Below are 56,554 nucleotides of genomic sequence, written 5' to 3'. Positions count from 1 at the left end.
GCCATGGTGGCGACGTACATGACCTTGTACGCGATCGCGTACGCGGCCACCGCCGTCACCCCGAGCCGCGCCACGATCCCCACCAGCGCCAGCGCCCCGGCCTGCCGCACGGTGAAGTCGGCGGACAGGGGCAGGCCGGTCCGCAGCGTCCGGCGCAGCGCGGCCCCGGTACCCTCCGCCGGCCGCACGCCCGCGCACTGCCTGAGCAGCGTGTTCCGGCGCAGGGCGAGCAGCGCCACCCCGAGGGTCACGCACCGGCACAGCACGGTGCAGGCGGCGGCGCCCTGGACGCCGTAGAGACGGATGAGGAACGGGTCGCAGACCAGGATCAGGCCATTGGCGAGGAGGGCCAGCCGCATCGGGGTTCCGGTGTCGCCGGTGCCCTTGAGGACGCCGTCGACGAGGTTCTGCGCGAAGAAGACGGTCATGCCCGGCATCGAGATCGCGAAGTAGGCCACCGCGAGCGGCAGCGCGGCGCCCTCGCCACCGCCCAGCACCAGCCGGGCCAGCGGCTCCCGCAGCAGGAAACCGGCCCCCACGACCACCGGTGTGACCAGCGCCCACAGCGCCCAGCCGCCGCGTACGGCCGCCCGCACCGCGCCCGAGTCCTCGGCTCCTCGAGCGTGCGCGACCAGCACGGTGGTTCCGGTGCCGAAGACCAGGGCCACGCCGAGCAGCACGTTCTCGGTGGTGGTCGCCACGGCCACGGCGGCCACGGCCGGGCCGCCGAGCCGGGAGACCCAGACGGTGTTGATGATCCCGGCGGCGACGGAGGCCAGGAGCTCGCAGTAGACGGGACAGGCGAGCGAGACGAGCTGCTTGCGGTGAGCGTTCACTGCGGGCCCCCTCGATACGAGCTACCTCGGTTAGAGGTAGCTCGATAAGAGGTACCATGCGGGTACGACACCTGCAAGGAGGAGCCAGTGCTGGAGCTGTCGATCCTGGGTTTCCTGGCCGAAGAACCCCTGCACGGCTACGAGCTGAAGGAGCGGATCAAGGCCCTCAACGGCCATGTCCGCCCGGTCAGCGACGGCGCGCTCTACCCGGCGATCACCCGCCTGGTGACCGCGGGCAAGCTCGACCAGCACACCGAGCCGGGCACCAGCGCGGCCCCGCGCCGGATCCTGTCCCTGACCGAGACCGGCCGTGAGGACCTGCTGGAGCGCCTGCGCCACCCGAAGCAGGCGGAGATCACCGACCAGGTGCGCTTCAACACGATCCTGGCGTTCCTACGACACCTGCCCGACCGGCACGAGCAGGCGGCGGTGCTGCGCCGACGGCTGGAGTTCCTGGAGACGCCGGCGAGCTTCTTCTACGACAACGGGAAGCCGGTGCGGGCGGAGGAGACGGGCGACCTGTTCCGACAGGGCATGCTGCGGGTCGCCCGGGCGACCGGCCAGGCCGAGCGGGCCTGGCTCAAGGAGGCCATCACGCGACTGGATCAGCCCAGCTGACCCCGCAGATAGTCCCGCCACCGCGCCGTGAAGTCCGCCGGCGTCGTCCCGAGCACCTTCTCCATGGCCTCCTCGACCGCGCCCTCCCGCTTCTCGTGCGCGCCCACGGCCCGGTAGAACTCGCCGAGGCGCACCTCGCCCCAGCGGTCGGCGATCATCCGGCAGGCCATCCAGCCGCCCTCGTACGCCCGCGCCAGCTCGCTCGCGTCGCCGCTGAAGCCGAAGTCCCGGTCGGACGGCAGATCGGTCGGCTCCTTCCCCTCGGTCACGGCCTCCGCCAGCTCCGGCGCGGCCTCGGCCGCGGTCCGCCCGGTGCCGCGGTAGCCGACCCAGTCCGCGTACCCCTCGGACAGCCACAGGGGCGTCGCCGGGGTGGTGGCGGTACGGGTGGCGACATGGGTCGTCTCGTGGGTGAGCACGACCTGTCTGCCGAGGGTGCCGAGGACGCCGTACGCGTCCGGGTTGACGATGATCCGGTCCGCGGGCGCCCGCGCCGCTCCCGTCTCCCCGGTGGTGACCGCCGCGATCCCGCGGTAGGAGGAGGCGGGCGAGGCGAGCAGCCCCGCCATCCCCTGCAGCGACCTCGGGACGAGGACGACGACGCGCCGGGGCCAGTCCGTGCCCCACGCGTCCGACACGGCCGGTACCGCGCGGTCCGCCAGGTCCGCGAAGGAGTGCAGTCCCTCGCCGGACTGCCCGACGCCCAGGACGAGGCTGTGCTCACCTCGGACGACGGTCACCTCGCCCTGGTCCCACAATTGCTGGGCGGCCTTCTTCGCGGGCAGCTCGGCGTCCACGTACCACTGCCCGCCCGCGTCCCGGGAGAGGTTCAGGGTGCGGCCGACGGTGACGGGCGCCCGGTCGTAGCTCTCGAAGCGGTAGCTGAGCTCGGCGTCGGCGGTGGCGGTGTCGCCGGTGCGGTGCAGGGCGGTGACGCGGTAGGACCAGTGGGCGAGCGGCACCGCGCTGAGATTCTCGAACCAGCTGAGCGCGCCCGTCCGCACGAACGCCGCCTTGTCCCGGTCCAGGACCGCGACCGCCCGCCGGTCGAGAACCCGCTGGACGTCGGCCTTCGCGCGGTCGGCGGTGGGCTTCTGCCCGCAGCCCACCAGGGCGACCAGCAGCACCAGACACAACGCCACGACACCGCGTCCCGACGCCCGCCCTCGACCAGCCACGTTCCCGATCGTACGGCGGGGACGGCGGCCTGGTCAGACCCTCGTCACCGTCGCCCCCGGCATCATGCCCACCGGGTCGTAGCGCACCGGCGCTCCGGGGTAGGGCGCGTGGATCACCTGGCCGTTGCCCGCGTACATCCCGACATGGCTGGCGTCGGACCGGTAGGTGACCAGGTCACCGGGCTGGGCCTCGGAGAGCGGGACCTGGCGGCCGGCGTAGCGCTGGGCCTGCGAGGTGCGCGGCAGGGCGACTCCGGCCTGCGCGTACGCCCACTGCGTCAGGCCCGAACAGTCGAAGCCGTAGGGGCCGTTGGCGCCCCAGACGTAGGGTCTGCCGAGCGCGGACTGGGCGGCGGCCACGGCGGCGGCCGCGCGCTCCGAGGACGGGACGTCGCCCCCGAGGTCGGCCATGTCGGAGCGGCCGGAGCGGGAGGCCCTGTCGTAGGCGGCGCGCTCCGCGGACGGCAGGGCGTTGAGCAGTTGGCGCGCCTTGGCGAGCTTCTTCTCGACGGTCCGCTTGTGGGAGGCGACGGTCTTGCGGCTCTTCTCCAGTTCACCGAGCTTGCGGGCCGCCTCGGAGCGCACCTGGGCGAGGTCGCGCATGGCCTCCTGGAGGTCCTCGAGCGCCCCGGCCTGGTGGACACCGATCCGGTCGAGGACGGCGGCCTTGTCGAGGTAGTCGTCCGGGTCTTCGGAGAACAGCAGCGCCAGGGAGGGGTCGAGGCCGCCGGAGCGGTACTGGGCGCCGGCCAGCGAACCGAGCGCGTCCCGCATGGAGTTGATGCGCTCCTGCTGGCGGGCGATCCGGTCCTGGGCGCCGCTGACCTCCTTGCGCAGCGAACCGGCGCGTTCGTCGGCCTTGTTGTAGGCCTCGGTCGCCTTCTCGGCCTCTTCGTAGAGGCGGTCCACCTCGGCGCGGGTGTCGTCGTGCGGTGCGGCCACCGCCGACGGGGCCGGCACAACCCCGAGGGCCGCGGCGGCGGCTGACAGGACACAGAGGGCGGTGGCCCCCCGGTCGAACCCGGACAGTGCAAGGCGGCGATGGGACCCCACGGGAAGCCGCGCTCCTTCCGCTGGCGGACAAGGTCTGTTCCCTGCGATCACCTGCGATGCGGGAAACGCGGCAGACAGTAGCCCCGCCACGGGGCGGCCACCAACGACCTCCGCGGGCACACAACGTGACGCCCCGCCGCTGACGCAGGTCACCGGCGGGGCGTGGAGTCAGTTCACGTTGCCGCGATTCGCCCGTTCGGGCGGCACGGCGTGTTGATCTTCAGAGGTCTTCGGGAGATCGAGGGGCCGGACGCGGACACCTCGGACGCGGTCGCCTCAGACGCGGACACCGAACATGAACGGGCCGCCGACGGTGCTCATCGACTCGTAGCGGACGACCGTGCCGGTGCGGGGCGCGTGGATGATCTGGTTGTTGCCCGCGTAGAGACCGACGTGGTGCAGGTCGTTGAAGAAGAACACCAGGTCGCCGACCTTGAGCTGGCTGACCGAGTAGATCTTGGTGCCGACGCCGGCCTGCGCCTGCGAGGTGCGCGGGATGGAGATGCCGGCCGCCGCGTACGCCCGGGAGGTGAGGCCGGAGCAGTCGTAGGAGCTCATGCCGGTGGCGCCGTAGACGTACGGCTTGCCGAGCTGGCTCTGTGCCCACGCGTAGGCCGCGCCGGCCCGTCCGGAGCCGGCACTGGCACCGAGGGCCTCGCCCGCGCTCTCGGCGCTGGCGCTGGCCTGCTCGGCGGCGAGTGCGGCCTTCTCCTTGGCGGTCAGGGTGTTGAGGAGCTTCTGCGCCTGGGCGAGCTTGCCCTGGACTTCCTTCTTCTTCTTGCCCAGTTCGGTGCGGGTGGAGGCGAGGTCCTTGAGCTTCTCGGCGGCCTCGGAGCGGTCCTGGGCGAGCTCGCGCTGCTTCTCCTGGATCTTCTTCAGCGCGTCGACCTGCTGAGCGCTCAGCTGGTCCATGGTGGACGCCTTGTCCAGGTAGTCGTCCGGGTCGGAGGACAGGAACAGCTGGACCGAGGAGTCGATGGAGCCGGTGCGGTACTGGGCGGCGGCCGCGAGGCCCATGCTGTCGCGCAGCTCGTTGAGCTCTTCCTGGCCGCGGGCGACGTTGTCCTGGATGGTGGAGATCTCCTTCTGGAGCTTCTCCTGCTTCTCCTTGGCCCCGTTGAACTTCTCGGTGGCCTGCTCCGCCTCTTCGTACAGCTTGTCGACCTTGGCCTTGACCTCGTCCTTGCTCGGCTTCTCGCTCGGCGCCGCGTTGGCGGCCTGCGAGGTCAGGGCCACGGCAGCGGCGGCTGCGGTGGTCAGCACGGTCACACGTGCGCGACTGGGCTGCTTGGGTCGACGATGGGACGCCACGAAGGTGAACTCCTTCTTCTGAGTGATCACCCGCTCGGAGGTTCGAAGGCAGACCCTAGTGACCTAGTTGTGATCAGTTCAAATCCTCAGGCACATAATCTAGTCACACCAAGCATTCTTTGCACTCAACTCACATGAAGTAACAGCAGATTGACGCTGGGTTGCGTGACAGTTCGGTTCAATTCGGGCATTCAGCCTGTACGTTGACCTTCAGGACAGGCGCTTGAGAAGCACCGCAGACGCGACCGGGCGCGCTCCCGCGCGGGCCACTCCGTCGGCCACCTCGCGGTCGGTCGAGGCGACGATGACCGGGCGGCCGGGCGGCTCCGCACGCACCAGCTGGCGGATCAACTCGTCGGCCGTGATGCCCGGTTTCGAGAACAGCACGCGTACCCCGCGCGGCGGCGCGAGCAGCACGGGCGCGGCCAGCTCGGCCCCGTCGAAGACGCAGGTCACCTCGGCGCCGGTCTGCGCGGCGAGCTGCGAGAGCTGCCCGAGGAGCCTGAGCCGCTGCTTCTCCAGGGGCATCTGGGGATAGCCGGTCTTGGTGACGTTGTAGCCGTCGACGACCAGGTGCGCCTGCGGCAGGGCGAGGAGCTGGTCGAGGATCGCGGGGTCGTTCTCGGACAGGGCCCGCGCGGCGATGTCCTTCGGGGTCATACGTCCCGGTTCGACCGCGTCGACGGTCTCCGCCGGCCGTACGGAAACGGGCGGCAGCGCCAGCTCCCGCCGCAGCCCCTGGGTCGCGTCCAGCAGGGTGTCAAGGAGCAGTCGTACGCGCATGTCCTCGACACTGCGCCCCTCGCGCGCCGCTTTGCGCGTGGCCTCCAGGGCGGCCTCCGCCTCCCCGAGGCGCGCCTTCAGCCGCCGGGTCTCGCTCTCGGCGGCCGACACCTGGGCGTGCCCCTCCGCCCGTACGGCCTCCATCTCGGCGTGCACCTTGCGCAGTGCCGCCTCGCCGCGCTTGACGTCGCTGAGGGCCGAGCGCAGCTTGCGGTGCAGCGATTCGGCGTCCTTCTTGGCCGAATCCAGCTCGCTGCGCAGCCGCTCGGTCTCGGCCCGGGTGTGCTCACGGGCCCGGGCGAGTTCCTCGCGCAGCCGCTCCAGCTCCGCGCGGTTCTCCTCGTCGGCGCGTTCGGCGTGGGCCCGCTGGGCCTCCTCGCCGGCCGCGGTCACGAGCTTCACCCAGCCGGTGGGCCGTAGTACATAGGCCGCGGCCGCCACGTCGAGCGGGTCCGCGGCCGGGGGCGGCGAGCCGGAGTCGAGAGCGCCGGAGAGCTCCGGCTGGGCCTCTCTGAACTTCTCCCCGATGCGCTGGCGGAACAGTGGATCGGTCTCCAGTGCCGCGGCCATGGCGTTGCCGGCGAACTTGGCCCGCCGGTTCGGTGCGAACCGGGCGTACTGTCTGAGCTGGGCGGGCAGTTCGGCGACGGTCAGCCCGCCGAAACCGTCCGAGACGATCTGGACGACCCGGCGGCGCACGCCGTCGGGCAGCGGACGGTCGAGCACCTCAGCGGTGCCGTCGCCCGGCCCCCCGCCCGCGGTCTCCACCATCCGTCACCCCAATGCCTGTGCGGGCCAGCTCCCGTCAGGAGCCGGCGCCCGGCCTGTCCACGAGTTCCACCTGATCCACCGCGTTGCACCAGCGGCAGCGCACCGACTCGATGGTCTCACTGACCACGTCGCGCTCCTCCACCTTGGGCTCACCGGCCAGATCGAGGTGGACGTACTCGACGACCTTCGACGAGCGGGTCACGTCGAAGCGCGTGAGGTTGCCGCAGAGGGCGCAGCGCCACCGCGTCGTGGCGGTCGGCAGGGGAACCGTCATCGTGACTGTCCACTTCCTCTTTCAGTGTCCGTGACGCGCCGGGCTCCCGGTGCGTGTGGCTCGTAACCCTACGGCCTGGCGGCATCTCGCCGCTCGGGCGCCGGGGGCGGCGAGGCGGTCTGTTCGGTTGCGTCCCGTTACGTCATGCTCTGTGTCCATGATCCGCAAGTGGAGCGTGACGGTCGGCCGGGCGAGCAGGACCGTGCGGGAGGCGTCGGCGCCGGTGACGTACGGACTGATCACCCTGTGCTGCCTGATCTTCCTGATCGGCCCGGCGTCGGGCCTCAACGCGGCGTACGGCACCGGCGACGGGCTGCTCGCCGCACAGCGGGCCTATTTCCACCGGTGGGGCGTGGTCCCCGCCGAACTGTTCGAGGGCTCGGCCCGGGCCGTCCTCACCCCCGCCACGGCCCTCTTCGTCCACGGCAGCTGGGTCCACCTGCTGGGCAACATGCTCTTCCTCTACGTCTTCGGCGTGATGACCGAGGAACGGATGGGCCGCGTCCAGTTCACCCTCTTCTACGTCGGCTGCGGCTACCTGGCCCTGTTGGGCTACGCGGCGGCCAACGCCGGCTCCGAGCAGTCGCTGGTCGGCGCCTCCGGGGCGATCTCCGCTGTCCTCGGCGCGTTCCTGTACCTGTTCCCCGGGGCGCGGGTGACCAGTCTCCTGCCGTTCCTGTTCTTCCTGCCCCTGCGCTTCCCGGCCTGGCTCGTCCTGCCCTTCTGGGCGGCCCTGCAGTGGCTGGCGGCGGGGCGGGCGGGCCAGGGCCCGGGGGTGGCGTACCTGGCCCACCTCCTGGGCTTCGGCCTGGGCTTCTGCTTCGCGTGGGCCCGTTTCGGGCGTGGGACTAGAGTGAAGGCCGCCCCAGCTCCGGCCCCCGAGGGAGAGAACCAGCCGTGATCACCGCGATCGTCCTGATCAAGACCAGCGTGGACCGGATTCCCGAGATCGCGGAGTCGATCGCGGCGCTGGAGAGCGTCAGTGAGGTGTTCTCCGTGACCGGTACCTACGACCTGATCGCCATGGTCCGGGTCAAGCAGCACGAGGACCTCGCGGAGGTCATCCCCGGGCGGATCAGCAAGATCCCGGGCGTGGAGGGGACGGACACGCACGTGGCGTTCCGTACGTACTCGCAGCACGACCTGGAGGCGGCGTTCGCGATCGGCCTCGACAGCTGAGGCACGGCCCGCCCCGTCCTTGTCGAGACGAAGATGTCGAGATGAAGAGTTCTTCATCTTGGGCTCATCCTCCCCGCCGGGAGCGGGACACAGGATGAGCCCATGGTCTTCTCTCGCCGGATGGCGGCCCTGGCCGCCGTCGTGATGATTCCCCTCGGTATCGCCGCGACCAGTTTCGCGCTCTCCGACAGCCCCGAGGCGCCGAAGGTTCCGCAGAAGGTGGAACTGGACAGCGGCTCGCCCTCGCCCTCGCCGACGCCCACGCGGCCCTCTCCGACACCGGGTGACGAGGTCGTGTCGCGGCCTCCGGTGACCGACAGCCCTCCGGGTGATGACGATGACGACGACCGCGGCCAGAAGGGCGGAGATGACGGAGCCGGGGACGACCGCGGACCCGGCGACGACGGCTGACGGCCGGCGCCGGCGGGTCTCCGCCCGGGTCCGCATCCTGCTGTGGCTGCTGCTCGTCATGGCGGTCGCGCTCACGTCGGTGGCCACGGTCACGCGGTCGATCCTGCTGCGGGAGGCCGACCAGCGGATCAACCGTCTGCTCGCCCAGGAGGCCGGCGAGTTCACCAACTTCGAGGAGCGGGGCACCGACCCCGAGACCGGCCGCCCGTTCACCGATCCGGCCCGGCTGCTGCGGACCTTCCTGGTGCGGCAGTACGCCGACCCGGACGAGGAGCTGATCGGCCTGGTGGGCGGGGCGGGCCAGGACCCGACGCAGATCATCCAGCCGCGCGACCTCCGCGGCGTCCTGCCGCTGCACGAGGACGCCGAAGCCCGGCGGCACATCTTCGACTCGCCCGCCCCCTCCGGCGTCGTGAACCGGCCGTCGGGCGAGATCCGGTGGGCCAAGGTCGCCATCGCCCGGCCCGGCAGTGAGCCGGACGCCGCGTTCGTCGTCGCCTTCCACCCCGGACGGGAGCTGGGGCGCGCCGACGAGGTGTTCCGCATCCTGCTCGCCATCTCCGGAGTCGCCCTGCTGCTGACCACCGGCATCGGCTGGGCGGTCGCCGGCCGGATCCTCCAGCCCGTGCGCCTGGTGCGGGTCACGGCCGCGGAGCTCACCGAGCGCGACCTCACCCGGCGCATCCCGGTCCACGGCCACGACGACATCGCGGCCCTCGCCGAGACGTTCAACGCGATGCTCGACCGGCTGGAGCGCGCCTTCGCCGCCCAGCGGGAGTTCGTCGACGACGCCGGGCACGAGCTGCGCACGCCCATCACCATCGTGCGCGGCCACCTGGAGCTGATGGGCGACGACCCCGCCGAACGCGAGGAGACCGTCCGCCTGGTCACCGACGAACTCGACCGGATGAGCCGCATCGTCGAGGACCTGCTCCTGCTCGCCAAGACCGAGCGCCCCGACTTCGTCACCCCGGAGCCGGTCCAGCTCGCCGAACTCACCGCCGACGTCTACGTCAAGGCCCGCACCCTCGGCGACCGCGACTGGCAGCTCGCCGAAGTCGCCGACCGCGAGGCGGAGTTGGACCCCCAGCGGATCACCCAGGCCATGGTCCAGCTCGCGCAGAACGCCGTGCAGCACACCACGTCCGGCCAGACCATCCGCGTCGGCTCCCGCGCCGACGGCTCACGGATCGAGCTGTACGTCGCCGACTGCGGGCCGGGGGTCCAGCCGCAGGACCGCGAGGTGATCTTCGAGCGGTTCCGGCGCGGCACGGCCCGGCGCGGCACCCGCGGCTCGGGGGCCGGGCTCGGCCTGTCGATCGTCAAGGCGATCGCGGAAGGGCACGGCGGCCTGGTCCGCCTGCACGACACCGAGGGCGGCGGCGCCACCTTCGTACTCACCCTGGAAGAGGCACGTCCATGAACCGCATCCTCATCATCGAGGACGAGGAGCGCATCGCCTCCTTCGTGGAGAAGGGCCTGCGCGCCAACGGCTTCACCACCACCGTCGTCGCCGACGGCGACGCGGGCTACGAGTACGCCCTGACCGGCGGCTTCGACCTGGTCGTCCTGGACATCGGCCTGCCCGGCCGGGACGGCTTCACGGTGCTGCGGCAGCTGCGCGAGGCCCGGGTGACGGTTCCGGTGATCGTGCTGACCGCGCGGGACTCCGTACGGGACACGGTGGCCGGCCTGGAGGGCGGCGCCGACGACTGGATGACCAAGCCGTTCCGCTTCGAGGAACTGCTCGCCCGGGTGCGCCTCAGGCTGCGAACGGCGGCCAGGGCGCCCGAGGTGACGGTGCTGAAGTCGGGTTCGCTGAGCCTGGACCTGCGGACGCGGAGGGCTCGGGCCGGGGACCGGACGGTCGACCTGACGGCCCGTGAGTTCGTGCTCCTGGAACTGTTCCTGCGGCATCCGGGACAGGTGCTGTCCCGGGAGCAGATCCTGTCGCACGTGTGGGGGTACGACTTCGACCCCGGGTCCAACATCGTGGACGTCTACGTGCGCACGCTGCGCAAGAAGCTCGGTGCGGAGCGGGTGGAGACGGTACGGGGGATGGGGTACCGGCTGCCCGCGTGAAGTTTCCTTCATGTGCGGCTCATCGAGGGCTCACCGCCCGGGTGAACTCTCGATGACGTGACCCTGAATCTCCGACTGACCGTCGCCCTGTGCGTGGCGCTGTCCCTCTGCGCGCTGCTCGCGGTTCCCGGCAACTTCCCCGGCCTCGGCGGCGACGCCCGGCTGACCCTCGCCGTGTTCGCGCTGGCGACCTGCGCCTGGATCGGCACGCCGATCGACGACACGTACATCGCGCTGGGCGCCGGACTCGCCCTGACGGTGACCGGCGTGATCAGCAGCGACACGCTGTTCGGGACGCTCGGCGACTCGACGGTGTGGCTGTTGATCTGTGCCTTCGTGCTGGCGGCCGCGGTGGCCCGGACCGGGCTCGCGGGCCGGGCGGCGGCGTTCCTGGTCGGCGGGGCGCGCACCGTACGGCAGCTGGTGCACCTGGCGACGGCCTCGCTGGTCGTCACGGCGTTCGCGGTGCCCGCCACCTCGGGCCGGGCCGCGCTGGCGCTGCCGGTGTTCCTCGCCCTCGCCAAGGTCCTCGCCGAACGGAAGCGACTGGTCGTGATGCTGGCGCTGCTGTTTCCGACCGTGATCCTGCTGTCCGCGGTGGCGACCCTGATCGGCGCCGGCGCACATCTGATCACCGTGTCGGTGCTGTGGGAGGCGACCGGGGAACAGGTCGGCTTCACTCAGTGGCTGCTGCTGGGCCTGCCGCTGGCGGTGGCGTCCTCCCACCTGGCCGCCGAGCTGGTGCTGCTGACGACGACCCGGCGCGCGGACCGTCGCGGCCCGGTCCACATCGCCCCGGAGCAGATCCAGCAGCACAGCGAGAACCCGGTCACCGGCCCCTGGACGCAGGCCGAGAAGCGCTGCGCGCTGCTGATGGCCACGGTCGTCCTGCTGTGGTGCAGCGAGCCGCTGCACCGGGTGCCGCCCGCGGTCGTCGCGCTGATCGGCGCGGTCGTCGCCTCTTCCCCCGCCCTGGGCACCGTACGGCTGAAGGACGCGCTGAAGACCGTTCCCTGGTCGCTGCTGCTGTTCATGGCGGCGACGATGGCGATGGGCGTCGCGCTCGCCAACTCTGGAGCGGCGACATGGCTGGTCTCCGGGCTGCCGACGGGCGAGGCCCCGGTGGTGTTCCTGGCGATCGTGATCGCGATCAGTACGGCGGCCCACCTGGTCCTGCAGTCCCGCTCCGCCCGCTCCTCGGTCCTGGTCCCGCTGGTGGTGGCCGCCTCCGTCGGCGTCGGGGTCAACCCGGTCGCGGCCGCGCTCGCCTCCACCGCCGCCGCGGGCTTCTGCCACACCCTGCCCGCCTCCGCGAAGCCGGTCACGCTGTTCGCGGAGATCCCCGGCACCCCCACCTACACCCCGCGCGACCTGCTGCGGCTGTCCGCCGTCCTGGCCCCGCTGACCGCCGCGCTCGTCCTGCTCTTCGCCGTCGCGGTGTGGCCGCTGCTCGGCGTGTCCGTCACCCGTTAAGGAGCCCTCCATGCTGACCCGTGTCGTCGTAGCCCCCAGCGGTTTCAAGGAGTCCCTGTCCGCGGAAGCCGCCGCGGACGCCATCGCGGCGGGCGTCCTGCGCGTCCTGCCCGATGCCCAGGTCGACCTCGTCCCGCTCGTGGACGGCGGCGAGGGCACGGCCGCCGCGCTGGCCGCCGCCACCGGGGGACGGCTCGTCACCGTGCCCGCCACGGGCCCGGTCGGCGAAACCATCAGCGCCCACTTCGCCCTGCTTGGCTCCCGGGACACCGCGGTGGTGGAGATGGCGGCGGTCGCGGGCCTCTCCCTGGTCCCGCGCGACCTCCGCGATCCGGGCGCCACGACCACCTACGGCGTCGGTGAGCTGCTCCGCGCCGCGCTGGACCTGGGCGTACGGCGCCTCCTGGTGGGCTGCGGCGACTCCGGTACGTCGGACGGGGGCGCCGGCGCGCTCCAGGCGCTCGGGGCACGGCTGCTGGACATCGACGGCCGCGAGCTGCCGTACGGGGGACGGGAGTTGACCCGGCTGCACCGCATCGACCCGACCGGCCTCGACCCCCGTCTGAAAGAAGTGGAGCTGCTTGTCGCCTGCAATCCGTACAACGTGCTGTGCGGCGAGCGGGGCGTGGCCCGGGTCTTCGGTCCGCAGAAGGGGGCGACGCCCGCGCAGGTCGAGGAGCTGTCGGCGGCCCTGGAGAACTGGGCCGACGTCCTCACCCGCGACCTCGCCGTCGGCGGCACCGACCTGCGCCACGGCCCCGGCACCGGCGCCTCGGGCGGACTGGGCGCGGGCCTGGCCGCCCTGGGAGCCCGGCTCCTCCCCCGCTTCGACGTGCTCCTCGACCACCTCGACCTGGACGCCCGGCTGGCCCGCGCCGACCTGGTGGTCACCGCCGAGGGGGCGCTGGACCACCAGACGCCCCGAGGGAAGATCCCGGCGGAGGTGGCCCGCCGCGCCAAGCTGTACGGACGGCCGGTCCTCGCCCTGGCCGGCACCCTCGGCGAGGGCGCCCAGGACGTGCCGGGCGTGGACGCCTGCCACGGGATCCTGCCCGCGCCGATGGCCCTTGCCGAGGCGCTGTTCCGGGCGAGCGAACTCCTCACGGACGCCACGGAACGCGCCCTGCGGATGATCGTGCTGGGCTCCCGGCTACCGGCTCAGGCGGAGGTGTCGGGGACGCAACGGCCGTCCTCGGTACGGTAGTTCCACCGGGCGCCGTCCCGCACGAGCTCCTTCACGGCGGTCACGAACCGCTCCACGTGCTCGTCCGGCGTACCCGCTCCGAAGCTGACGCGGATGGCGTTGAGGGACTTCTCGCCGGGTGCGGCCTCGGGGGCGCCGCACTCGCCCTGGGTCTGCGGGTCGCTGCCGAGCAGGGTCCGCACGAGCGGGTGGGCGCAGAAGAGGCCGTCGCGGACGCCGATGCCGTACTCGGCGGAGAGCGCGGCGGCGAAGTGGGAGCTGTTCCAGCCCTGGACGACGAAGGAGATCACGCCGACGCGCGGGGCGTCGTCACCGAAGAGGGAGAGGACGCGCACCTCGGGCACCTCGGCGAGGCCCGCGCGGACCTTCTCGATCAGGTACTGCTCACGGGCGACGAGCGCCTCGAAGCCCGCCTCCGTCAGCGCCTTGCAGGCGGAGGCGATGGAGTAGGCGCCGATGACGTTCGGGGAACCGGCCTCGTGGCGGGCGGCACTCTCGTGCCACTCCACGTCCACTCCCCCGTCCGCGCGCCGCGTGACCTTGCGGCTGGCGCCGCCGCCCGCGAGGTACGGCTCGGCCGTGCGCAGCCAGTCGGCGCGTCCGGCCAGGACACCGGAGCCGAAGGGGGCGTACAGCTTGTGCCCGGAGAAGGCGACCCAGTCGACATCGAGGTCACGCACCGACACCGGGTGGTGCGGGGCGAGTTGGGCGGCGTCCAGGACGATCCGGGCGTCGTGCGCGTGAGCCGTCGCGGCCAGCTCCCGTACGGGCCACAGCTCGCCCGTGACGTTCGAGGCGCCGGTCACGCAGACCAGGGCCGGGCCGTGGGGGTCGCGGTCGGCGAGGGCGCGCTCCAGGGTCTCGACGGCCTGGCGCGGGGTGCGCGGGGCGTCGAGGTAGCTGACACGGGCGTTCTGCCAGGGCAGCAGCGAGGCGTGGTGCTCGGTCTCGAAGACGAAGACCTGGCAGCCGGCCGGGAGCGCGGCGGCGAGGAGGTTGAGGGAGTCGGTGGTGGACCGGGTGAAGACCACCTGGTCGCCTTCGCGGCAGTCCAGGAACTCGGCGACGGTCCTGCGGGAGTTCTCGAAGAGGTCGGTGGAGAGCTGGGAGAGGTACCCGGCGCCCCGGTGGACGCTGCCGTAGTAGGGCGCGTACGCGGCGACGTCGTCCCACACGCGCTGGAGCGCCGGCGCGCTGGCGGCGTAGTCGAGCGCGGCGTAGATGACCTCGCCGCCGGTGACGAGCGGGACGGTGACATCCCGGCCGAGAACGGGCAGCGCCCCCGAAACGTCATGGCAAATGGTCTGGGCTGCGGCAGCGGTGGAGACGGACATGGCGAACTCCCGTGAGAGACATGGGGGGGAAGAGAAAAAGGGCGTGCGGAGGCGGGGCGCGGTAGCCCTATCGCATTCGCTTGCTCACGGAAGACTCCTCGACGACCAGGATCCCTGGCCCCACACTTTTAGAAGCGTGCGAGGGATCCGCGCTTGCCGTGGACCTTGCTGTCCACAGCCTGGTCTTCACCCGGGGCACCCCGCCACGGACGGAGGGTTGCCGGACAGTCGGCCGGGGCCTCATGACTGTCACTCATGACCTGTGCAGGAACGTACGGGAAGTGATCGAGGTCCCGCAACCCGTGTCCGGATTGCGGGACATCCCTGTGTGGGTCCCTACTTGTTGCTCGCGGCCACCCAACGCTCCAGCGTCAGCTTCGCCGCGCCCGAGTCGAGGGACTCGGCCGCCTTCTCCATACCGGTGCGGATCTGCTCGGTCAGCGGCGCAGCGCTCGGCTCCAGCGCCACCAGTGCCGCCGCCGAGTTCAGCAGTACGGCGTCCCGCACCGGGCCCTGCTCGCCGTCCAGCAGGCGCCGGGCGACCTCGGCGTTGTACGAGGCGTCCGCGCCCCGCAGCGCCTCCACCGGGACCAGCTCGATGCCGACGTCGCGCGGGTCGAAGGCCTCCTCGGTCACCTTGCCGTCGCGCACGATCCACACCCGGGAGGTGGCCGTGGTCGTCAGCTCGTCGAGGCCGTCGTCGCCGCGGAACACCAGCGCGGACGAGCCGCGCTCGGCCAGTACCCCGGCCATGAGCCCCGCCATCCGGGTGTCGAAGCAGCCGATCGCCGAGGCGGTGACCCGGGCGGGGTTGGTCAGCGGGCCGAGGAGGTTGAACGAGGTCGGAATCCCCAGATCCCGCCGGACCGCACCGACGAACCGCATCGAGGGATGGAACTTGGCGGCGAAGCAGAAGGTGATCCCGGCCTCCTCCACCACCCGCGCCACCCGCTCGGGCGACAGGTCCAGGTTGATGCCGAGCTTCTCCAGCACATCGGACGACCCGCTCGCCGAGGACGACGCCCGGTTGCCGTGCTTGACGACCTTCGCCCCGGTCCCCGCGATCACGATGGCGGACATCGTCGAGATGTTGACCGTCTTCGCCCGGTCACCGCCCGTGCCGACGATGTCGACGGCCGGGCCCGGGATGTGCAGCGGCTGCGCGTGCGCGTACATCGCCTCGACGAGACCGTTGATCTCCTCGACCGTCTCGCCCTTGGCGCGCAGCGCCACCATGAAGCCCGCGATCTGGGCGTCCGTGGCCTCGCCACTCATGAAGCGGTCCATCGCCCACGCGGTGTCGCCGGCGCTCAGGTCCTGTCCGCCGAGCAGTGCGCTCAGCACCTCGGGCCAGGAACGGCCCGCCGCGGTGTCGCCTCCAGCGGGGGTCACAGCGCTCATAAGCCGCTCCTGGATCAGTCCCGTACAGCGGGACACGAGTCTCAACGGGGTCCACCCTATCCAGCCGACGGGCATGGCAAAGGGCCCCGTCCGAAGACCGGACGGGGCCCTGTGAACCGCGCGTGGCGAGCGCAGCGATCAGTGGTGGCCGTGGCCGCTCGTGATCTCCCTGTACTCCTCGACGGTCGGCTTGGGGATCTGGCTCTCCTCGCCGTAGTACGCCTCGCTGAGCTTGGCGCGCAGCTTCTCGGAGCCCTTCACCTTGCGCTCGACGCCGTTCTCGTCGACCGTCGGGCCGATCTCGGCCGGCTTGTACTGCTCGTGCGCGGTGAGCGTGTACATCTGGTCCTGGCTGAGCGGCTCGTGGATCTCGATGAACTCACCGTGCGGCAGGCGCTTGATGATGCCCGACTCGCGGCCGTGCAGCACCTTCTCCTTGTCGCGGCGCTGGAGGCCGAGACAGATCCGCTTGGTGATGATGAACGCGATGACCGGTCCGGCGAAGAACCCGATGCGGACGAACCAGGTGACCGAGTTGATCGAGAGATGGAAGTGGGTGGCGACGATGTCGTTGCCACCGCCGATCAGCATGATCATGTACGCGGTGACCCAGGCGACACCGAAGGCAGTCCGGGTCGGGGCGTTGCGCGGCCGGTCCAGGATGTGGTGCTCGCGCTTGTCCCCGGTGATCCAGGACTCGATGAACGGATAGAGCGCGATCATCCCGAGGAAGACACCGAAGATCACCAGCGGGATGAAAACACCCAGGACGAGCGTGTGGCCCCAGAGGTTGACCTCCCAGCCGGGCATGGCACGGACCAACCCCTCGGCGAAGCCCATGTACCAGTCGGGCTGGGCGCCGGTCGACACGTGGTCGGGCCGGTACGGACCCAGGACCCAGATCGGGTTGATGGACGCGATGCCGGCGAGCGCGGCGATGACACCGAAGACCAGGAAGAAGAAGCCTCCGGCCTTGGCCATGTAGACCGGCAGCAGCGGCATGCCGACGACGTTCTTGTTGGTCCGTCCGGGGCCCGCGAACTGCGTGTGCTTGTGGTAGAAGACCAGGATCAGGTGGCCGACCACCAGCCCGAGCATGATGCCCGGCAGCAGCAGGATGTGGACCGAGTAGAACCGGGCGACGAAGTCGTCGCCGGGGAACTCTCCGCCGAACAGGAACATCGAGATGTACGTGCCGACGATCGGCGTGGACAGGATCGCGCCCTGGGTGAAGCGGACACCGGTGCCGGAGAGCAGGTCGTCCGGGAGCGAGTAGCCGGTGAAACCGGTGAACATGCCGAGGACGAACAGCAGGAAGCCGAACAGCCAGTTGATCTCACGCGGCTTGCGGAACGCGCCGGTGAAGAAGACGCGCATCATGTGCACGAACATGCCGGCGAGGAAGATGATCGCCGCCCAGTGGTGGATCTGCCGGATGAGCAGACCGCCGCGCACGTCAAAGCTGATGTCCAGCGTCGACTTGTAGGCCTCGCTCATCAGCTGGCCCTGCATCGGGACGTAACTGCCGTGGTACTCCACCTCGTTCATCGACGGGTGGAAGAACAGCGTCAGATACACACCCGTGAGGATGATGATGATGAAGCTGTACAGGCAGATCTCGCCCAGCATGAAGGACCAGTGGTCCGGGAAGATCTTGCGCATGTTGGCCTTGGCCAGGGAGTAGATCCCCAGGCGGCCGTCGGCCCAGTCGGCGACGCGCTCGCCGGCCGGCGCCTTCCCGCGAGAGCGGGACTCGTTGCTCGCTGTAGTGCTCATCCGCGCTCCCAGAATGCAGGACCGACGGGCTCTGCGAAGTCGCCGAGCGCTTCGAGGTAGCCCTCGTCGTTCACGCCGATGCGCAGCTGCGGCAGGGCGTGACCGGCGGGGCCGAAGATCACCCGGGCACCGTCGGACAGGTCGAAGGTGGACTGGTGACAGGGGCAGAGCACGTGGTGCGTCTGCTGCTCGTACAGGGAGATCGGGCAACCGACGTGGGTGCAGATCTTCGAGTACGCGACGATGCCCTCGTGCGCCCACTCGAGTTCGCGCTTGTCCTTGATGTCCTCCGGCTGGAGCCGGACGATCAACAGGGCGGCCTTGGCGATCTCGGTCTGGAAGTCGTGGTCGTGCTCCTCGAGACCCTCCGGCTTGGCGAAGGTGAGCGAGCCGACGGTGACATCGGAGGGACGCAGCGGCTCGTTCGTGTTCATGTTGACGAGCAGTTTGCCCCTGGACCACAGGGTGTGGCGCAGCTTGGTCTCGGGCAGCGGGCCGAGGTCGCGCAGCAGCACGAGGCCGGACAGCGGCACCAGCGTGAGCGCGCCGAGCATCGTGTTGCGGATCAGCTTGCGGCGGCCGAGCACGGACTCCTTGGCACCCTGCCGGAAGTCGTCCATGACCTTGGTCTTGACCTCGGGAGAGGCCTCGATCGGGTGCCGCTCGTCGGCGACCTCCACGTCGGACATCAGGGTGCGGGCCCAGTGGACCGCGCCCGCGCCGATGGCGAACAGCGCGATGCCGAGCGTCATACCGAGCGCGAAGTTCAGCGCGCTGATGTGGCCCAGCGGGAAGATGTAGACCGACTGGTCGACCGGGATCGCCACGAACGAGGCGATGAAGCCGATGGTGGCCAGCATCGACACCGTGAAGAGCAGAGCGACCGTGCGCTCGGACCGCTTGGCGGCCCGCTCGTCGACGTCCTGGATCCGGTGCTCGTGGGGCGGCAGGCCCGGGTCGGCGAACGGGTGCTTCTCGTCCGCGACGCCTACCGCGCCGGGTGCGGTGTCCTGCTCAGCGGGCAGGTTCTCTTCGGGAATGTCTTGGCTACTCATGACTTCTTGGCCTTTGCGGTCCGAGCGGCGACCCACACGGCGACGGCGATGAGAGTGCCGAGACCGAAGATCCAGCCGAAGAGGCCCTCACTGACCGGCCCGAGGCCGCCCAGCGCGAGGCCGCCGGGGTTCTCGGTCTCCTCGCCGTTGACCGCGTTCAGGTACGCGATGATGTCCTTCTTGTTCTGCTCCGTCAGCACGGTGTCGGGGAAGGACGGCATGTTCTGCGGGCCGGTCTGCATGGCCTCGTAGATGTGCTTGTCAGTGGCTCCCGAGAGGTCCGGCGCGAACTTGCCGTGCGTGAGCGCACCGCCCTGGCCGGTGAAGTTGTGGCACTGCGCGCAGTTGTTGCGGAACAGGTCACCGCCCTTGGCGATGTCCGCGCCCTCCGGGCTGTACTGGCTCTCGGTCGGGACGGCCGGACCGGCGCCCAGCGAGGCGATGTACGCGGCCAGCTGGTCGATCTCGGCCTGTGAGTAGACCTTCGGCTTGGCCGGGACCTGCGCGCCAGGCTGCTGGGCCGGCATACGGCCGGTGCCCACCTGGAAGTCGACGGCCGCGGCGCCCACGCCCACGAGGCTCGGACCGTCGGAGGTGCCCTGACCGCCGGTGCCGTGGCAGCTGGCGCAGCCGACGGCATAGAGCTTCTTGCCCTCGTCGATGGCGAGAGACTGGGCGGTTTCATCAGCCTTCGCCTCGCGCGTGGGGGCGAAGGCGGTGTACACCGCCCCCGTGCATACCAGCGCGAGGAGTAGGACGACGAGCGCCGCCATTGGGTGGCGTCGTCGTGCGGAGAGCTTTTTCACGGATTACTCCGGTGTCAGGATCTTCTGCGTCGATGCTTCTGGGATGTGCGCTTGTGGAAGCGCGCGGGAGCGGGCCCGGCTACTTGATCATGTAGATCGTGGCGAAGAGGCCGATCCAGACGACATCGACGAAGTGCCAGTAGTAGGACACGACGATCGCGGCGGTCGCCTGCTCGTGGGTGAACCTCCTGGCCGCGTAGGTGCGACCGAGCACCAGCAGGAAGGCGATGAGGCCGCCCGTCACATGCAGGCCGTGGAAACCGGTGGTCAGGTAGAAGACCGAGCCGTACGGGTCCGACGAGAGCGACAGGCCCTCGTGCTTGACCAGCTCGGTGTACTCGTACACCTGACCGCCGATGAAGATCGCGCCCATGATGAAGGTGACGATGAACCAGCCCCGGAGCTTCTTCACGTCACCGCGCTCGGCGGCGAAGACGCCGAGCTGGCAGGTGAGGGAGGAGAGCACCAGGATCGTGGTGTTGGCCGCCGAGAACGGGAAGTTCAGGGCGGACGCCATTTCCTTCCAGTGATCCGGTCCTGTCACCGATCGCAGGGTGAAGTACATCGCGAAGAGGGCCGCGAAGAACATCAGCTCGGAACTCAACCAGATGATGGTTCCGACGCTGGTGAGGTTCGGCCGGTTGACCGATGGGTGCGCGTGCCCGGTGTCTACTGTCGTTGCTGTCGCCACGACCGACATTATGTCGGTCGCTTATCCCGCCCTCACTCCGGGGGGTGCCGTTCGGAGTGTCTTCCCCGGTCGTACCGGTGTTGACGTGGTGTTCAAGGGAGTAGCATCCGGCCCAACGGGCCTGTCCTTACGACGCTGACGTCAACGGAGGAAGCATGCAGCCGACCGCCACGGTGCTGGTCTACAGCGACGACTCCAACACCCGCGAACAGGTGCGGTTGGCTACCGGGCGCCGCCCCGCTCCGGACGTCCCGGTGGTGGAGTTCATGGAGTGTGCGACTCCAGCCGCCGTCATCAAGGAGCTGGACAAGGGCGGGATCGACGTCTGTGTGCTGGACGGTGAGGCCGTGCCGATGGGGGGCATGGGGCTGTGCCGGCAGATCAAGGACGAGGTGTTCAACTGTCCGCCGGTGCTGGTGCTGATGGGGCGGCCTCAGGATGCGTGGCTGGCGACGTGGAGTCGGGCGGAGGCGGCGGTGACGTTGCCTGTGGAGCCGGTGGAGTTCGCGGCGGCCCTGGCTTCGCTGTTGCGGGAGCGGAAGGCTCTGAGCGCCTGAGAGCTCGGGAGGGCCGGTTCTCGGGCGGCTGCGGGCCGTGTGTGGCTTGTCGCGCCCACGCGGCGGAGCCGCACCTCGATACAGCACCGCGCCCCTGGGTACCTCAGACTGCCGTCGGCCTGAGTCTCGCGGCATCCTGCGGACTCGGGCCCTCGGGGTCGCCCACTACCAGCGCGCTGCCGTTGCGCCAGTTCTTCCAGGCCAGGTTCCAGTCGCCGAAGCCGTTGCCGAAGGGTTCCATCGTGTTGCCGTAGCTGTTGACGACCTTGACCAGGTCGCCCTCGCGGACGTTCTCGAAGAACCAGGCGGCGTTGGCCGTGCTCATGCCGGTGCAGCCGTGGCTGACGTTGGCGAAGCCCTGGGAGCCCACGGACCAGGGGGCGGCGTGTACGTACTCGCCGCTCCAGGTGACGCGGGTGGCGTAGTAGACGGGCAGGTCGTACGACTCCGAGGAGCCCTCGGCGATGCCGATGCTGGTGCCGCGCATCCGTACGAAGTACTCCTTGCCCAGGACGACCTTGACGCCGTTGCGGGTATCGAAGCCGGGCTTGCCGGTGGTGACCGGGATCTGTTTGATCACCTCGTCGTTCTTGTAGACCGTCATCGTGTGCGAGGCGGCGTCGGTGACGGCGATGACACGGTCGCCGATGGTGATCTTGAGGGGCTTGGCCCTGCCGCCCCAGAGGCGGTCGCTGATCTTGATGCCGTCCAGGTTGCTGCGGACCTGGACGGTGGCGTGGGTGGGCCAGTACTCCTTGGGCCGGTAGTGGAGCTCCTTGTCGTCCACCCAGTGCCAGCCGCCCTCCACGGCGGGCATGGAGTCGACCTTCAGGGCGCGCTCGACGACGGCCCGCTGCGCCTTGTCCTTGACGGGCTGGTCGAGTTCGGCGGTGATGGGCTGGCCGACGCCGTACGTGCCCGCCTTGGGGCCGAAAGTGACACCCAGGCGCTTCTTGGTGAGGGGCTTGCCGGTGTCGAAGGTGAGGACCCGGCGGCCGGGGGCGCCGTCCTCGTCCTCCGTGCTCACGCGGACCGTGTAGTGGGCGCCCGCGGCCAGCGGGGAGGTGCTGTGCCAGCGGGAGCCGTCGGCGGAGAGTTCGCCCGCCACGTAGCGTCCGGCCGCGTCTATGGCCGTCACGTCCGTGATGCGCCCGTCGTCGTCCTCGGCGGTGACTTCTATGGGCTTGTCGGGGTCGGCCTTCTTGCCGCCGCCGGTGGAGCCCCTGAAGGCGATCTGGTCCGCCGCGTCGTACGGCTCGGCGGACAGCGGGTTGCCGCCGCCGGAGCCGCAGGCGGTGACGCCCGCGCCAAGGGCGATCACCAGCAGCGTGCAGCCGACGACGGTGCGGGGTGAGGGTGCTTGGCTCATGGCTTCACGCTAGGAAGCCCCATCAAGGGTGGCACGCCGGGTAACCCGGACGAGGGACCGGGATTGCGGCAAAAGAAGGAGCCCGGACACTCCTGACGGAGTGTCCGGGCTCCTTGAGAGCTCAGCTCGTGTTACTGGGTGCGGCTCTCACCGCGGTAGTACTCGAAGACCCAGCCCCAGAGGCCGATCAGGAGCAGCGGCGCCGAGAAGTACATCAGCCACCAGCCGATCGCGACCGACAGGAAGGCGAAGGCACCGCCGATTCCGAGGGAGAGCGGCTGCCAGCTGTGCGGGCTGAAGAACCCGACCTCGCCGGCGTCGTCCGCGACGTCGGCCTCCTTGTTGTCCTGCGCACCCACGTCGACCCGCCGGGCGGTGAAGCCCAGGTAGAAGCCGATCATGATGGACAGGCCGAAGGCCAGGAAGAGCGCCGTGGTACCGGCCGGCTCCTTCGACCACACGCCATAGACGATCGCCATGACGAGGATGAAGACGCTCAGCCAGATGAACATCCGTCCCTGGATCTTCACTTGCCGGCCTCCTTGCCGCCGTTGCCGGCCAGAGCCTTGTCACCGTGCGGCGGCACGTTCTCGAGCTGGTCGAGAGCGGCGATCTCCGGGTGGTGCAGGTCGAACGCCGGGGATTCGCTGCGGATCCGCGGCAGGGTCAGGAAGTTGTGCCTCGGCGGCGGGCAGGAGGTCGCCCACTCCAGCGAGCGGCCGTAGCCCCACGGGTCGTCGACGCCGACCGGCTTGCCGTACTTGGCCGTCTTCCACACGTTGTAGAAGAAGGGCAGGAGCGACGCGCCGAGCACGAACGAGCTGATCGTCGAGATCGTGTTCAGGGCGGTGAAGCCGTCGGCCGCCAGATAGTCGGCGTAACGGCGCGGCATGCCCTCGGCGCCCAGCCAGTGCTGGACCAGGAAGGTGCCGTGGAAGCCGATGAACAGCGTCCAGAAGGTGATCTTGCCGAGGCGCTCGTCGAGCATCTTGCCGGTGAACTTCGGCCACCAGAAGTGGAAGCCGGAGAACATCGCGAAGACGACGGTGCCGAAGACGACGTAGTGGAAGTGCGCCACCACGAAGTACGAGTCGGAGACGTGGAAGTCCATCGGCGGCGAGGCCAGGATGACACCGGTCAGACCACCGAAGGTGAAGGTGATCAGGAAGCCGGTCGCCCAGAGCATCGGGGTCTCGAAACTCAGGGACCCCTTCCACATCGTGCCGATCCAGTTGAAGAACTTCACGCCTGTCGGCACGGCGATCAGGAACGTCATGAAGGAGAAGAACGGCAGCAGCACACCGCCGGTGACGTACATGTGGTGCGCCCACACCGTCACGGACAGACCCGCGATGGAGATGGTCGCCGCGATCAGGCCCATGTAGCCGAACATCGGCTTGCGGGAGAAGACCGGGATCACTTCGGAGATGATCCCGAAGAACGGCAGGGCGATGATGTACACCTCTGGATGGCCGAAGAACCAGAAGAGGTGTTGCCACAGCAAGGCTCCGCCGTTGGCCGGGTCGAAGATGTGCGCGCCGAACTTGCGGTCCGCCTCCAGCGCGAACAGCGCCGCCGCCAGCACCGGGAAGGCGAGCAGGACCAGTACGGCGGTCAGCAACACGTTCCAGGTGAAGATCGGCATGCGGAACATGGTCATGCCGGGGGCGCGCATGCAGATGATGGTGGTGATGAAGTTGACCGCGCCGAGGATGGTGCCGAAGCCGGAGAAGGCCAGGCCCATGATCCACAGGTCGGCGCCGATGCCCGGGGAGCGGACCGCGTCGGACAGCGGGGTGTAGGCGAACCAGCCGAAGTCGGCCGCGCCCTGCGGGGTGAGGAAGCCGCCCACCGCGATCGTCGAGCCGAACAGGTACAGCCAGTAGGCGAACATGTTCAGCCGCGGGAAGGCCACGTCCGGTGCGCCGATCTGCAGCGGCATGATCCAGTTCGTGAAGCCGGCGAACAGCGGCGTCGCGAACATCAGCAGCATGATCGTGCCGTGCATCGTGAACGCCTGGTTGAACTGCTCGTTCGACATGATCTGCAGGCCCGGACGGGCCAGCTCGGCGCGCATGAACAGCGCCATCACGCCACCGATGACGAAGAACGCGAACGACGTGACCAGGTACAGCGTCCCGATCGTCTTGTGGTCGGTGGTCGTCAGCCACTTGACGACGACTTCACCGCGACGCTGGCGCCGGACCGGCAGCTCGTCCTGGTAGTGGGACCCTGCTGCCGCGGCACCCTGGGGTTCGTTGAGGATGCTCACAGGTTGTTCGTCTCCCGGTTCTTCTCGTGGCTCGTCTGCGCGATGCCGGCGGGAATGTAACCGGTCTGCCCCTTCTTGGCGAGGTCCTTGAGGTGCTGCTCGTAGCGCTCGGGGGAGACGACCTTCACGTTGAACAGCATCCGGGAGTGGTCGACGCCGCACAGCTCGGCGCACTTGCCCAGGAAGGTGCCCTCCTTGTTGGGGGTCACCTCGAAGGCGTTGGTGTGGCCCGGGATGACGTCCTGCTTCATCAGGAACGGCACCACCCAGAAGGAGTGGATGACGTCACGCGAGGTGAGGACGAAGCGGACCGTCTTTCCCTTGGGGAGCCAGAGGGTCGGGCCGGGGTTGCCGGTCTGCGGGTTCCGCGTGCCGGGCGTGCCGACGTCGTAGACGCCGCCGGCGTTCGCCGGGAAGTCCTCCTTGAACCGGTCCGGAATCGCGTCCAGGTTCTCGTCGGTCTTCGCGTCACCGGTGGAACCCTCGACGGGTGTGACGTAGTTGAAGCCCCAGCTCCACTGGAAGCCGACGACGTTGATGGTCACGTCCGGCTTCTTCTTGAGGCTGAGGAGCTCGGACTCGTCACGGGCCGTGAAGTAGAAGAGCACCGAGACGATGATGAGCGGGACCACCGTGTACAGGGCCTCTATGGGCATGTTGTACCGGGTCTGCGGAGGGACCTCGACCTTGGTGCGGCTGCGCCGATGGAAGATCGCACTCCAGCAGATCAAGCCCCACACCAGCACGCCGACGGCGAGCGCGGCAGCCCAGGAGCCCTGCCACAGGGAGAGGATTCGCGGAGCCTCTTCCGTGGTCGGGGTGGGCATGCCGAGGCGGGGGAAGTCCTCGTATGTGCAACCGGTGGCGGTCGCCAGGACCAGGCCCGCGGTCAGTGCCTGCAGCAGCTTCCGCCGCATCGGGCGCCGCGGCGAGCGGTCGGAGCCGTTGGGACTCACGTAGCGCCTTCCCGAGAGTCTCGCCCGCGCGTATTGGCTGCGGCCTTCTCGCTGGTCGGTCGCCGCCCTGCGTCGGGCAGGGGTTTGGATGTTTATGCGGACCAAACCCTAGCCGACGCCCTCTGGGGGTTTGCGGGGAGGGGGGCCCAACGCGCCGCCGGTCAGCCTCAAGGGACGTCGGGGGTCGCCCAGTAACTCGGGATGCGCGGCTTGTGTGGCGACTGCGGGTGCATCGTGGTTGATCGCGCAGTTCCCCGCGCCCCTTTGGGGCGCTTAGCGTTGATGTATGTCCTACTTCGATGCCGCCTCTTCCGCTCCCCTTCATCCCGTTGCCCGGCAGGCTCTGATGGCTTCGCTCGACGAGGGGTGGGCCGACCCCGCGCGGCTCTATCGCGAGGGGCGGCGGGCTCGGATGTTGCTGGACGCGGCGCGGGAAGCCATGGCCGAGGCTGTGGGGTGTCGGGCTGACGAGTTGGTGTTCACGTCGTCCGGGACGCGGGCCGTGCATGCTGGGATCGCGGGGGCGCTGGCGGGGCGTCGGCGTGTCGGGCGGCACCTGATCGTGTCGGCTGTCGAACACTCTTCGGTGCTCCATTCGGCCGACGCGCACGAGGCGGACGGCGGCACGGTGACACAGGTCGCCGTGGACCGTACAGGGGCGGTGACCGCGGCGTCGTACGCGGACGCCCTCCGTTCGGACACCGCGCTGGCCTGTCTGCAGTCGGCCAACCACGAGGTGGGTACCGAGCAGCCGGTGGCGGCCGTTGCCGAGGTGTGCCGGGCCGTCGGGGTGCCGTTGATGGTGGACGCGGCGCAGTCGCTGGGGTGGGGTCGGGTGGAGGGCGACTGGTCGCTGCTCACGGCGAGTGCCCACAAGTGGGGCGGGCCCTCGGGGGTCGGGCTGCTCGTGGTGCGCAAGGGCGTGCGGTTCGCGCCTCAAGGGCCCGCGGACGAGCGGGAGTCGGGGCGGGCGGCCGGGTTCGAGAACATTCCGGGGATCGTGGCGGCGGCGGCTTCCCTGCGGGCGGTGCGGGCCGAGGCGGCGCAAGAGGCGGTACGGCTGCGGGAGCTGACGGAGCGGGTCCGGGCGCGGGTGCCCGGGCTGGTGCCGGACGTGGAGGTCGTCGGGGACGCGGAGCGGCGGCTGCCGGGGATCGTCACCTTCTCCTGTCTCTATGTCGACGGGGAGACACTGCTGCACGAGCTGGACCGTGCCGGTTTCTCCGTCTCGTCCGGATCGTCCTGTACGAGCAGCACGCTGACGCCCAGCCATGTGCTGAAGGCGATGGGTGTGCTGAGCGAGGGGAACGTGCGGGTGTCGCTGCCGCCGGGGACCGCTGAGGAGGATGTCGAGCGGTTCCTGGAGGTGCTGCCGGGGGCGGTGGCGGGGGTGCGGGAGAAGCTGGGGGCGCCGGTCGCGGAGGCGGTCGTGCAGGAGGACGCCCTCGTCGTGGACTCCCTCGGCAAGCGCTGCCCGATTCCGGTGATCGAGCTGGCGAAGGTCATCGGGGACGTGCCGGTGGGCGGCATGGTCCGGGTCCTGTCGGACGACGAGGCGGCGCGGCTGGACATCCCGGCGTGGTGCGAGATGCGGGGGCAGGAGTACGTGGGTGAGGAGCCGGCGGACCGGGGTTCGGCCTACGTGGTCCGCCGGCTCTCCTGAGTCGGCCCAGGTGCGTCGAGTCAGCCCAGGTGCGTCTGGACCTCGGTGGCGGCCTCGTGGCCGTACGCCTTGGTGAAGCGCTCCATGAAGTGGGCGCGGCGAAGCTGGTACTCCTGGGTGCCGACCGTCTCGATGACGAGGGTGGCGAGCATGCAGCCGACCTGGGCGGCGCGCTCCAGGGGGACGCCCCAGGCGAGGCCGGAGAGGAAGCCGGCCCGGAAGGCGTCGCCGACGCCGGTGGGGTCGGCCTTGCGCTCCTCCTCCGGGCAGCCGACGACGATCGGCTCAGCGCCGTCCCGCTCGATGCGCACACCCTGTGCGCCGAGGGTGGTCACGCGGTGGCCGACCTTGGCGAGGATCTCGGCGTCGGTCCAGCCGGTCTTGGACTCGATGAGGCCCTTCTCGTACTCGTTCGAGAAGAGGTACGTCGCCCCGTCCAGCAGGATCCGGATCTCCTCGCCCTCCATGCGGGCGATCTGCTGGGAGAAGTCGGCGGCGAACGGGATGGAGCGGGAGCGGCACTCCTCGGTGTGGCGGAGCATGGCCTCCGGGTCGTCGGCGCCGATCAGGACCAGGTCGAGGCCGCCGACGCGGTCGGCGACGGTCTTCAGCTCGATCTGGCGGGCCTCGCTCATGGCGCCGGTGTAGAAGGAGCCGATCTGGTTGTGGTCGGCGTCGGTGGTGCACACGAAGCGGGCGGTGTGCAGCGTCTCGGAGATGCGCACCGAGTCGGTGTCGACGCCGTTCCGGCCCAGCCATGCGCGGTACTCGTCGAAGTCGAAGCCCGCGGCGCCGACCAGGATCGGCCGGGTGCCCAGCTGGCCCATGCCGAAGGCGATGTTGGCGCCGACGCCGCCTCGGCGTACGTCGAGCTGGTCGACCAGGAAGGAGAGCGAGACCGTGTGCAGCTGGTCCGCGACGAACTGGTCGGCGAAGCGGCCTGGGAAGGTCATGAGGTGGTCGGTGGCGATGGAGCCGGTGACTGCGATACGCACGGCGTTGACTCTCCTGAGGGGAGACGGCGTTGACAGTTCACGCTATCGGGTCTGCGCGAGGCTCTGAAGCCGCCTAAACTACCCGATAGTAGATCTTACTTCGCACGCCTGCCCGAGCCTACGGTGCCGTTATGACGAACCTCGAGCTCCATGCTCCCTCTCCCGCCGATCTGGAAGGCGACCTCGCGTCGCTGCGCGGCGACTGCGCCCGGATGGCCCCCCATTGGTCGGTTCCCGACCGGATCACTGCCCTTCCGGTCTCCCCGTCACTCATCCATGGCGTGATCGTGCCGCCGGCCTCGGCACGGCTGCTGGACGCCATGTCGGAGTACGGAGACTGAGACAGCGCTATTCAGGGAACCGTGCGCTCCCCCGCCGCGTCCCATCGGCGTCCCCCGTAAAGGGGATGCGGGATACGACCCGCTGGACCGGCCGCTTTGACAGGGCCGGGTCAGGGTCCTGGGACAGAGCACAGCCGAAGGAGCGATGCGGTGAACACCGAGCGACCCGACAACGACGACACCGGCTCCGCCGAGGAGCGGGTTGCCGGCGGCTCCGCCGAGGAGCAGGGCGCCGCGGAGAAGAAGGGTGTCTCGGAGGAGCGAAGCGTCCCGGAGAAGCAGGGTGCCGCCTCTGCTGAGGCTTCAGGTGGTGCCGGGGAGGGCGACGGCAAGGGTTCCGGGGAGGGCAGGGCTACCGGAGACGGCGAGGCTTCCGGCGACGTAGAGAGCGGCTCCGATGCTGCCGGCTTCGACGAGGGCGAGGCCCGGGCCGGGGCCGGAGCCGAGGGCGAGGCCGGGGCCGGAGCCGGAGCCGGAGCCGAGGCCGGGGCCAGGGCCGGGGCCGAGGGCGAGGCCGGAGCCGAGGCCGGGGCCGAGGGCGAGGCCGGGGCCGAGGGCGAGGCCGGGGCCGAGGGCGAGGCCGAGGGCGAGGCCGGGGCCGAGGGCGAGGGCGAGGGCGATGACAAGCCCGCCGCCACTTCCGGCTCCGACGAGGAACCCGCCGCCACTTCCGATGCCGCCGAGGCCGGGGCCGACGAGAAGCCCGCCGCTCCCGCCTCTGCCGAAGCCGGCGCTCCCGACAGCGAGGTCCGCCGGGACGAGGAGGCCGAGGAGGCCGACGGCGTCCGCTCCTCCCGGCGCCGCTCCCCCGCCGTCGTCGCCTCCGTCGCCGCCGCCGTGCTGCTCGTCGGGGGCGGTGGGGCGTACCTCGCCGCGACGGCCTCCGGGGACTCCGTCGGGCGTACGACCTCCGGGGCGTCCGGCGACGACACGCCCCCACCGCTCGCCCTCGAGGGTTACTCCGAGAGCGGCGGCACCGACAACGGCATCGCCCCCGGCGAACCCAACCCGTACGGCGTCACCTACCGCGCCGCCGGCACGCTCCCGGACGGCCCCGGCTCCGCACCCGTGTACCGAGCGGAGGGCGAGGTCGCCAAGGACGAGGTGACCGAGCTGGCCGAGGCGCTCGGGGTCGACGGGACGCCGGTGGCGCAGGGGCAGGCCTGGAGGGTCGGGGCGAAGGACGGCTCGGGGCCGAGCCTCCAGGTGAACCAGCAGGCGCCGGGCACCTGGACCTTCCACCGCTACACACCCGGCACCGACGACGCCTCCCCGGTGAGCGAGGCCGCCGCGAAGAAGGCGGCCGCGCCGGTCCTGAAGGCGTTGGGTCAGGACGACGCGAAGGTGGTCGCGAGCCAGGTCATGGGCTCCCAGCGGATGGTGAACACCGATCCCGTCGTCGGCGGGATGCCCACGTACGGCTGGACGACCGGCGTCTCCGTCAACGCACAGGGCGAAGTGGTGGGCGGCAGCGGTCAGCTGCGGGCGCCCGCGAAGGGGGACACGTACCCCGTTCTGAGCGCGGAGAAAACGCTGGCCCTGATGAACGCGGCGCCCGGGACCGGTCACCGTATGGGCATCGGCGGCTGCGCCACTCCCGTACCGCTGGAGGACCGGCGGGAAGCCTCCTGTGAATCCGGCACCGTCCCGAAGAGGGAGACGATCACGGTCGACAAGGCCGTGTTCGGACTGGCCTCGCATGTCGTTCAGGGGCGGCCGGCGCTGGTGCCGTCCTGGCTGTTCGAGGCGCGGGCGGCCGGCGCGAAGGACAGCTTCACGGTGACGTATCCGGCGGTCGACCCGAAGCACGTGACCTCCCCGGCGCCGTCCGGGCAGCCCAGCCCGCGGCCCTCAGAGCCCGGCGACGAGCCGACCGCGGCGCCGGCTCCGCGGGACGTCCAGGTGGACGGCTACACGGCTGAGGGGCGGGAGCTGACCGTGGCCTTCACGGGCGGGGTGTGCGCCGACTACAAGGTGACGGCGAGCGAGAGCGAAGACAAGGTGACGGTCGAGGTGACCGAGACCCCGTGGCCGGACAAGGTCTGCATCCTGATAGCCAAGGTGCACCACCGGACCGTGCAGCTGGACGAGCCGCTCGGCGACCGCGAGGTCGTGGGCTCGGACGGCAAGGAGATCCCGCTGGAGAAGCCGGGGGCGCGGCTGCCGGAGACGTCCGGGGCGCGATAGCCCCGGAAAGCTCCGGACACGCGCGAAGGCGGCGGCCCTGTCGGAGGGGGCCGCCGCCTTTACGTTCGCCGGGTGCCGGCTGGGCTCAGCTGAAGGAGTCGCCGCAGGCGCAGGAGCCCGTCGCGTTCGGGTTGTCGATCGTGAAGCCCTGCTTCTCGATGGTGTCGACGAAGTCGATCGACGCACCGCCCAGGTACGGGGCGCTCATGCGGTCGGTGACGACCTTCACGCCGCCGAAGTCCTTGACGACGTCGCCGTCGAGGGAACGCTCGTCGAAGAAGAGCTGGTAGCGCAGGCCGGAGCAGCCGCCGGGCTGAACGGCGACACGCAGGGCCAGGTCGTCACGGCCTTCCTGGTCGAGCAGGGCCTTGACCTTCGCCGCGGCGGCGTCGGACAGGATGATGCCGTCGGTGACGGTGCTGGTCTCGTCCGATACGGACATCTACATCTCTCCCGGGTTGTACGGAGACTGCTTGCCGACGGTTGCAACCGGCGGGGCCGCGGATTCATTCCGGGCGGCACTTGTTCTTTTCGCCTGTTCCTTCATGCTCGCACACCCGCACTGAAGCGAACAGCGGTCTTCTTCCCGGCCTTCGGGATTCATGTCACATCGACGCTATGACCATCGTCAAAGTGACGTGAAGCGTTTATGATGGATAGCGTCAGTTCGACGAAAAGTAGAAAGGGTGCGTGTCGTGACCACCGCCCAGACCCCGGAGCTCGACGTACAGCCGACTCCTCTTGCCCTGCTGCTCCTCGGCCGTGAGGCCGACCCGAAGAGCGAGCGCGGTGTCGAGTGTCCCGGCGACCTGCCCTCGCCGTCCGACCCCGACCTGGTCGAGCGCGCCCGCGCGGCCAAGGAGAAGCTCGGCGACAAGGTGTTCGTGCTCGGCCACCACTACCAGCGCGACGAGGTCATCCAGTTCGCCGACGTCACGGGTGACTCCTTCAAGCTGGCCAGGGACGCGGCCGCGCGCCCGGAGGCCGAGTACATCGTGTTCTGCGGTGTGCACTTCATGGCGGAGTCCGCGGACATCCTGACGTCGGACGATCAGAAGGTCGTCCTGCCCGACCTGGCGGCCGGCTGCTCCATGGCCGACATGGCGACGGCCGAGCAGGTCGCCGAGTGCTGGGACGTGCTGACCGAGGCCGGCATAGCCGAGCAGGTCGTGCCCGTCTCGTACATGAACTCCTCCGCGGACATCAAGGCGTTCACAGGCAAGCACGGCGGCACGATCTGCACCTCGTCGAACGCGAAGCGGGCCCTGGAGTGGGCCTTCCAGCAGGGGGAGCCCTCAACAACAAAGGTGCTGTTCCTGCCCGACCAGCACCTCGGGCGCAACACGGCGGTCCGGGACATGGGCATGTCCCTGGACGACTGCGTGGTCTACAACCCGCACAAGCCGAACGGCGGCCTGACCGCGGAGCAGCTGCGCGCCGCGAAGATGATCCTGTGGCGGGGCCACTGTTCGGTGCACGGCCGCTTCAGCCTGGACTCGGTGAACGACGTGCGCGCCCGGGTCCCCGGGGTGAACGTCCTCGTCCACCCCGAGTGCAAGAACGAGGTCGTGGCGGCGGCGGACTACGTCGGCTCGACGGAGTACATCATCAAGGCCCTGGAGGCCGCGCCGGCCGGTTCCAAGTGGGCCATCGGCACGGAGCTGAACCTGGTCCGCCGCCTGGCGAACCGTTTCGCGCCCGAGGGCAAGGAGATCGTCTTCCTCGACAAGACGGTCTGCTTCTGCTCCACGATGAACCGCATCGACCTCCCCCACCTGGTCTGGGCCCTGGAGTCCCTGGCCGAGGGCAACCTGGTCAATCGCATCGAGGTCGACAAGGAGACGGAGGCGTTCGCGAAGCTGGCGCTGGAGCGGATGCTGGCACTGCCGTAGGTCCGTACGGAGGCCTCGCTCACCCCGAGACGGGTTTCCGCTCGGGGTCGGCGGGGTCGAGGGTGAAGACGGTGCCGTCGGGAGTGGCCGTGAGCAGGGCGCTTTCGAAGAGTCGCACCATCGATCTCCCGCCGAGAACCGCGCGTGAAGACCTCGTCCTCCGCGGACTGGCCACGCACCACTGCGGATCGTGCTTCTACAGCAGCAAGTCCCCTTGGCCAGTGGAGTGTTGGCGGTCACCCTTTCGATTCTGGGCCTCACGCTGGCGACGCTGTTCGGCACATTCATCCTTGCCCCGGCGGCCTCCGCCGCGGACTACGGCTGCGCCGGGTCACAGATCGACAGCTACCCCGTGCGGACCGAGAACCTTAGGCGGTACGGCACCATACCCCCGGGTACTGCATCAGAGTTTTCAGAGTTTATGGAGCCATCAGGTTCCTGAACGAAGTCGCGCAGGGTGGCGACGGTGTGCGGGCTCCGCTTCGTCCGAAGCCGACGACGGGGACGGCGGGGTGTCCGTGGCCACCAGCAGGCCGATCGCGCCCGTCGCCGCGAAGGGGATGGAGACGAGCAGGATCAGCGGCTGGACGAGCGAGCGGAAGGTCGCGAACAGGAGCATGAAGACCATCGCGATCGCCGCCAGCATCGCCAGACCCAGGTTCTTGAACGCGTCGTCCTGGTTCTGGGAGACACCGCCGATCCCGGCCGTGGCGCCCGCCGGGAGCTTCAGCGCGTTGATCTCGGACTGGAGGTCCGCGCTCACCGCGTCGGTGTTGTCGCCGGTGGGCTTGGCCGTGATGGCGGCCGTGCGCTGACCGTCGATGCGGGTCATCGAGACCGGGCCGTCGACCAGCTTCACGTCGGCGATGTCGCCCAGCTTCACCGAGCCAGGGGCAGGCCCTTCAGCTGGGCCAGCGTCTCGGCCGGCGTGGGCCGACCTGATGGCCCGGGCAACGGCCGCGCCGAGGGTCCGGTCGTTGAAGCCCGCCGCCGCGGCCTTGGTGTTCGCCTTCACCGAGATGCGCGGCACGCTCCGCGAGAGGTCGCTGCTGACGTCCGTGACGTCGTCCAGGCCGGCCACCGAGTACGGCCGAGTTGAGCTCACTCCACCCTTGGACGTACCAGGCCCGACTCGTACGCGATCACCACGAGCTGGGCCCGGTCACGCGCGCCCAGCTTGGCCATGGCCCGGTTGACGTGCGTCTTCACGGTGAGCGGGCTGACCTCGAGGCGTTCGGCGATCTCGTCGTTGGAGTGGCCGCCGGCGACCTGCACCAGCACCTCGCGCTCCCGCACGGTGAGCGCCTTGAGGCGCTGCGCGCGGGCGGGGTCGCGGCCGTCGTCCGCCGCGTCGCCCTGCGCGAGGAAGCGGGCGATCAGGCCCTTGGTGGCCGCCGGGGAGAGCAGGGCCTCGCCGCCGGCCGCGACCCGGATCGCGCTGAGCAGTTCGTCGGGCTCGGAGCCCTTGCCGAGGAAGCCGGAGGCGCCCGCGCGCAGCGACTGCACGACGTAGTCGTCGACCTCGAAGGTGGTCAGGATGACCACCCGGACATGGGCGAGGGAGGGGTCGGCGCTGATCATGCGGGTGGCCGCGAGGCCGTCCGTGCCGGGCATCCGGATGTCCATCAGCACGACATCGGCGCGCTGTTCCTTGGTCAGCCGCACCGCCTCCGCGCCGTCGGACGCCTCGCCCACGACCTCCATGTCGGGCTCGGAGTCGACGAGCACGCGGAAGGCGCTGCGCAGCAGCGCCTGGTCGTCGGCGAGCAGGACGCGGATGGTCATGCGGGTTCCCCCGGGTCTCCCGTGGCGGCTGTGCGGGTCCTGACCGGCAGGATCGCATGGACCCGGAACCCGCCTCCGTACCGGGGACCGGTGGTGAGGGTGCCGCGCAGGGCGGTGACGCGCTCACGCATGCCGAGCAGTCCGTGCCCGCCGCCGCTGTCCGGGTCGTCGTCCTCGCCGCTGCCGTTGTCGAGGACGGTGACCTCGATGTTCGGTCCCACGCGTACGACGCTGACCTCGGCCTTCGCCTCCGTACCGGCGTGCTTCTGCACATTGGTGAGGGCTTCCTGGATCACGCGGAAGGCGGCCAGGTCGACGGCGGCGGGCAGGGTGATGCCGTGGTCGGCGCGGGCCACCTCGACGTGCAGGCCGGCGTTGCGGAAGGTGCCGACGAGTTCGTCGAGCCGGTCGAGGCCGGGGGCGGGTTCGGTCGGTGCCTCCGGGTCGCCGGACTGGCGGAGCAGTCCGACGGTGGCGCGGAGTTCGTTGAGCGCGGAGCGGCTGGCTTCGCGTACGTGCGCGAGGGCTTCCTTGGCCTGGTCGGGGCGCTTGTCCATGACATGGGCGGCGACTCCGGCCTGGACGTTGACCAGGGCGATGTGATGGGCGACGACGTCGTGCAGATCGCGGGCGATGCGCAGGCGTTCCTCGGCGACGCGGCGGCGGGCCTCCTCCTCGCGGGTGCGCTCCGCGCGCTCGGCGCGTTCTCTTATGGCGTGGACGAAGGCGCGGCGGCTGCGGACGGCGTCGCCCGCGGTGGCGCCGATGCCGGTCCAGGCGAAGATGCCGAGGTTCTCCTGGGCGTACCAGGGGAGGGGCCCGGCGAGCATCGCGGCGCCGGTGAGGACCGTCATGGTGAGCAGGCCGACACGCCAGGTGGTGGGGCGGTCGGTGGTGGAGGCGACGGTGTAGAGGGCGATGACCGCGGACATGGCGACGGGGGCGCGGGGGTCGCCGATGACGGACTCGATCAGGGAGAAGCCGCCGGTGAGGGCGAGGACCGTCAGGGGGGCGCGGCGGCGGAACACGAGGGCGGTGGAGCACAGGGCGATGAGGACCAGGCTGAGGGAGGCGGGCGTGCGCACGCCCCAGGTGACGCCGTCCGGTCCGCGTGGGTCCACGAACGAGCCGGCCACCATGCAGGCGAGAACGCCGGCCGCGAGTATGGCGTCCAGCGCCAGGGGGTGCGCTTTCAGCCAGAGCCGGGCGCGTTCGATGGTGCTCACGCTGGACAAGGTACGGGGCGTCGTTAGGACCGTCACTGGGGGCTCCGCCTCCAGATCCCGGGACCTATGACCACCGACCACCCGACTCGGCCGGTCAAGAGGGCCCCCGGCTACGGCCGACCGGCGTTCAGATGTTGCCCGGGATCAGCCCGTCGTCGCTCAGCAGTTCCCGGACCTCCTCCAGCGTCGCGTCCGGCGACGGCAGGATCAGCTCCGAGGGTTCCAGAGAGTCGTCGGGCAGCGGGGTGCCGAGCTCCCGGACCTTGTCCAGGAGCGCGTGCAAAGTGGCGCGGAAGCCGGGGCTGTCGCCGCTCTCCATCTCGGCGAGCAGCTCGTCGTCCAGCTTGTTCAGCTCGGCGAGGTGGCTGTCGGCCAGCCTCACCTGCCCCTCTCCCATGATCCGTACGATCATGTCGCCCTCCTAGGCGTGGGCCCCGGCTGTCGTCCGGTGTGGCTACTGCTTGTCGAAGCGGGGGGTGTCCTGCGGCTGCTGCTGGGACTGCTGCTGGCCCGTGCCACCTTCGATGGCCTGCTGCCCGGAGGTACCGCCGGCCAGCTCCGCCTTCATGCGCTGCAGCTCCAGCTCTACATCCGTACCACCGGAGAGCCGGTCCAGCTCGGCCTGGATCTCGTCCTTGTGCATGCCGGACTGGTCGTCCAGGGCGCCGGAGGCGAGCAGTTCGTCGATCGCGCCGGCGCGGGCCTGGAGCTGCGCCGTCTTGTCCTCGGCGCGCTGTATGGCCAGGCCGACGTCGCCCATCTCCTCGGAGATGCCGGAGAACGCCTCGCCGATCCGGGTCTGCGCCTGGGCCGCCGTGTACGTGGCCTTGATCGTCTCCTTCTTCGTGCGGAAGGCGTCGACCTTGGCCTGGAGTCGTTGGGCCGCCAGGGTGAGCTTCTCCTCCTCTCCCTGGAGGGTGGCGTGCTGCGTCTCGAGGTCCGTCACCTGCTGCTGGAGCGCGGCGCGGCGGGAGAGCGCCTCACGGGCCAGGTCCTCACGCCCGAGCGCGAGTGCCTTGCGGCCCTGGTCCTCCAGCTTGGACGACTGGGACTGCAGCTGGTTCAGCTGGAGTTCCAGGCGCTTGCGCGACGTGGCCACGTCCGCCACGCCACGGCGCACCTTCTGGAGCAGCTCCAGCTGCTTCTGGTACGAGTAATCGAGGGTCTCGCGCGGGTCCTCGGCCCGGTCAAGGGCCTTGTTCGCCTTCGCGCGGAAGATCATCCCCATACGCTTCATGACACCGCTCATGGGCTTCGCGCGCCCCCTTCTGACGGACTCCAGCTCACAGGTCTGCGACAGAACCCACAGTACGGGCCCTGCTTCCATTACCGCACTGTTCGGGGACGGATGCGCTCATCCCCAGGGACGACTGACCAAGATCTTGCTCCGGCGTAAGGAGTAGGTGACCTTCAGGGATGAGCAGTAGGTCACCGGACGTCCCCTCTGTCCCCACTAATGACGACTGGTGTTGCCGGATCGTTCCCCGTGGGGCTGGGGTCCATGCCCCCGAACCCCGTACCCTTGGATTTTGTGTTCCGTAGCCGTGCCAAGGACGAGAAGGCCGTGACCGCCGACAAGGCGTCGCCGACCGACTCCACGCAGCCCCGAGACCCGCAGGCCCCGAAGGGTCGCCCGACGCCCAAGCGCAGTGAGGCCCAGGGCCAGCGCCGCAGCGTCGCCAACACGTCGATGACGCGCAAGGAGGCCGCCAAGCGTCAGCGCGACGATCGGCGTGCGCAGCTGGAGAAGCAGCGCCAGGCGCTCGCCGGCGGTGACGAGCGGTATCTGCCGGTGCGCGACAAGGGCCCGGTCCGCAAGTTCGCGCGCGACTTCATCGACTCGCGGTTCAACGTGGCGGAGTTCTTCCTGCCGATGGCCGTGGTCATCCTCGTGCTGAGCATGGTGCGGGTGGGGGCGCTGCAGAGCATCGCGCTGCTGCTGTGGCTGGTCGTGATCGTGCTGATCGTGCTCGACTCGTTCGCCACCGGGTTCCGCCTGAAGAAGCGGCTCGCCGAGCGCTTCCCCGACCAGAACCGCAAGGGCGCCGTCGCCTACGCGCTCATGCGCTCCCTCCAGATGCGCCGGCTCCGGCTGCCGAAGCCGCAGGTCAAGCGCGGAGAGCGGCCCTGAGCACGACGCCGTTCACCGGGGGTGCGGCGGATGCCTGGCTGAACAAGGTGGGCGGGCTGCGGGATGTCGTACGACAGGAGCTGGTGGCCCGGCAGCTCGACGAGCAGATAGTCGGGCGGTTCCCGGTCGGGCGGCGGCTGCGGGTGCTCGATGTGGGGATGGGCCAGGGCACGCAGGCGCTGCGCCTGGCTCGGGCCGGGCATCAGGTCACCGGCGTCGAGCAGGACCCCAAGATGATCTCTGCCGCCCGGGAGGCCCTTGCCGCCGAGCCCGAGGGGATCCGGGAGCGGGTGCGGCTCGTCCAGGGCGACGGCCGGGACACCGGGGTGCACTTCCTGCCGGGCAGCTTCGACGTCGTGCTGTGCCACGGCGTGCTCATGTACGTCGAGGAGCCGGACCCGCTGCTGGCGGGGCTGGCACGGATGCTGGCCCACGGTGGGCTGCTGTCGCTGCTCGTGCGGAACGGCGACGCGCTGGCGATGCGGCCGGGACTGTCCGGGGACTGGGCGTCGGCGCTCACCGCCTTCGACACCACGGCATACCGGAACCGGCTGGGGCTCGATGTGCGGGCCGACCGGCTGGAGACGCTCACCGCGACGCTCGCCGGCATCGGAGCCCCGCTTCAGTCGTGGTACGGCGTGCGGGTCTTCACCGACACGGCGGCCGACGACTCGGAGATCCCGGCCGACGTGGAGGCACTGCTGGCGGTCGAGGAGCGGGCCGGGCGGACGGATCCGTATCGGGGGGTCGCGGCGTTGCTGCACCTGTGCGGGGTGCGCGGCTGAGCCCGTTCGGGCGTCCAGCACAAGCCGGATATTCACCCCCAAAGAGAAACTCGGGGCATGGATGTCTCTCGTACCCGTGCCCTGCGGCTGGTCGCCGTCCTCGCGTGTTCCGTCGCGCTCCTGGCCGGATGCACCGGCTCCGGTTCCTCCGGTGAGAAGGAGAACTCGACCACGCAGGCCGCCGTTCCCGCCGTGGACAGCGATCTGCAGAGCGACTACCAGAAGGTGATCGGGGACGTTCTGCCCTCGGTCGTGCAGATCCAGGCCAGGGGCGATCTGGGGTCGGGAGTCGTGTACGACGGCCGGGGCCACATCGTCACCAACGCCCACGTCGTCGGGGACGAGAAGACCTTCCGGGTGACGACCGCCAACAGCGAGGACGCCCTCGCCGCGACGCTCGTCTACTCGTATCCGGAGCAGGACCTCGCCGTCATCAAGCTGGACCGGGCCCCGGGCGGACTGAGGGCGGCGGCCTTCGGTGACTCGTCGAAGGTCGAGGTGGGGCAGATCGTCCTCGCCATGGGCTCGCCGCTCGGGCTGTCGTCCAGCGTGACGCAGGGGATCGTGTCGGCGACCGGACGGACCGTCACCGAGAGCCGGGGGGACGGCGGTACGGGCGCGACGATCGCCAACATGGTGCAGACCTCGGCCGCCATCAACCCGGGCAACAGCGGGGGCGCACTGGTGAACCTCGACGGGCAGGTCATCGGCATCCCGACGCTCGCCGCCACCGACCCCGGCTTCGGGGACAGCGCGGCGCCCGGCATCGGGTTCGCGATCCCGGCGTCGACGGTGAGGAACATCGCCGACCAGATCGTCGAGGACGGCAGGGTCACCGAATCGGGACGGGCGGAGCTCGGCATCACCGGTCGCACGGTCGTCGACGACGACTACCGGGCCGCCGGGGTGGCCGTGGTCGAGGTGACGGATGGCGGGCCCGCCGACAAGGCGGGCATCGAGGCCGAGGACATCATCACCAAGGTGGGTGACACGGACATCACCACCATCACCTCACTGGCCGAGGCGCTGGCGGCGCAGAGGCCGGGGGACAGGACATCGGTCACCTTCACCCGCAACGGCAGGGAGAGGACCGTGGAGGTGACACTGGGTGAGCGGTGAGGAGGGGCGGCCGGCGCACGACCGCCCCCGTTTGTCCTACGCCTCCTCAGCTGCGCGCAGGCTCATCGGGCCGTAGATCTCCGTGGAGTCCTCGAACAGCCGGACCTGGTCCGCGCCGCCTTCGAGCAGGGCCTTCCAGTTCTCCCCGAGCCAGGATTCGGCATCCCCCTGCGTGGTGAACTCCTCCGGCTGCACCGCGGGCTGGACCTCCGCCCCGTCGGCCTTCTCGAACCGCCACGTCCATGCCGCCATGTACGCCTCCAAGATCTGAACACAACAGAGCAGCAGCCTATGCGTTCCGCTGGGTGCCGTTGTAAGACCTTGGGTGATCGGTCGTGTGCGGGCCGTTCGGGACGCCGGGCGCGCAAGATCATCAGTGACCGGGGAAAATCGAACCGTGGAACTGACTCTGCTCGGCACCGGTGCCCCCGCGGGACTCCCCCGCCCCGCCTGTCCCTGTGCGACCTGTGCCACCGCGCTCGGCGCGGATGCTCGCGCGGCGACCGCGCTGCTCGTGGACGGGACGCTGCTGCTGGATCTGACGCCCGGGGCGGCCTTCGCGGCCGCCCGGGCGGGGCATTCGCTGGGCGGCGTACGGCAGGTGCTGCTGTCGCATCCGCACGAGGGCCCGGCGGTCGAGGTGCCGGCGGGGCTGCCGCAGCCCGGGCGGGTGCCGGACGGGCGGGAGTTGGCGCTGCTGACGGGGCATCGGGTGCGGGCCGTGGCGATGGACGCGCCCGGTACCGGGTACGCGGTGACCGGCCCGGACGGGCAGCGGCTGCTGTACCTGCCGCCGGGGGGTGCGCCGGCCGGTCTCGAGGAGGGTTCCGTCGAGACGTACGACATGGTCCTCGCCGATGTCGTGGGCCGGCCGGACGCCCTGGCCAAGCTGCGGGCGGTGGGGGCGCTGGGACCGGCGACGGACGTGATCGCCGTACATCTCGACCACGACGTGCCGCCGGGTGCCGAGGTGCGGCGGCGGCTGGCCGCGGCGGGGGCGCGGGCCGTGCCGGACGGGACGACGCTGGTGGTGGGTGTGTACGAGGACGTACCGGATGTGCCGCGGCGGACGCTGGTGCTCGGCGGGGCGCGGTCGGGGAAGTCGGTGGAGGCCGAGCGGCGGCTGGAGGCCTTCCCGGACGTGCTGTACGTCGCGACCGGCGGGTCCCGCAACGGCGACGGCGAGTGGGCCGCGCGCGTCGCCGCGCACCGGGAGCGGCGACCGGGGTCGTGGCGTACGGCCGAGACGTGCGACCTGGTGCCGCTGCTGAAGGACGACGGGCCGCCGCTGCTCATCGACTGTCTGTCCCTGTGGCTGACGGACGCGATGGACGCCGTCGGGGCATGGGACGACGCGGAGTGGGCGGACGGCGGGGAGCGGGAGCTGCGGGCGCGGGTGCGGGAGTTGACGGAGGCGGTGCGGGCCACGCGGCGCACCGTGGTCGCCGTGTCGAACGAGGTGGGGTCGGGAATCGTGCCGGCCACGGCGTCCGGGCGCCGCTACCGGGACGAACTCGGGCGGCTGAACGCGGCGTTCGCCGGCGAGTGCGAGCAGGTGCTGCTGGTGGTGGCGGGGCAGGCGCTGGTGCTACGGGGTTGACGCCTCGCGGCGGGCGATCAGGCGGTAGGTGTTCGAGAAGCGGGTGAGGCTGAGCAGCGGTGCCAGGGCGAGGTCGATCGCCTTGGCCGCGGCCAGCAGCGGAAAGATCACCCATGGCTTGGGCAGGGCCGCGGACAGCGCGGCCGACAGGTCGTGGGGGATGTGCGCGGTCCTGCGGTCCGTCTTGACGATCGTGCAGCCCAGGGACTCCAGCTCCGTGCGGAGTTCGTCCAGGGACAGCAGGTGGAGGGGGCCGGGCCGGGCCCCCGGGGACCATCGTCTGCCGAGGAGTACGGCGAACACGCTCTGCGGGTCGGGGGCTTCGACGAGCAGGTGGCCGCCGGGGCGGAGTACGGCCACGGCGGCGCGGAGTTCCGCGCGGGGGTCCCGGGTGTGCGGCAGGTGGTGGAGCATGCTGACGACGTCGTAGCGGGCGCGCAGCCGGGTTGTGATCCGCGGGTCCGTCAGCCGGCCCACGTACGCCTCCTCGATGCGCTCGGCCGAGCGGGCCCACTCGACCCTGGTGGTGGCGTCCAGGCCGTCGAAGGACGTGTAGGGGAACAGTTCCCTGGCCGCCTCGGGCAGGTGGGCCTCGCCCGTGCCCACGTCCAGCCAGCTCTCCGGCTCGGGGAACGGCAGCATCGCCCGGACCGTGGAGCGAAGGCGTCGTGCGGGCGGTGCGGACATGGGCGGCTCCCGGAGACGTACGACAATCCGCTGCAAACCGGAACGTATGGGATGCCGATCTTGAGCGCAACGACGCCGCACGGTCGTCGTACGGCTGTCGTGACGACGTGGCACTGACCTGTTCGATCAGGGCCGGTACTGTTCGGCGAATGAGCTCGCTTAATCTCGACGACTTCACCGATCTGATCGAGCGCCCCGACGGTGGTGTGCGCCGCGATGCCGAGGCGCGCCGGGAACGTCAGATCGTGCCGCCCGGTGCACTGGGCCGCCTCGACGACCTGGGTGAGTGGCTTGCCGCGGCACAGTCCGCCGTACCGGTGCGACCGATCGAACAGCCGCGGGTCGTTCTGTTCGCCGGCGACCACGGAATCGCCGAACTGGGCGTCTCGGCACGGCCCGCGGGCACGGCCGACGAGCTGGTGCGGGAGGTGCTGGAGGGCGGCCGTCCGGTGTCCGTGCTCGCCCGGCGGCTCGGGGTGCCCGTGCGGGTGGTCGACATGGCGCTGGACTGCGACCCGGAGACGTTCCCGGGCGAGGTCGTACGGCACCGGGTGCGGCGCGGCAGCGGGCGGATCGACCTCGAGGACGCGCTCACCCTGGAGGAGGCGGAGGCCGCCTTCCGGGCCGGGATCGCGGTGGCCGACGAGGAGGCCGACTCCGGTACGGATCTCGTGGTGCTCGGCGATGTGAGCGTGGGCGGGACCACGGCGGCGGGCGTGCTGGTCGCCGCGCTGTGCGGGACCGACGCGTCCGTCGTGACCGGGCGGGGCGGGCAGGCGATCGACGACCTGGCGTGGATGCGCAAGTGCGCGGCGATCCGGGACGCGCTGCGGCGGGCCCGGCCCGTGCTCGGGGACCAGTTGCGGTTGCTGGCGGCGGTGGGCGGGGCCGACCTCGCCGCGATCACGGGCTTCCTGCTGCAGAGCGCGGTGCGGAAGATGCCGGTGATCCTGGACGGCGTCGTGGTGGCCGCCTGTGCGCTGGTGGGGCAGCGGATCGCGTTCCGGGCGCCGGACTGGTGGCTGGCCGGGCAGAACAGCGGGGAGCCCGGGCAGGGCAAGGCCCTGGACCGGATGGCCCTCGAACCGCTGCTCGATCACGGGGTGACGGTCGGGGAGGGGGCGGGGGCGCTGCTGGCGTTGCCGCTGGTGCAGGCCGCGGCGGCGCTGGCCGCCGAGCTGCCCGAGAACGCGGAGGTTCCCGAGAAGTCGGAGGGGTCCGCGGAGCCGGGGGATTCCGGCCAGTCGGATTGGACGTAGCCACTACGGCACGAAGCGGGCATGGTCCCTCCTTCATGGGACGTGCCCGCCGCACCCACGAGATCCAGATCACCCGGGTTTCCCTCAACTTCACCGTGTTCCGATCGGTCTTCGAACGTGCCGCACGCACCAGGAGACAGACCGATGAACACGCTCGCCCGCCGGGCCCGCGCCGAATGGGGGCCGCTGTACGTCACCGTGCGCGAGCCGCTGCTGGGGCGCGGGTGGCGGGCGGTCCCGGTGACCATCCCCATGTCCGTCGCGGCCGTATGCCTGACGGCCGCGCTGCACTTCGTGCACAACCAGTCGTGGGGCTATCAGTTCGTACAGGACGTCGGGGCCGTGCGCGCCGAGGACCCGCTGTGGCCGGCCCTCCTGCGCACTCCCCTGTCGCTGTTCGTGCCCGCCCTGGATCTCCCCGTCTGGGGCGCCCTCGCGCAGGTCCTGCTCCTGTTCGGGATCGCCGAGATCTGTCTGGGCCGGTGGCGCACGCTCGCCCTCGCCTACACCGCCACGCTCGCCGGGACTCTCTACGCGCGCGTGGGCATCTGGCTGGGCCCCGACCACCCCCTGGGTCTGCCCGGCTCGGACGCGCACGTCGTGGACACCGGCCCGTCGGCGGCCGTGGTGGGCCTCGCCGTGTTCGTCGGATGGCGCTACGGCGCGTACGTCACCGCGGGCGCGGTGATCGCGGCGATGGTGGTCGAGGTGGCGGTGAAGGAGAACCTGGCCGGCAAGGAGCACCTGGCGGCGATCCTGGCGGTGCTGGTGCTGTGCGGGGTGTCGGCGCCGCGTCACCGGCGTTCCAGGGAGCGGGCGGGCTCGGGATCCGGTCTGCCGCCGATCAGGTCCTGAAATCTGCGGCGGGGGCCCAGCCAGCGGCGGTCGTGGTGGTAGGCGCGCAGCCTGGACCTGGCACGGGCGCGCGGGCGGCGGCGGTAGAAGCGCTTGGCCCAGGGGGAGCCGGGGCGGGCCAACCGGATCGCGCCCACGAGGGCGACCAGGGGGACGATCACGCCGAAGATCGCCATGCGGACCTTGCCCTTGCTCAGGGCGAGGAGGGCGAAGAGGAAGTTCACCGCCACGCTCGTGATGACGGAGCCGCGGTCCTGGAGTTCGTCGTCGCTGAGGTCGTTGACGCCGAAGGGCACGAAGCCGACGAGGACCAGGCCGACCAGGGCCGCCGTGAGCACCACGACCTCGACGCTCTTGCGGCCGGCCTCGGTCCAGTAGACGTCGGCGAGGTGCAGGATCAGCGCGAACTCGTCCAGGACCAGGCCCGCGCCGATGCCGAAGATCACCGCGGACACGGCCGAACCGATGCCGTGCTGGGTGCCGGCGACCGCGCCGAAACCGCCGACGACGGTGAGGATGACCCCGGGGACCACGTGGTGGATGTGCACTCCCCCGGAGCTGACGTTGCCGAAGGGCCCCTTGCCCGCACGGATCGTGCGGGTGATGACGCGGGTGATCAGGAAGGTCAGGATGAACGCGGTGAGGGCGAGGAGCAGCGGCAGCTTGTCCGGCTCGATGATGTTCCGCTCCCACCAATGTCCCATATATGCACTTTATCCACGGCTGCCGCAGACGCTCTCGCGACCGCCGGGTAACCTTCGCCGGTGCCCACGACCTCCTCGCCGCTCTCCTGGCCGGACGGCCTCCGCTTCGCCTTCGGCACCCTCACCGTCCTCCCGGTCAAGGTGACCCGCTGGGACCGGGAGGCGGCCCGCGCCGGCATGCTGTGCGCCCCGCTCGCCGGGCTGGTGGTCGGCGCCTCGGCCGCCGTGCTCGGCGTGTTCCTGCTGTTCCTGGGCGCGGGTGAGCTGCTGGCCGCCGTCGCCTCCGTCGCCGTACCCGCCGCCCTCACCCGTGGTCTGCATCTCGACGGGCTCGCCGACACCGCGGACGGGCTGGGCAGCGGCAAGCCCGCCGAGGACGCGCTGCGGATCATGAAGCAGTCGGACATCGGGCCGTTCGGGGTGATCACCCTCGTCTTCGTCCTGTTCGCCCAGGTGGCCGCGCTCGCACAGCTCTACGGCGACTCCTGGGCCCGGGGTGCCGTGGCCGCCGTGGTCTCGGCGACCGCCGCCCGGCTCGCCCTCACCCTGGCCGCCCGCACCGGCGTACCGGCCGCCCGGCCGGAGGGGCTGGGGGCGGCGGTGGCGGGCGTGGTGCCGGTGCGGGGCGCGGTGCTCGCCGCCGCGGCCGTCACGCTGGCGGCGGCCGGGGCGGGGGCGTTCTTCGGGCCCTACGACGCCACCGTCGCCGTCATGCTGGGGACGACCGGCACTTGGGCGTTCCCCGGGCCGTACGACGCCGTCCGCACGGCACTCGCCGTCCTCGCCGCCCTCGCCGTCGCCGAAGTCCTCCTACGGCACTGCACGCGCCGCTTCGGAGGGGTCACCGGGGACGTCTTCGGCGGAGTCGCGGAGACGGCGGCGACGACCGTGCTCGTGATGCTGACGCTGGGGCGTTAGCAGGCCCGCCGCCACACCCCGAGTTCGTACTTCTTCAGCATCGAGCTCAGGTTCAGGCGGCGGGAGTCGGAGCAGAAGCGGTGGGTCGGCAGTTCGTACTCGACGTGGAAGACGGCCTTGCCGGCCGCCACGAAGGGCTTCAGGGCGGCGCATTCGTCGTACTGGGCGCACTGTTCGTTGACCGCGAAGTCGAAGTCCCCGACCAGCTGCGGGATCTGGTCCAGGTCGTTCTTCAGGCCCACCGCCATGCCCCGGTCGTGGGCGAGTTTCGCGATCAGGCGGTTGTAGCGGAGCTGGTCGGAGGCCTTGAGCGGGAAGCCGGTGCGGTTGCGGTAGCCGTCCATGTTGTCGGGCTCCACCGCGTCGAAGCCCTTCTCCCGGCACATGTCGATACGGGCCGCCATGAGTGGCTCCAGGACATCCGTGCGACGGATGTCGAGCCAGCGCTCGCCCTCCCAGCCGTTGCCCCGGCCCAGCACCGGCTTCGGGAACTTCTTCGCATCGGGGCGCCAGTCCTCCCAGGCGCCGGTGGAGAGGTAGCAGATGACCTTGCGGTCCGCGCGGTGCAGTGCGGCGACCGTCGCCTTGGAGTGGTCGAAGCCGTCGATGTCGTAGACCGGCACGTCGACGGACGGGTCCAGCCGGCCGCTGAGCTGCCACTGCCAGGCGGTGCCGGGGCGGGGCTGCCATCGCTCGTCGCTGGGCTTGTCGTCGCGGACGGTCGTGCAGGCCGCCAGCAGCAGGAGCAGGGCGATCAGCGGGGTCGGGCGTCTCACCGGGCGGGCTCCAGGGTGTGCGGCAACGTGCCCCAAGGATGATCGCCCTCACCCGGCACCGCACAGTGGACCGTGGCGCCCAGCGAGCGGGCCGGCTCCGCCAGGTCGACGTCGGGCGGGACGCCGTACACCAGGTGGCACAGCCGTACGCCGGTGGAGCCGGGCCACGGCTGCGGGCGCAGGCGGCGGTACGACGTCCAGGTGCCCTCGAAGGTGACGAGCAGGTCCGCGATCCGGGCGTAGGCGGGGTGCGGTGGGGTGCCGTGGTTCAGGGCGAGGGTGCCGAGGCCGACGCCCCAGGCGGCCACGGCCAGCCGCTGGTAGTGCGTGAACTCCTCCGGGCCCGCGGCGACCTGGTCGAGGAAGGCGCCGTCCGCGCCGTACCAGTCGCGGTGCCGGGTGAGGTCGCGGACGACCTCCGGGTGCGGTCGGCGGCCGTAGTCGGTGTCGGCGTACCCGAGCACCCGTACACCCGCCGTCCGCAGCCGGGCGGCCACCTCGGCGAACGCCGGGTCGGGGCGGTCGCCGGGGCCGCTGGCCGGGTTGAGGACGACGCCGTAGAGGCGGGGGGCCGCCGCGACGATGGCGTCCCATTCGGCGGGGCGGGCGGACGGGTGCTCGTAGTACGGGACCAGCAAGGTACTCATCGGTGGGCGGTTACCCTCCCCAGCAGGCCGCAGACCAGCCCGGCCTGCACGGCGGCCGCCGTCCCGTACACGATCAGGCCCACCCAGTGCGGGTCGCCCGCGTGCGTGACCAGGGACAGGGTCTGGGCCAGCGCGGCGGCGCAGCAGACGGTCGCCGCGCTGGTCACCGCGCCGAAGGACTGGAGCAGCAGGCCCGTCCACAGGACCACGCCCAGCAGGAGCAGGCCGGCCAGGCGGATGCCGCCGATGCCCGGCGCATGTGGCCACAGTGCGGAGGTCGCGAGGCTGAGGACCAGCAGGGAGGCCAGGTAGCCCGCCAGACACTGGACGACCGTGCGGGCCGTGCTGCGCCAGAAGGCCTTCGGCGTGCTGCTGGAGCGCAGTCCGGCGAGGCTGCCGCTGCGGAAGCGGTACAGCAGCCATTCGGCGGGGCCCATGCTGAGGGTGAGCGCCACGGCGGCGGGCGCGGCGATCGCACTGTGCTCCTCGCCCGTGAGGACGTCCCCGAGCGCCGCGTAGAGCACGAGGACACCGCTGCCGAGGCCGAACAGGGCGTACGGGAGGGAGCCCGCGAGCCAGGGCGCCGCCACACGCTGCCGCCCGGACGCCGTCCCGAACGCGCCGAAGGGCAGCAGGGCGGTCAGTCCGGAGGTCCAGCTGCCCTCGCCCAAGTCCTTGAGGGCGGGCGCCACTTCGCGCAGTGCGAGGACCGCGACCACCGCGAGGGAGCCCAGCAGCAGGGCGAGTCCGGCCGTGTCGGGGACAGGGTGGACCAGGGCCAGGGCCGCGCCCGCCGTCATCGGCAGCAGGGCCGCCAGCAGGGCCCGTTCACGGCCCATCACGAGCAGGACCGTGGCCGCGCCGAGATAGCCGGACTGGCCGGCGGCGAAGGCCACCGCTGCCGGGTGGGCCGTACCCGCGACGGCGAACGCGACCAGGGCGCCGAGCAGCGCGCCCATGGGAGCCCCCACCAGCAGGGAGCGGCGGGCGGCCGACCGGTCGCCCAACCCGAGCCAGGAGTACGCCCGATGGGCCAGCCCCTGGTTCCAGGTCCAGCCGCACAGGGCGCCGGCCAGCAGCGGGACCGTGCCCGCCGGGAGGCTGAAGTCGCCCTTCGGGCCGACGAGCAGGGGCGCGCCGAGGACATAGCCGAAGCCCGGCAGGGCGAAGACGACCCCGCGCAGCAGACAGCCCAGCAGGCCGACCTGCCACGGATCGTGGACCGGACCGCCGGGCTCGGGGTGCCGGCGTTCGACGCGGCCGTAGAGCTCCTCGGCGAGCGCGAAGGAGTTCTTCACGCCGTACCGCTCGCGTATCTGGTCGTCGGACAGGCCGTCGGACTCCAGCAGGGCGGCTATCTCGTCGGGGTGGACGGCCGCGGCTATGAAGTCGTCGAGCCGCTCGGCGAGTTCGTCGATCGGGTCGGGCCGCGCCCAGCTGGGGGTGCGCTGCCGGGGGACGTAGGGGAGGGTGTCCGGGCGGGAGCCCGGGGGCATCCAGAGGCTTCCGCTCACCAGCCGGCCCCGTCCGTCGCGACCCCCGCGTACCACGGGTCGCGCAGTTCGAGGGTCCAGTCGGCGACCGTCTCCAGCGTCGGCTCGTAGACCTCGTCCCCGCCTGCGAGCTCCTGGTAGATCGTCCGGAAGGCGTCGACGCTGCGGCGCAGGGTGAACCGGTCGATGACGCGCTGGCGGGACAACTCGCCCAGTTCCAGGCGTCGTTCGTCGTCCCGGAGGAGCGTCAGTGCGGCGGCCGCCATCTTCTCCGGCTCGCGCGGCGGGACGACCAGGCCCGTGTCGCCGACCGCCTCGCGCACTCCCCCGACGTCCGTCGACACCGTCGTACGGCCGCAGGACATCGCCTCGATGATGGAGAACGGGAAGCCCTCCGAGATCGACGAGAGCATGACCACGTGACCGGCCGCGTAGGCCCGCCAGACCTCGCTGATCCGGCCCTCGAAGGTCAGGCCGTCCCGCACGCCGAGTTCGGCGGCGAGCTTCTCCAGCTTGGTGTGGTAGGCCTCGCCGCCGGGTGGCACCGGACCGAAGAGTCTGAGCCGGGTCTCGGGGATCTCGGCGCGCACGAGGGCGTAGGCGCGCAGCAGCGTCTCCAGGTCCTTGATGGGGTCGACGCGTCCGCACCAGGAGAGCGTGGGGACCTCGGGCTCGGGGCCCGCGTGCGGGAAGGCGGCCGGGTCGACGCCGTTGTAGACCGTGCGGATCTTGTCGCCGTCGGCGCCGCCGCGCTCCTCCCAGCGGCGGTTGTACTGGTTGCACGGGGTGATCAGATCGGCGGCGCGGTAGCCGAGGGAGTTCAGCTCACGGTAGAAGCCGAGCATGAATGCCTTGACCGGCCAGCGCTGTTCGCCGCTGCGGTAGCCGAGGTAGCGCTCGCGAAGGTAGATGCCGTGCTCGGTGAGCAGGAAGGGGACACCGTCCAGCTTGCGGGCGGCGAGCGCGGGCAGCGTGGCCAGGCCGCTGCTGACGGCGTGGGCGACTGTGCCTTCGGGGGACTCCGAGATGCGGACACCCAGGGGTCTCAGGGCGTGCTCCAGCAGGTCGGTCGCGGTGAGCGCGTCGTGCACCGTCGGGCGGGCGGCCGCGGTCGCCAGATGCGGCATCGTCCAGATCCACATCAGCGAGCGCAGCGCGGACTCCGTGCGCAGGGCCGCCGACAGGCGTCCGTCGCGGGCGAGTTCGGCGAGCTCGTACAGCGCCTCGCCGAAGTCGCAGCGCGCCTCGGGGTCGAGGAAGGCGAGCAGGAGACGCTCGTAGGAGTCGATGAAGCGGCGACGGGCCCTGCCGTACGGCGCCCGTGCCCGGCCGGGTCGCGGGCCCCAGGTCGGTACGGAGGTGTGCCGGTGGACATTAAGCGGCAGCTCCCAGGTCACGGGTTCGCGGCCGCTGCCGGTGAGCGACAGGATGTGGAAGTCGACCTCCGGCATGCCCCTGACGAGCTGGTCGCACCAGGTGCTGACCCCGCCGTGGACATGCGGATAGGTGCCTTCGGTGAGCATGGTGACATGACGGCCGGTACGCATCGCTGCGCGGCTCCCCCCTGTGGTGCGGATGACGTTCGGGGAACTGCGGCCCGGACCCCGGCTGCGGGCTGGTCGCGCAGTTCCCCGCGCCCCTATGGGGCGCTCCTCTACGGCAGCTTCAGCGTCAACGCGGTCTGCAGCGCGGCCGGCGTGGTCCAGGCCGAGCGCGCTCCCGCGTAGGGCGTGCCGAAGGTGGTGGTGCCGATCAGGAGCTGCTTCTGCGTCCCTTCTGGTGCGGTCACCGGGATCTGCGTCCCGGACGGTGCGGTGACGGTCACGGTGGTGCCGATCCGGTACGCGGTGACCTGGCCGTTCTGCAGAGCCGTCCGCCAGGCGGCGCGGCGCTGGAGCTCGGTGCCGATGGCGCGCTGGGCGAGGTTCTCCACCGGGGTGTTGCCGGCGAAGAGCGCCGCGTAGTCGGCCAGCACCCTTTCCATGACCGGGTACAGGGTCCGGTCCTCGGCCAGGTTGGACTGGTGGGCGTAGTGCGGGCGGGGGTCGTTGCCCACGACGTGTGAGAGGGCGGTGCGCGCCTCCCGCGGGACGATGTACTCGTCGTAGCCGGTGACGGCGTCCAGTGGCTCGTCGAGGCAGGTGGACGACGGGTCGCTCTCGCAGACACCGCTGCCGCCGTCGGCCGCCGAGGTGTAGATCCAGTTGTACTCGTCGGCCATCTCGGCCTCGGTGCCGACGTTGTAGTACACGTTCATCGGGTGGCGCGGAACGGTCAAGGCACCGCCCACCGCACGCTGCCCGGGCTCGCGGGAGTTGTCCGAGGCGATCCACTGGATGCCGTTGTCGGCGAGCGCGCCGGCCAGGTTCGGGTTGTCGTCGGGCTGCTGGGGCGTGGTCCTCAGGCCCGAGTGCTCGCCGGTGACCAGCTCGGAGCGGTCGACCGGGACGCCGTGCGCGAGCGCCCAGTCGTGGTTGTCCGCGATCTCCGCGGAGATGTCCGCGCGGCTCATGTACCGCGTCGAGCCGTCGGCGTTCTTGGCGCAGCTCCACGGCACGGTGGTGGTGTCCTGGACGCAGCCGAGGTACGGGTGCGTGTAGGTGTGGTTGATCCAGCGGTACTCGTCCTTGTCGGCGAGCAACCGGTCGGCGAGCGGGTCCGTGCCGCCGTTCTCGCTCTTCCACTCCTCGCCGGAGCCGGCGTTGTAGACCATGTCGAGCGTGAACCCGTGCTCCCGCTGCCACTGGGTCGCGTACTGCGCGTCGGCCGCGGTCATACGGATCGGCGTGGTCCCCTCACCGTCGCCGCCCACGCAGTCGAAGTCGCCGGGTGTGCAGTTGCGTTCGGTGTCCCAGCGGCTGTCGGGCGCGAAGACGTCGTCGACATGCACAGCGAAGTAGTTGCGACTGCGACCGAGGTGCACGCCCTGAGTCAGCCATTCCACGATGCCCCGGGCCAGCACCCGGAACTGTTCCTGGTGCTGGTTGTAGGCGAAGGTCACCACCAGCTCGCGGCGCCCGTCGTGGGCGTACTCGCCGAGCAGGCTTCCGTTGCCCTCCCCCGCCGGCACGGGAAGGTCGACATAACTGGTGAATCCCTCACGGGGCTTGGCGGCGAAGCCGTAGGCCTCCTGCACCGAGGTGTCGTTGTTCTCGAACGTGAAGGCGCCGTCGAGGTAGCCGAAAGGTCCCGCCTTGCCGGCCGCGGTGACGGAGGCGTCCCGCCCGTCGAGGGTGCCGGCCCAGCCGCCCTGGCTCGTGTAGTCCAGGCCGACCTCCGGATGTGCCCAGGTGTAGGCATCGACCTGCGGGATGCCGTAGGTCCGCTCGTAGGCCTCCAGGGCGGTCTGCTCGGCGGAGCCCGCGCCGAACGGGGCCTCGTTCGGGAGCACGACGCCCTGGTACTTGGCGCGGGGCGTGCCGTTCACCGTGTCGCTGAGGAACGCCTGCGTGATGGTCGGGCGGTTCGCGTCGGTCAGGTCGACCGTGGTGTACGGGATGCCGGTGCTCTCCAGCTGGGCGGTGATGGCCTGGACGGGGCTGTCGCCGTTGTCCACCACCAGCACCTTCAGGTCGATGCGCGGCTGCTCCGCGGCCGACGCGCCGGGCGTGCCCAGTCCCAGCGCCATGAGCCCCGCGGCCGTCAGCGCGGCGGCCGTGGTTCTGCATCTGTTTGCGTGCGCACTGTGCGCCATGGTCGTCCTCCCCCAGAAGATCCCCCGCAGGACCCTCATGTGGTCGATCAGAGGAGGATCCGTGGAAATCATGCAAAGCGGCGAGCCGCATGCTCGCCGTAACCCGACGAGTGTGACTCAGCTCACCGGGCGTGGGGATCAAGAAGTGACCACGACGCCACCGACAGGTGAATGCCCGCAGGAATGATCGAAAGCGACCCCGAGCGTAGGCTCGTGCCAGGTGTTTGCCTGTCCAGGTAGAGACCGTCTCGCAGGAGGGATCCAGGGTCGTTTGTCGGGCCCGGTCGACCCACCCGCATTCGGCCACACCACACTTCGATCGGAAGCGAGATTTCACCACCGTGACTGCTCTCACTCTCAGCACCACCGCGGCGCCCGGCCTGCGGGCCGACGCGATCGTGATCGGTGTCGCCAAGGGCACTGCGTCCCGGTCCGGGGACCTGGTCGTAGCACCGGGCGCCGAGGCCGTGGACAAGGCGTACGACGGCAGGCTCGCCGGCGTCCTGGAGACCCTCGGTGCCTCCGGTGCCGAGGGCGAGGTGACGAAGCTGCCCGCCCCGGCCGGCTTCAAGACGCCGCTCGTGGTGGCGGTGGGCCTGGGCGCCGAGCCCGAGAAGGACTCCGGGTTCGACGCGGAGGCCCTGCGCAAGGCGGCCGGCGTGGCCGCGCGCGCCCTGGCCGGTTCCAAGAAGGCCGCGTTCGCGCTGCCGCTCGCGGACGCCGCCGACGCCGGAGTGGTCGCCGAGGGCGTGCTGCTCGGCGCCTACTCCTTCGACACCTACAAGGACAGCGGCAAGGACGCGAAGGCCAAGGACGCCAAGGGCAAGAACGGCAAGGCGCCGCTCGCCGAGGCCGCGCTGCTCGGCGGCAAGCCCCGCGACCGCGCGTACAAGGCGGCCATCGAGCGCGCCACCGCCGTGTCCGAGGAGCTCAACCGGGCCCGCGACCTGATCAACATGCCGCCGAACGACCTCAACCCGGAGGCGTTCGCCGCCGTCGCGCAGGCCGCGGCCAAGGAGCACGGCATCAAGGTGCAGGTGCTCGACGAGAAGGCCCTGGCCAAGGGCGGGTACGGCGGCATCCTGGGCGTGGGCTCCGGCTCGGCGTCGGGCCCGCGGCTGGTGAAGCTGTCGTACACCTCCTCCAAGGCGAAGAAGCACCTCGCCTTCGTCGGCAAGGGCATCACCTACGACTCGGGCGGCATCTCGCTGAAGCCGGCGGGCCACAACGAGACGATGAAGTGCGACATGAGCGGTGCGGCCGCCGTGTTCGGCGCGGTGGTCGCGGCCGCCCGGCTCGGGCTCGAGGTCAACATCACCGGCTGGCTGGCGCTCGCCGAGAACATGCCGTCGGGCTCGGCCACCCGGCCGGGTGACGTGCTGCGTATGTACAGCGGCAAGACGGTGGAGGTGCTGAACACCGACGCGGAGGGGCGGCTGGTCCTGGCCGACGCGCTGTGGGCGGCGTCTCAGGAGAAGCCGGACGCGATCGTGGACGTGGCGACGCTGACCGGGGCGATGATGCTGGCGCTGGGGAACCGGACGTTCGGGATCATGGCCAACGACGACTCCTTCCGTACGGCGGTGCACGAGGCCGCGGAGGAGGTCGGCGAGCCGGCGTGGCCGATGCCGCTGCCGGAGCACCTGCGCAAGGGAATGGACTCCTCGACGGCCGACATCGCGAACATGGGTGAGCGGATGGGCGGCGGGCTGGTCGCCGGGCTGTTTCTGAAGGAGTTCGTGGGTGAGGGGATCACCTGGGCGCACCTGGACATCGCGGGGCCGGCCTTCAACGAGGGCGGGCCGTTCGGGTACACGCCGAAGGGCGGTACGGGGACCGCGGTGCGGACGTTGGTGCGGGTCGCCGAGCTGACCGCCGCGGGTGACCTGGGCTGAGGCCGTTGTCGGTGACGGGGCCCCGCGCGCGGGTAGGGCGGGGCCCCGTCGCTTGTCCTGGGCCCTGTCGTCAAATTCCCGCCTGCCCTTCGGGCGGACGACGGGAACTTGACGACAGGGCCCAGGACAGGAGAGTGCCCGCAGGACATGAGAGTGCGACGTCTCACACACCGGCCCGGCGTCTCGTCCTGTCTCCACAAGTGCGAAGATGGGCCTCGGCAGGACAGGGCCCCCACCGAAGGGCCGAAGAACGAGCGGCCGGACACCAGCCGCCGACCGGTCACTGGAGACCGGCGTGGCGCACATGCATGGAGGACGTGACGTGGCGAACGACGCCAGCACCGTTTTCGACCTAGTGATCCTCGGCGGTGGTAGCGGTGGTTACGCCGCGGCCCTGCGCGGGGCGCAGCTGGGCCTGGACGTCGCCCTGATCGAGAAGGACAAGGTCGGCGGCACCTGCCTGCACCGAGGTTGCATTCCCACCAAGGCCCTGCTGCACGCGGGCGAGATCGCCGACCAGGCCCGCGAGAGCGAGCAGTTCGGTGTGAAGGCCACCTTCGAGGGCATCGACGTACCGGCCGTCCACAAGTACAAGGACGGGGTCGTCGCCGGCCTGTACAAGGGTCTGCAGGGGCTCATCGCCTCCCGCAAGGTGACCTACATCGAGGGTGAGGGGCGCCTGTCGTCCCCGACCTCCGTCGATGTCAACGGTCAGCGCGTCCAGGGCCGCCACGTGCTGCTCGCGACCGGCTCCGTGCCGAAGTCGCTGCCGGGCCTGGAGATCGACGGCAACCGCATCATCTCCTCCGACCACGCCCTCGTCCTGGACCGCGTACCGAAGTCCGCGATCGTCCTCGGCGGCGGTGTCATCGGCGTCGAGTTCGCCTCCGCCTGGAAGTCCTTCGGTACGGACGTCACCGTCATCGAGGGCCTGAAGCACCTCGTCCCGGTCGAGGACGAGAACTCCTCGAAGCTTCTTGAGCGCGCCTTCCGCAAGCGCGGCATCAAGTTCAACCTGGGCACCTTCTTCTCGAAGGCCGAGTACACCCAGGACGGTGTCAAGGTCACCCTCGCCGACGGCAAGGAGTTCGAGGCCGAGGTGCTCCTGGTCGCCGTCGGCCGCGGCCCGGTCTCCGCCGGTCTCGGTTACGAGGAGCAGGGCGTCGCCATGGACCGCGGTTACGTCCTGGTCGACGAGTACATGCGCACCAACGTTCCCACCATCTCCGCCGTCGGTGACCTGGTCCCGACCCTCCAGCTCGCGCACGTCGGCTTCGCCGAGGGCATCCTGGTGGCGGAGCGTCTGGCCGGTCTGAAGACCGTCCCGATCGACTACGACGGTGTCCCGCGGGTGACGTACTGCCACCCGGAGGTCGCCTCCGTCGGTATCACCGAGGCCAAGGCCAAGGAGATCTACGGCGCGGACAAGGTCGTCGCTCTGAAGTACAACCTCGCGGGCAACGGCAAGAGCAAGATCCTCAACACCGCGGGCGAGATCAAGCTCGTCCAGGTCAAGGACGGTGCCGTGGTCGGCGTCCACATGGTCGGCGACCGCATGGGCGAGCAGGTCGGCGAGGCCCAGCTGATCTACAACTGGGAAGCGCTGCCTGCCGAGGTCGCCCAGCTCGTCCACGCCCACCCGACGCAGAACGAGGCTCTCGGCGAGGCCCACCTGGCCCTGGCCGGCAAGCCCCTCCACGCGCACGACTGACCCTCGGTCGACGAACGCGACGACACAGACTTCCGCACTTTCCGTAAGGAGCAACCGAAACCATGGCGGTTTCCGTAACCCTTCCGGCGCTCGGCGAGAGCGTCACCGAGGGCACTGTCACCCGCTGGCTGAAGGCCGAGGGCGAGCGCGTCGAGGCTGACGAGCCGCTGCTCGAGGTGTCGACCGACAAGGTCGACACCGAGATCCCCTCGCCCGCCGCCGGTGTCCTGGCGTCCATCAAGGTCGCCGAGGACGAGACCGTTGAGGTCGGCGCCGAGCTGGCCGTCATCGACGACGGCACGGGCGCGCCCGCTGCCGCCCCGGCTCCGGCCGTCGAGGAGGTCGCCCCGCCGGCGCCCGAGCCGGCCCCGGCCGCCCAGCCGTCCACCGAGCAGGCCGCCCCGGCTCCTGCTCCCTCCGCCGAGGCCGCCGCCGGCGCCGGTACCGCCGAGGGCACGGACGTCGTCCTGCCCGCGCTCGGCGAGTCCGTCACCGAGGGCACGGTCACCCGCTGGCTGAAGGAGGTCGGCGACTCCGTCGAGGCCGACGAGCCGCTGCTGGAGGTGTCGACCGACAAGGTGGACACCGAGATCCCGGCGCCCACCTCCGGTGTGCTGCTTCAGATCGTGGTCGGCGAGGACGAGACCGCCGAGGTCGGCGCCAAGCTGGCCGTCATCGGCGCCCCGGGCGCGGCTCCGGCCGCTGCTCCGGCCCCCGCCGCCCCGGCCCCGGCGCCCGCTGCCGAGGCCCCGGCCCCGGCTCCGGAGCCCGCCCCCGCCGCTCCGGCCCCCGCCGCCCCGG

The 56,554-nt window shown here is 70.8% G+C and carries 53 protein-coding genes, 1 pseudogene and 1 riboswitch (1 of these 55 cut by a window edge); of the genes and pseudogenes, 23 read left to right on the top strand and 31 right to left on the bottom strand.

Annotated features, from left to right (window positions below):
• On the bottom strand, positions 1–836 hold the 5' portion of the coding sequence (locus tag ABT063_RS36820) for an MATE family efflux transporter (RefSeq protein WP_351064650.1). The gene continues 490 nt to the left of window position 1, outside the view; only the first 836 of its 1,326 coding nucleotides appear in the window; its start codon is at positions 834–836; the stop codon falls past the left edge of the window.
• Between the two features lie 87 nt (positions 837–923).
• Here ABT063_RS36820 and ABT063_RS36815 point away from each other — a divergent pair, with 87 nt between their 5' ends.
• The gene (locus tag ABT063_RS36815) at positions 924–1,454 is read left to right on the top strand and encodes a PadR family transcriptional regulator (RefSeq protein ID WP_351064648.1); all 531 of its coding nucleotides are present in this window, start codon (positions 924–926) and stop codon (positions 1,452–1,454) included.
• Here ABT063_RS36815 and ABT063_RS36810 read toward each other — a convergent pair.
• The 5 genes from ABT063_RS36810 to ABT063_RS36790 form a co-directional block, all read right to left on the bottom strand.
• Entirely contained in the window at positions 1,442–2,632 is a 1,191-nt protein-coding gene (locus ABT063_RS36810) for a hypothetical protein (RefSeq protein ID WP_351064646.1), read from the bottom strand. The genes ABT063_RS36815 and ABT063_RS36810 overlap by 13 nt on opposite strands.
• A 33-nt stretch (positions 2,633–2,665) precedes the next feature.
• On the bottom strand, positions 2,666–3,685 hold the full coding sequence (locus ABT063_RS36805; protein ID WP_351064645.1) for a C40 family peptidase: 1,020 nt from the start codon (positions 3,683–3,685) through the stop codon (positions 2,666–2,668).
• Positions 3,686–3,961: 276 nt separating this feature from the next.
• A complete protein-coding gene (locus ABT063_RS36800) occupies positions 3,962–4,996 on the bottom strand; it encodes a C40 family peptidase (RefSeq protein ID WP_351064710.1) in 1,035 nt (344 codons plus the stop codon).
• Between the two features lie 210 nt (positions 4,997–5,206).
• Positions 5,207–6,550 carry an NYN domain-containing protein gene (locus tag ABT063_RS36795; RefSeq protein WP_351064643.1) on the bottom strand — a complete coding sequence of 448 codons (1,344 nt, stop codon included), beginning with the start codon at positions 6,548–6,550 and terminating at the stop codon, positions 5,207–5,209.
• A 34-nt stretch (positions 6,551–6,584) separates the two neighbouring features.
• Positions 6,585–6,824 (bottom strand): hypothetical protein, encoded by a 240-nt coding sequence (locus tag ABT063_RS36790; RefSeq protein WP_351064642.1) that lies wholly within the window; start codon positions 6,822–6,824, stop codon positions 6,585–6,587.
• Between the two features lie 157 nt (positions 6,825–6,981).
• Between ABT063_RS36790 and ABT063_RS36785 the strand changes: the two genes are divergently transcribed.
• The 7 genes from ABT063_RS36785 (at position 6,982) to ABT063_RS36755 (ending at position 13,173) form a co-directional block, all read left to right on the top strand.
• Positions 6,982–7,725 carry a rhomboid family intramembrane serine protease gene (locus tag ABT063_RS36785; protein ID WP_351064640.1) on the top strand — a complete coding sequence of 248 codons (744 nt, stop codon included), beginning with the start codon at positions 6,982–6,984 and terminating at the stop codon, positions 7,723–7,725.
• Complete coding sequence (locus ABT063_RS36780) at positions 7,722–8,003, top strand: Lrp/AsnC family transcriptional regulator (protein ID WP_124442915.1); 282 nt, start codon at positions 7,722–7,724, stop codon at positions 8,001–8,003. The genes ABT063_RS36785 and ABT063_RS36780 overlap by 4 nt, the downstream gene beginning before the upstream one ends.
• 102 nt (positions 8,004–8,105) lie before the next feature.
• The gene (locus ABT063_RS36775) at positions 8,106–8,414 is read left to right on the top strand and encodes a small secreted hydrophilic protein (RefSeq protein ID WP_351064638.1); all 309 of its coding nucleotides are present in this window, start codon (positions 8,106–8,108) and stop codon (positions 8,412–8,414) included.
• Positions 8,371–9,837 (top strand): sensor histidine kinase, encoded by a 1,467-nt coding sequence (locus ABT063_RS36770; protein ID WP_351064636.1) that lies wholly within the window; start codon positions 8,371–8,373, stop codon positions 9,835–9,837. The genes ABT063_RS36775 and ABT063_RS36770 overlap by 44 nt, the downstream gene beginning before the upstream one ends.
• Positions 9,834–10,496, top strand: a complete 663-nt coding sequence (locus tag ABT063_RS36765) for a response regulator transcription factor (RefSeq protein ID WP_351064634.1) — start codon at positions 9,834–9,836, stop codon at positions 10,494–10,496. The genes ABT063_RS36770 and ABT063_RS36765 overlap by 4 nt, the downstream gene beginning before the upstream one ends.
• 57 nt (positions 10,497–10,553) lie before the next feature.
• Positions 10,554–11,969, top strand: a complete 1,416-nt coding sequence (locus tag ABT063_RS36760) for an SLC13 family permease (protein WP_351064633.1) — start codon at positions 10,554–10,556, stop codon at positions 11,967–11,969.
• 10 nt (positions 11,970–11,979) lie between these two features.
• Positions 11,980–13,173: a glycerate kinase gene (locus tag ABT063_RS36755; RefSeq protein WP_351064632.1), complete on the top strand. Its 1,194-nt coding sequence runs from the start codon at positions 11,980–11,982 to the stop codon at positions 13,171–13,173.
• On the opposite strand, the gene ABT063_RS36750 is transcribed toward ABT063_RS36755, so the two are convergent.
• The 6 genes from ABT063_RS36750 to ctaE all read right to left on the bottom strand — a co-directional run bounded on the left by ABT063_RS36750 (position 13,128) and on the right by ctaE (position 20,245).
• A complete protein-coding gene (locus ABT063_RS36750; protein ID WP_351064630.1) occupies positions 13,128–14,507 on the bottom strand; it encodes an aminotransferase class V-fold PLP-dependent enzyme in 1,380 nt (459 codons plus the stop codon). The two genes, ABT063_RS36755 and ABT063_RS36750, sit on opposite strands and share 46 nt — an antisense overlap.
• A 144-nt stretch (positions 14,508–14,651) precedes the next feature.
• Positions 14,652–14,768, bottom strand: a riboswitch (SAM riboswitch).
• Between the two features lie 75 nt (positions 14,769–14,843).
• Positions 14,844–15,908, bottom strand: coding sequence for an anthranilate phosphoribosyltransferase (trpD, locus tag ABT063_RS36745; RefSeq protein ID WP_351064629.1), 1,065 nt, complete (start codon positions 15,906–15,908; stop codon positions 14,844–14,846).
• A 138-nt stretch (positions 15,909–16,046) separates the two neighbouring features.
• A complete protein-coding gene (gene qcrB, locus ABT063_RS36740) occupies positions 16,047–17,684 on the bottom strand; it encodes a cytochrome bc1 complex cytochrome b subunit (RefSeq protein WP_351064627.1) in 1,638 nt (545 codons plus the stop codon).
• A complete protein-coding gene (gene qcrA, locus ABT063_RS36735; protein ID WP_351064626.1) occupies positions 17,681–18,739 on the bottom strand; it encodes a cytochrome bc1 complex Rieske iron-sulfur subunit in 1,059 nt (352 codons plus the stop codon). The genes qcrB and qcrA overlap by 4 nt, the downstream gene beginning before the upstream one ends.
• Positions 18,736–19,545: a cytochrome bc1 complex diheme cytochrome c subunit gene (gene qcrC / locus ABT063_RS36730; protein WP_351064625.1), complete on the bottom strand. Its 810-nt coding sequence runs from the start codon at positions 19,543–19,545 to the stop codon at positions 18,736–18,738. Before qcrC ends, qcrA begins: the two co-directional genes overlap by 4 nt.
• A gap of 79 nt (positions 19,546–19,624) precedes the next feature.
• Positions 19,625–20,245 carry an aa3-type cytochrome oxidase subunit III gene (ctaE, locus tag ABT063_RS36725; RefSeq protein ID WP_351064623.1) on the bottom strand — a complete coding sequence of 207 codons (621 nt, stop codon included), beginning with the start codon at positions 20,243–20,245 and terminating at the stop codon, positions 19,625–19,627.
• A gap of 146 nt (positions 20,246–20,391) precedes the next feature.
• Between ctaE and ABT063_RS36720 the strand changes: the two genes are divergently transcribed.
• On the top strand, positions 20,392–20,793 hold the full coding sequence (locus ABT063_RS36720; RefSeq protein WP_351064622.1) for a response regulator: 402 nt from the start codon (positions 20,392–20,394) through the stop codon (positions 20,791–20,793).
• A 103-nt stretch (positions 20,794–20,896) separates the two neighbouring features.
• Here ABT063_RS36720 and ABT063_RS36715 read toward each other — a convergent pair whose 3' ends face one another.
• The 4 genes from ABT063_RS36715 to ctaC all read right to left on the bottom strand — a co-directional run bounded on the left by ABT063_RS36715 (position 20,897) and on the right by ctaC (position 25,390).
• Positions 20,897–22,162, bottom strand: coding sequence for a L,D-transpeptidase (locus ABT063_RS36715; protein ID WP_351064620.1), 1,266 nt, complete (start codon positions 22,160–22,162; stop codon positions 20,897–20,899).
• Positions 22,163–22,293: 131 nt separating this feature from the next.
• Entirely contained in the window at positions 22,294–22,692 is a 399-nt protein-coding gene (locus ABT063_RS36710) for a cytochrome c oxidase subunit 4 (protein WP_351064618.1), read from the bottom strand.
• A complete protein-coding gene (gene ctaD, locus ABT063_RS36705; protein ID WP_351064617.1) occupies positions 22,689–24,434 on the bottom strand; it encodes an aa3-type cytochrome oxidase subunit I in 1,746 nt (581 codons plus the stop codon). Before ctaD ends, ABT063_RS36710 begins: the two co-directional genes overlap by 4 nt.
• Positions 24,431–25,390, bottom strand: a complete 960-nt coding sequence (ctaC, locus tag ABT063_RS36700) for an aa3-type cytochrome oxidase subunit II (RefSeq protein WP_351064615.1) — start codon at positions 25,388–25,390, stop codon at positions 24,431–24,433. The genes ctaD and ctaC overlap by 4 nt, the downstream gene beginning before the upstream one ends.
• Positions 25,391–25,676: 286 nt before the next feature.
• Between ctaC and ABT063_RS36695 the strand changes: the two genes are divergently transcribed.
• Positions 25,677–27,053, top strand: coding sequence for a cysteine desulfurase/sulfurtransferase TusA family protein (locus ABT063_RS36695; RefSeq protein ID WP_351064613.1), 1,377 nt, complete (start codon positions 25,677–25,679; stop codon positions 27,051–27,053).
• Between the two features lie 20 nt (positions 27,054–27,073).
• Here ABT063_RS36695 and ABT063_RS36690 read toward each other — a convergent pair whose 3' ends face one another.
• Positions 27,074–28,048 carry a carbohydrate kinase family protein gene (locus tag ABT063_RS36690; RefSeq protein ID WP_351064611.1) on the bottom strand — a complete coding sequence of 325 codons (975 nt, stop codon included), beginning with the start codon at positions 28,046–28,048 and terminating at the stop codon, positions 27,074–27,076.
• A 131-nt stretch (positions 28,049–28,179) separates the two neighbouring features.
• Between ABT063_RS36690 and ABT063_RS36685 the strand changes: the two genes are divergently transcribed.
• A complete protein-coding gene (locus ABT063_RS36685) occupies positions 28,180–28,389 on the top strand; it encodes a hypothetical protein (RefSeq protein ID WP_351064609.1) in 210 nt (69 codons plus the stop codon).
• A 150-nt stretch (positions 28,390–28,539) separates the two neighbouring features.
• A complete protein-coding gene (locus tag ABT063_RS36680; RefSeq protein ID WP_351064608.1) occupies positions 28,540–30,576 on the top strand; it encodes a hypothetical protein in 2,037 nt (678 codons plus the stop codon).
• A gap of 85 nt (positions 30,577–30,661) precedes the next feature.
• Here the strand turns inward: ABT063_RS36680 and ABT063_RS36675 are convergent, their stop codons facing one another.
• Positions 30,662–31,018: an iron-sulfur cluster assembly accessory protein gene (locus tag ABT063_RS36675; protein ID WP_030582488.1), complete on the bottom strand. Its 357-nt coding sequence runs from the start codon at positions 31,016–31,018 to the stop codon at positions 30,662–30,664.
• Between the two features lie 253 nt (positions 31,019–31,271).
• On the opposite strand from ABT063_RS36675, the gene nadA reads away from it, so the two are divergent.
• Positions 31,272–32,468 (top strand): quinolinate synthase NadA, encoded by a 1,197-nt coding sequence (nadA, locus tag ABT063_RS36670; protein WP_351064607.1) that lies wholly within the window; start codon positions 31,272–31,274, stop codon positions 32,466–32,468.
• A 508-nt stretch (positions 32,469–32,976) separates the two neighbouring features.
• Here nadA and ABT063_RS36665 read toward each other — a convergent pair.
• The 5 genes and pseudogenes from ABT063_RS36665 to ABT063_RS36645 form a co-directional block, all read right to left on the bottom strand.
• Positions 32,977–33,552, bottom strand: a pseudogene (locus tag ABT063_RS36665) (efflux RND transporter permease subunit); the annotation flags it as partial.
• Positions 33,553–33,569: 17 nt separating this feature from the next.
• The gene (locus tag ABT063_RS36660) at positions 33,570–34,253 is read right to left on the bottom strand and encodes a response regulator (RefSeq protein WP_351064605.1); all 684 of its coding nucleotides are present in this window, start codon (positions 34,251–34,253) and stop codon (positions 33,570–33,572) included.
• Positions 34,250–35,479, bottom strand: coding sequence for a sensor histidine kinase (locus ABT063_RS36655; protein ID WP_351064603.1), 1,230 nt, complete (start codon positions 35,477–35,479; stop codon positions 34,250–34,252). Before ABT063_RS36655 ends, ABT063_RS36660 begins: the two co-directional genes overlap by 4 nt.
• A gap of 127 nt (positions 35,480–35,606) precedes the next feature.
• Positions 35,607–35,891: a PspA-associated protein PspAA gene (gene pspAA, locus ABT063_RS36650; RefSeq protein ID WP_351064601.1), complete on the bottom strand. Its 285-nt coding sequence runs from the start codon at positions 35,889–35,891 to the stop codon at positions 35,607–35,609.
• A gap of 42 nt (positions 35,892–35,933) precedes the next feature.
• On the bottom strand, positions 35,934–36,716 hold the full coding sequence (locus ABT063_RS36645; protein WP_351064600.1) for a PspA/IM30 family protein: 783 nt from the start codon (positions 36,714–36,716) through the stop codon (positions 35,934–35,936).
• A 219-nt stretch (positions 36,717–36,935) separates the two neighbouring features.
• On the opposite strand from ABT063_RS36645, the gene ABT063_RS36640 reads away from it, so the two are divergent.
• The 3 genes from ABT063_RS36640 (at position 36,936) to ABT063_RS36630 (ending at position 39,514) form a co-directional block, all read left to right on the top strand.
• Positions 36,936–37,610: a DUF3043 domain-containing protein gene (locus ABT063_RS36640; protein WP_351064598.1), complete on the top strand. Its 675-nt coding sequence runs from the start codon at positions 36,936–36,938 to the stop codon at positions 37,608–37,610.
• 83 nt (positions 37,611–37,693) lie between these two features.
• The gene (locus ABT063_RS36635) at positions 37,694–38,395 is read left to right on the top strand and encodes a class I SAM-dependent methyltransferase (RefSeq protein WP_351064708.1); all 702 of its coding nucleotides are present in this window, start codon (positions 37,694–37,696) and stop codon (positions 38,393–38,395) included.
• A 57-nt stretch (positions 38,396–38,452) separates the two neighbouring features.
• Positions 38,453–39,514 carry a S1C family serine protease gene (locus ABT063_RS36630; RefSeq protein WP_351064596.1) on the top strand — a complete coding sequence of 354 codons (1,062 nt, stop codon included), beginning with the start codon at positions 38,453–38,455 and terminating at the stop codon, positions 39,512–39,514.
• A 36-nt stretch (positions 39,515–39,550) separates the two neighbouring features.
• On the opposite strand, the gene ABT063_RS36625 is transcribed toward ABT063_RS36630, so the two are convergent.
• Positions 39,551–39,766 carry a hypothetical protein gene (locus ABT063_RS36625; protein WP_095756111.1) on the bottom strand — a complete coding sequence of 72 codons (216 nt, stop codon included), beginning with the start codon at positions 39,764–39,766 and terminating at the stop codon, positions 39,551–39,553.
• A 145-nt stretch (positions 39,767–39,911) separates the two neighbouring features.
• Here ABT063_RS36625 and ABT063_RS36620 point away from each other — a divergent pair, with 145 nt between their 5' ends.
• Positions 39,912–41,114 (top strand): bifunctional adenosylcobinamide kinase/adenosylcobinamide-phosphate guanylyltransferase, encoded by a 1,203-nt coding sequence (locus ABT063_RS36620; RefSeq protein WP_351064594.1) that lies wholly within the window; start codon positions 39,912–39,914, stop codon positions 41,112–41,114.
• Here the strand turns inward: ABT063_RS36620 and ABT063_RS36615 are convergent.
• On the bottom strand, positions 41,103–41,801 hold the full coding sequence (locus tag ABT063_RS36615; protein WP_502990953.1) for a class I SAM-dependent methyltransferase: 699 nt from the start codon (positions 41,799–41,801) through the stop codon (positions 41,103–41,105). The two genes, ABT063_RS36620 and ABT063_RS36615, sit on opposite strands and share 12 nt — an antisense overlap.
• A gap of 149 nt (positions 41,802–41,950) precedes the next feature.
• Between ABT063_RS36615 and cobT the strand changes: the two genes are divergently transcribed.
• Complete coding sequence (gene cobT, locus ABT063_RS36610; RefSeq protein ID WP_351064592.1) at positions 41,951–43,060, top strand: nicotinate-nucleotide--dimethylbenzimidazole phosphoribosyltransferase; 1,110 nt, start codon at positions 41,951–41,953, stop codon at positions 43,058–43,060.
• A 144-nt stretch (positions 43,061–43,204) separates the two neighbouring features.
• A complete protein-coding gene (locus tag ABT063_RS36605) occupies positions 43,205–43,915 on the top strand; it encodes a hypothetical protein (protein ID WP_351064590.1) in 711 nt (236 codons plus the stop codon).
• Here the strand turns inward: ABT063_RS36605 and ABT063_RS36600 are convergent.
• Positions 43,855–44,619 carry a hypothetical protein gene (locus ABT063_RS36600; RefSeq protein ID WP_351064588.1) on the bottom strand — a complete coding sequence of 255 codons (765 nt, stop codon included), beginning with the start codon at positions 44,617–44,619 and terminating at the stop codon, positions 43,855–43,857. The genes ABT063_RS36605 and ABT063_RS36600 overlap by 61 nt on opposite strands.
• A 60-nt stretch (positions 44,620–44,679) precedes the next feature.
• Here ABT063_RS36600 and ABT063_RS36595 point away from each other — a divergent pair, with 60 nt between their 5' ends.
• Positions 44,680–45,537 (top strand): adenosylcobinamide-GDP ribazoletransferase, encoded by an 858-nt coding sequence (locus ABT063_RS36595; protein ID WP_351064586.1) that lies wholly within the window; start codon positions 44,680–44,682, stop codon positions 45,535–45,537.
• On the opposite strand, the gene ABT063_RS36590 is transcribed toward ABT063_RS36595, so the two are convergent.
• The 5 genes from ABT063_RS36590 to ABT063_RS36570 form a co-directional block, all read right to left on the bottom strand.
• Positions 45,534–46,313 carry an endo alpha-1,4 polygalactosaminidase gene (locus ABT063_RS36590; RefSeq protein ID WP_351064585.1) on the bottom strand — a complete coding sequence of 260 codons (780 nt, stop codon included), beginning with the start codon at positions 46,311–46,313 and terminating at the stop codon, positions 45,534–45,536. The two genes, ABT063_RS36595 and ABT063_RS36590, sit on opposite strands and share 4 nt — an antisense overlap.
• On the bottom strand, positions 46,310–46,960 hold the full coding sequence (locus ABT063_RS36585; RefSeq protein WP_351064583.1) for a spherulation-specific family 4 protein: 651 nt from the start codon (positions 46,958–46,960) through the stop codon (positions 46,310–46,312). Before ABT063_RS36585 ends, ABT063_RS36590 begins: the two co-directional genes overlap by 4 nt.
• Entirely contained in the window at positions 46,957–48,474 is a 1,518-nt protein-coding gene (locus ABT063_RS36580) for a hypothetical protein (RefSeq protein ID WP_351064581.1), read from the bottom strand. Before ABT063_RS36580 ends, ABT063_RS36585 begins: the two co-directional genes overlap by 4 nt.
• On the bottom strand, positions 48,471–50,000 hold the full coding sequence (gene pelF / locus ABT063_RS36575; RefSeq protein ID WP_351064579.1) for a GT4 family glycosyltransferase PelF: 1,530 nt from the start codon (positions 49,998–50,000) through the stop codon (positions 48,471–48,473). The genes ABT063_RS36580 and pelF overlap by 4 nt, the downstream gene beginning before the upstream one ends.
• Before the next feature lie 107 nt (positions 50,001–50,107).
• Positions 50,108–52,147, bottom strand: coding sequence for a hypothetical protein (locus ABT063_RS36570; protein ID WP_351064577.1), 2,040 nt, complete (start codon positions 52,145–52,147; stop codon positions 50,108–50,110).
• A 341-nt stretch (positions 52,148–52,488) separates the two neighbouring features.
• Between ABT063_RS36570 and ABT063_RS36565 the strand changes: the two genes are divergently transcribed.
• From ABT063_RS36565 to ABT063_RS36555, 3 genes are all read left to right on the top strand, one after another.
• Positions 52,489–54,042, top strand: coding sequence for a leucyl aminopeptidase (locus ABT063_RS36565; protein ID WP_351064575.1), 1,554 nt, complete (start codon positions 52,489–52,491; stop codon positions 54,040–54,042).
• A gap of 322 nt (positions 54,043–54,364) precedes the next feature.
• Complete coding sequence (gene lpdA / locus ABT063_RS36560; RefSeq protein ID WP_351064574.1) at positions 54,365–55,753, top strand: dihydrolipoyl dehydrogenase; 1,389 nt, start codon at positions 54,365–54,367, stop codon at positions 55,751–55,753.
• 62 nt (positions 55,754–55,815) lie between these two features.
• The coding region (locus ABT063_RS36555; RefSeq protein ID WP_351064572.1) for a biotin/lipoyl-containing protein at positions 55,816–56,554 on the top strand (739 nt) is incomplete at its 3' end.

Source organism: Streptomyces sp. NPDC002838, assembly GCF_040295365.1.
In the GTDB taxonomy this organism is placed as follows: Bacteria; Actinomycetota; Actinomycetes; order Streptomycetales; family Streptomycetaceae; genus Streptomyces.
This window is presented reverse-complemented; position numbering and strand designations above follow the sequence as displayed.

Bases quoted from the DNA above. Each gene is read 5' to 3' on its own strand.
- ABT063_RS36795 (WP_351064643.1), bottom strand. From the start codon at position 6,550: ATGGTGGAGACCGCGGGCGGGGGGCCGGGCGACGGCACCGCTGAGGTG.
- ABT063_RS36790 (WP_351064642.1), bottom strand. From the start codon at position 6,824: ATGACGGTTCCCCTGCCGACCGCCACGACGCGGTGGCGCTGCGCCCTC.
- ABT063_RS36785 (WP_351064640.1), top strand. From the start codon at position 6,982: ATGATCCGCAAGTGGAGCGTGACGGTCGGCCGGGCGAGCAGGACCGTG.
- ABT063_RS36775 (WP_351064638.1), top strand. From the start codon at position 8,106: ATGGTCTTCTCTCGCCGGATGGCGGCCCTGGCCGCCGTCGTGATGATT.
- ABT063_RS36770 (WP_351064636.1), top strand. From the start codon at position 8,371: ATGACGGAGCCGGGGACGACCGCGGACCCGGCGACGACGGCTGACGGC.
- ABT063_RS36765 (WP_351064634.1), top strand. From the start codon at position 9,834: ATGAACCGCATCCTCATCATCGAGGACGAGGAGCGCATCGCCTCCTTC.
- ABT063_RS36755 (WP_351064632.1), top strand. From the start codon at position 11,980: ATGCTGACCCGTGTCGTCGTAGCCCCCAGCGGTTTCAAGGAGTCCCTG.
- ABT063_RS36750 (WP_351064630.1), bottom strand. From the start codon at position 14,507: ATGTCCGTCTCCACCGCTGCCGCAGCCCAGACCATTTGCCATGACGTT.
- trpD (WP_351064629.1), bottom strand. From the start codon at position 15,908: ATGAGCGCTGTGACCCCCGCTGGAGGCGACACCGCGGCGGGCCGTTCC.
- qcrB (WP_351064627.1), bottom strand. From the start codon at position 17,684: ATGAGCACTACAGCGAGCAACGAGTCCCGCTCTCGCGGGAAGGCGCCG.
- qcrA (WP_351064626.1), bottom strand. From the start codon at position 18,739: ATGAGTAGCCAAGACATTCCCGAAGAGAACCTGCCCGCTGAGCAGGAC.
- ctaE (WP_351064623.1), bottom strand. From the start codon at position 20,245: ATGTCGGTCGTGGCGACAGCAACGACAGTAGACACCGGGCACGCGCAC.
- ABT063_RS36720 (WP_351064622.1), top strand. From the start codon at position 20,392: ATGCAGCCGACCGCCACGGTGCTGGTCTACAGCGACGACTCCAACACC.
- ABT063_RS36715 (WP_351064620.1), bottom strand. From the start codon at position 22,162: ATGAGCCAAGCACCCTCACCCCGCACCGTCGTCGGCTGCACGCTGCTG.
- ABT063_RS36695 (WP_351064613.1), top strand. From the start codon at position 25,677: ATGTCCTACTTCGATGCCGCCTCTTCCGCTCCCCTTCATCCCGTTGCC.
- ABT063_RS36685 (WP_351064609.1), top strand. From the start codon at position 28,180: ATGACGAACCTCGAGCTCCATGCTCCCTCTCCCGCCGATCTGGAAGGC.
- ABT063_RS36675 (WP_030582488.1), bottom strand. From the start codon at position 31,018: ATGTCCGTATCGGACGAGACCAGCACCGTCACCGACGGCATCATCCTG.
- ABT063_RS36660 (WP_351064605.1), bottom strand. From the start codon at position 34,253: ATGACCATCCGCGTCCTGCTCGCCGACGACCAGGCGCTGCTGCGCAGC.
- pspAA (WP_351064601.1), bottom strand. From the start codon at position 35,891: ATGATCGTACGGATCATGGGAGAGGGGCAGGTGAGGCTGGCCGACAGC.
- ABT063_RS36645 (WP_351064600.1), bottom strand. From the start codon at position 36,716: ATGAAGCGTATGGGGATGATCTTCCGCGCGAAGGCGAACAAGGCCCTT.
- ABT063_RS36640 (WP_351064598.1), top strand. From the start codon at position 36,936: ATGACGACTGGTGTTGCCGGATCGTTCCCCGTGGGGCTGGGGTCCATG.
- ABT063_RS36630 (WP_351064596.1), top strand. From the start codon at position 38,453: ATGGATGTCTCTCGTACCCGTGCCCTGCGGCTGGTCGCCGTCCTCGCG.
- ABT063_RS36625 (WP_095756111.1), bottom strand. From the start codon at position 39,766: ATGGCGGCATGGACGTGGCGGTTCGAGAAGGCCGACGGGGCGGAGGTC.
- ABT063_RS36615 (WP_502990953.1), bottom strand. From the start codon at position 41,801: ATGTCCGCACCGCCCGCACGACGCCTTCGCTCCACGGTCCGGGCGATG.
- cobT (WP_351064592.1), top strand. From the start codon at position 41,951: ATGAGCTCGCTTAATCTCGACGACTTCACCGATCTGATCGAGCGCCCC.
- ABT063_RS36605 (WP_351064590.1), top strand. From the start codon at position 43,205: ATGAACACGCTCGCCCGCCGGGCCCGCGCCGAATGGGGGCCGCTGTAC.
- ABT063_RS36600 (WP_351064588.1), bottom strand. From the start codon at position 44,619: ATGGGACATTGGTGGGAGCGGAACATCATCGAGCCGGACAAGCTGCCG.
- ABT063_RS36585 (WP_351064583.1), bottom strand. From the start codon at position 46,960: ATGAGTACCTTGCTGGTCCCGTACTACGAGCACCCGTCCGCCCGCCCC.
- pelF (WP_351064579.1), bottom strand. From the start codon at position 50,000: ATGCGTACCGGCCGTCATGTCACCATGCTCACCGAAGGCACCTATCCG.
- ABT063_RS36570 (WP_351064577.1), bottom strand. From the start codon at position 52,147: ATGGCGCACAGTGCGCACGCAAACAGATGCAGAACCACGGCCGCCGCG.